The sequence below is a fragment of the Palaeococcus pacificus DY20341 genome (assembly GCF_000725425.1).
Lineage (GTDB): Archaea > Methanobacteriota_B > Thermococci > Thermococcales > Thermococcaceae > Palaeococcus > Palaeococcus pacificus.
The window spans coordinates 169075-223431 of the sequence record NZ_CP006019.1 but is presented as its reverse complement, the minus strand read 5'-3'; the positions used below and the strand labels follow the sequence as shown (position 1 = coordinate 223431).

68 protein-coding genes (2 of these 68 cut by a window edge) are annotated in these 54357 nt (G+C 43.6%); 18 read left to right on the top strand and 50 right to left on the bottom strand.

Annotated elements, in window-relative coordinates; translation table 11 throughout:
- Nucleotides 1-1089, bottom strand: the 5' portion of a protein-coding gene (locus tag PAP_RS01245) for an aminotransferase class V-fold PLP-dependent enzyme (RefSeq protein ID WP_048164219.1). Its footprint begins 102 nt before the window's first position; only the first 1089 of its 1191 coding nucleotides appear in the window; it begins with the start codon at nt 1087-1089; the stop codon falls past the left edge of the window.
- 108 nt (nt 1090-1197) lie between these two features.
- On the opposite strand from PAP_RS01245, the gene PAP_RS01240 reads away from it, so the two are divergent.
- Both PAP_RS01240 and PAP_RS01235 read left to right on the top strand, forming a co-directional pair.
- Nucleotides 1198-1902, top strand: coding sequence for a SagB/ThcOx family dehydrogenase (locus tag PAP_RS01240; RefSeq protein ID WP_048165891.1), 705 nt, complete (start codon nt 1198-1200; stop codon nt 1900-1902).
- Between the two features lie 4 nt (nt 1903-1906).
- On the top strand, nt 1907-2086 hold the full coding sequence (locus PAP_RS01235; RefSeq protein WP_048164218.1) for a membrane protein: 180 nt from the start codon (nt 1907-1909) through the stop codon (nt 2084-2086).
- A gap of 10 nt (nt 2087-2096) precedes the next feature.
- Here the strand turns inward: PAP_RS01235 and PAP_RS01230 are convergent, their stop codons facing one another.
- The 28 genes from PAP_RS01230 to PAP_RS01095 all read right to left on the bottom strand — a co-directional run bounded on the left by PAP_RS01230 (nt 2097) and on the right by PAP_RS01095 (nt 18621).
- Nucleotides 2097-2555, bottom strand: coding sequence for a 4Fe-4S dicluster domain-containing protein (locus PAP_RS01230; RefSeq protein WP_048164217.1), 459 nt, complete (start codon nt 2553-2555; stop codon nt 2097-2099).
- 3 nt (nt 2556-2558) lie between these two features.
- Nucleotides 2559-3524 carry a respiratory chain complex I subunit 1 family protein gene (locus tag PAP_RS01225; protein WP_048164216.1) on the bottom strand — a complete coding sequence of 322 codons (966 nt, stop codon included), beginning with the start codon at nt 3522-3524 and terminating at the stop codon, nt 2559-2561.
- Complete coding sequence (locus tag PAP_RS01220) at nt 3521-4759, bottom strand: hydrogenase large subunit (protein ID WP_048164215.1); 1239 nt, start codon at nt 4757-4759, stop codon at nt 3521-3523. Before PAP_RS01220 ends, PAP_RS01225 begins: the two co-directional genes overlap by 4 nt.
- The gene (locus tag PAP_RS01215) at nt 4752-5309 is read right to left on the bottom strand and encodes an NADH-quinone oxidoreductase subunit C (protein WP_048164214.1); all 558 of its coding nucleotides are present in this window, start codon (nt 5307-5309) and stop codon (nt 4752-4754) included. The genes PAP_RS01220 and PAP_RS01215 overlap by 8 nt, the downstream gene beginning before the upstream one ends.
- Nucleotides 5306-5752: an NADH-quinone oxidoreductase subunit B family protein gene (locus PAP_RS01210; protein WP_048164213.1), complete on the bottom strand. Its 447-nt coding sequence runs from the start codon at nt 5750-5752 to the stop codon at nt 5306-5308. The genes PAP_RS01215 and PAP_RS01210 overlap by 4 nt, the downstream gene beginning before the upstream one ends.
- Nucleotide 5753: 1 nt before the next feature.
- On the bottom strand, nt 5754-6095 hold the full coding sequence (locus PAP_RS01205) for a hypothetical protein (protein WP_048164212.1): 342 nt from the start codon (nt 6093-6095) through the stop codon (nt 5754-5756).
- Nucleotides 6092-7645 (bottom strand): proton-conducting transporter transmembrane domain-containing protein, encoded by a 1554-nt coding sequence (locus tag PAP_RS01200; RefSeq protein ID WP_048164211.1) that lies wholly within the window; start codon nt 7643-7645, stop codon nt 6092-6094. Before PAP_RS01200 ends, PAP_RS01205 begins: the two co-directional genes overlap by 4 nt.
- Entirely contained in the window at nt 7642-8010 is a 369-nt protein-coding gene (locus PAP_RS01195) for a sodium:proton antiporter (RefSeq protein WP_048164209.1), read from the bottom strand. Before PAP_RS01195 ends, PAP_RS01200 begins: the two co-directional genes overlap by 4 nt.
- The gene (locus PAP_RS01190) at nt 8000-8467 is read right to left on the bottom strand and encodes an MnhB domain-containing protein (RefSeq protein WP_048164208.1); all 468 of its coding nucleotides are present in this window, start codon (nt 8465-8467) and stop codon (nt 8000-8002) included. The genes PAP_RS01195 and PAP_RS01190 overlap by 11 nt, the downstream gene beginning before the upstream one ends.
- Nucleotides 8464-8739: a hydrogen gas-evolving membrane-bound hydrogenase subunit E gene (mbhE, locus tag PAP_RS01185; RefSeq protein WP_048164207.1), complete on the bottom strand. Its 276-nt coding sequence runs from the start codon at nt 8737-8739 to the stop codon at nt 8464-8466. Before mbhE (PAP_RS01185) ends, PAP_RS01190 begins: the two co-directional genes overlap by 4 nt.
- The gene (locus PAP_RS01180; RefSeq protein ID WP_048164206.1) at nt 8736-8999 is read right to left on the bottom strand and encodes a hydrogenase subunit MbhD domain-containing protein; all 264 of its coding nucleotides are present in this window, start codon (nt 8997-8999) and stop codon (nt 8736-8738) included. The genes mbhE (PAP_RS01185) and PAP_RS01180 overlap by 4 nt, the downstream gene beginning before the upstream one ends.
- Entirely contained in the window at nt 8996-9346 is a 351-nt protein-coding gene (gene mnhG, locus PAP_RS01175; protein ID WP_048164205.1) for a monovalent cation/H(+) antiporter subunit G, read from the bottom strand. Before mnhG (PAP_RS01175) ends, PAP_RS01180 begins: the two co-directional genes overlap by 4 nt.
- Entirely contained in the window at nt 9343-9618 is a 276-nt protein-coding gene (locus PAP_RS01170) for a cation:proton antiporter (RefSeq protein ID WP_048164203.1), read from the bottom strand. The genes mnhG (PAP_RS01175) and PAP_RS01170 overlap by 4 nt, the downstream gene beginning before the upstream one ends.
- On the bottom strand, nt 9615-10118 hold the full coding sequence (locus PAP_RS01165) for a monovalent cation/H+ antiporter subunit E (RefSeq protein ID WP_048164202.1): 504 nt from the start codon (nt 10116-10118) through the stop codon (nt 9615-9617). Before PAP_RS01165 ends, PAP_RS01170 begins: the two co-directional genes overlap by 4 nt.
- A gap of 296 nt (nt 10119-10414) precedes the next feature.
- A complete protein-coding gene (locus PAP_RS01160; RefSeq protein ID WP_048164201.1) occupies nt 10415-10987 on the bottom strand; it encodes a 4Fe-4S binding protein in 573 nt (190 codons plus the stop codon).
- The gene (locus tag PAP_RS01155) at nt 10984-11973 is read right to left on the bottom strand and encodes a respiratory chain complex I subunit 1 family protein (RefSeq protein ID WP_048164200.1); all 990 of its coding nucleotides are present in this window, start codon (nt 11971-11973) and stop codon (nt 10984-10986) included. Before PAP_RS01155 ends, PAP_RS01160 begins: the two co-directional genes overlap by 4 nt.
- Entirely contained in the window at nt 11970-13265 is a 1296-nt protein-coding gene (locus tag PAP_RS01150; RefSeq protein ID WP_048164199.1) for a hydrogenase large subunit, read from the bottom strand. The genes PAP_RS01155 and PAP_RS01150 overlap by 4 nt, the downstream gene beginning before the upstream one ends.
- Nucleotides 13262-13786, bottom strand: coding sequence for an NADH-quinone oxidoreductase subunit C (locus PAP_RS01145; RefSeq protein ID WP_048164197.1), 525 nt, complete (start codon nt 13784-13786; stop codon nt 13262-13264). Before PAP_RS01145 ends, PAP_RS01150 begins: the two co-directional genes overlap by 4 nt.
- Nucleotides 13783-14256: an NADH-quinone oxidoreductase subunit B family protein gene (locus PAP_RS01140; protein ID WP_048164196.1), complete on the bottom strand. Its 474-nt coding sequence runs from the start codon at nt 14254-14256 to the stop codon at nt 13783-13785. Before PAP_RS01140 ends, PAP_RS01145 begins: the two co-directional genes overlap by 4 nt.
- A 4-nt stretch (nt 14257-14260) precedes the next feature.
- Nucleotides 14261-14608 carry a hypothetical protein gene (locus PAP_RS01135; protein WP_048164195.1) on the bottom strand — a complete coding sequence of 116 codons (348 nt, stop codon included), beginning with the start codon at nt 14606-14608 and terminating at the stop codon, nt 14261-14263.
- A gap of 1 nt (nt 14609) precedes the next feature.
- Nucleotides 14610-16148, bottom strand: coding sequence for a proton-conducting transporter transmembrane domain-containing protein (locus PAP_RS01130; protein WP_048164194.1), 1539 nt, complete (start codon nt 16146-16148; stop codon nt 14610-14612).
- A complete protein-coding gene (locus PAP_RS01125) occupies nt 16145-16507 on the bottom strand; it encodes an NADH-quinone oxidoreductase subunit K (RefSeq protein ID WP_048164193.1) in 363 nt (120 codons plus the stop codon). The genes PAP_RS01130 and PAP_RS01125 overlap by 4 nt, the downstream gene beginning before the upstream one ends.
- Nucleotides 16504-16950, bottom strand: coding sequence for a Na(+)/H(+) antiporter subunit B (locus PAP_RS01120; RefSeq protein ID WP_048164192.1), 447 nt, complete (start codon nt 16948-16950; stop codon nt 16504-16506). The genes PAP_RS01125 and PAP_RS01120 overlap by 4 nt, the downstream gene beginning before the upstream one ends.
- A complete protein-coding gene (gene mbhE, locus PAP_RS01115; protein WP_048164191.1) occupies nt 16943-17239 on the bottom strand; it encodes a hydrogen gas-evolving membrane-bound hydrogenase subunit E in 297 nt (98 codons plus the stop codon). The genes PAP_RS01120 and mbhE (PAP_RS01115) overlap by 8 nt, the downstream gene beginning before the upstream one ends.
- The gene (locus PAP_RS01110; RefSeq protein WP_048164189.1) at nt 17236-17502 is read right to left on the bottom strand and encodes a DUF4040 domain-containing protein; all 267 of its coding nucleotides are present in this window, start codon (nt 17500-17502) and stop codon (nt 17236-17238) included. Before PAP_RS01110 ends, mbhE (PAP_RS01115) begins: the two co-directional genes overlap by 4 nt.
- Nucleotides 17499-17864 carry a monovalent cation/H(+) antiporter subunit G gene (gene mnhG / locus PAP_RS01105; RefSeq protein WP_048164188.1) on the bottom strand — a complete coding sequence of 122 codons (366 nt, stop codon included), beginning with the start codon at nt 17862-17864 and terminating at the stop codon, nt 17499-17501. The genes PAP_RS01110 and mnhG (PAP_RS01105) overlap by 4 nt, the downstream gene beginning before the upstream one ends.
- Nucleotides 17861-18124: a cation:proton antiporter gene (locus tag PAP_RS01100; protein WP_048164186.1), complete on the bottom strand. Its 264-nt coding sequence runs from the start codon at nt 18122-18124 to the stop codon at nt 17861-17863. Before PAP_RS01100 ends, mnhG (PAP_RS01105) begins: the two co-directional genes overlap by 4 nt.
- A complete protein-coding gene (locus PAP_RS01095) occupies nt 18121-18621 on the bottom strand; it encodes a monovalent cation/H+ antiporter subunit E (protein WP_048164185.1) in 501 nt (166 codons plus the stop codon). Before PAP_RS01095 ends, PAP_RS01100 begins: the two co-directional genes overlap by 4 nt.
- 347 nt (nt 18622-18968) lie before the next feature.
- Between PAP_RS01095 and PAP_RS01090 the strand changes: the two genes are divergently transcribed.
- The 4 genes from PAP_RS01090 (at nt 18969) to PAP_RS01075 (ending at nt 24570) form a co-directional block, all read left to right on the top strand.
- Nucleotides 18969-20336, top strand: a complete 1368-nt coding sequence (locus PAP_RS01090; RefSeq protein WP_048164184.1) for a TldD/PmbA family protein — start codon at nt 18969-18971, stop codon at nt 20334-20336.
- On the top strand, nt 20333-21640 hold the full coding sequence (locus PAP_RS01085) for a TldD/PmbA family protein (RefSeq protein ID WP_048164183.1): 1308 nt from the start codon (nt 20333-20335) through the stop codon (nt 21638-21640). The genes PAP_RS01090 and PAP_RS01085 overlap by 4 nt, the downstream gene beginning before the upstream one ends.
- A gap of 83 nt (nt 21641-21723) precedes the next feature.
- Nucleotides 21724-22389, top strand: a complete 666-nt coding sequence (locus PAP_RS01080; RefSeq protein WP_048164182.1) for a DUF257 family protein — start codon at nt 21724-21726, stop codon at nt 22387-22389.
- Nucleotides 22390-22449: 60 nt separating this feature from the next.
- Nucleotides 22450-24570, top strand: coding sequence for an alpha-amylase family glycosyl hydrolase (locus PAP_RS01075; protein ID WP_048164181.1), 2121 nt, complete (start codon nt 22450-22452; stop codon nt 24568-24570).
- Here the strand turns inward: PAP_RS01075 and PAP_RS01070 are convergent.
- The gene (locus tag PAP_RS01070; RefSeq protein WP_048164180.1) at nt 24567-24752 is read right to left on the bottom strand and encodes a hypothetical protein; all 186 of its coding nucleotides are present in this window, start codon (nt 24750-24752) and stop codon (nt 24567-24569) included. The two genes, PAP_RS01075 and PAP_RS01070, sit on opposite strands and share 4 nt — an antisense overlap.
- Nucleotides 24753-24824: 72 nt before the next feature.
- Between PAP_RS01070 and PAP_RS01065 the strand changes: the two genes are divergently transcribed.
- Nucleotides 24825-25277: a GNAT family N-acetyltransferase gene (locus tag PAP_RS01065; protein ID WP_048164179.1), complete on the top strand. Its 453-nt coding sequence runs from the start codon at nt 24825-24827 to the stop codon at nt 25275-25277.
- Nucleotides 25278-25283: 6 nt separating this feature from the next.
- On the opposite strand, the gene PAP_RS01060 is transcribed toward PAP_RS01065, so the two are convergent.
- Nucleotides 25284-25856, bottom strand: coding sequence for a PH domain-containing protein (locus PAP_RS01060; RefSeq protein WP_048164178.1), 573 nt, complete (start codon nt 25854-25856; stop codon nt 25284-25286).
- Nucleotides 25857-25962: 106 nt separating this feature from the next.
- Between PAP_RS01060 and PAP_RS01055 the strand changes: the two genes are divergently transcribed.
- Together PAP_RS01055 and PAP_RS01050 are read left to right on the top strand one after the other, a co-directional pair.
- A complete protein-coding gene (locus PAP_RS01055; RefSeq protein ID WP_048164176.1) occupies nt 25963-26712 on the top strand; it encodes a class I SAM-dependent methyltransferase in 750 nt (249 codons plus the stop codon).
- 33 nt (nt 26713-26745) lie between these two features.
- Complete coding sequence (locus PAP_RS01050) at nt 26746-27528, top strand: BtpA/SgcQ family protein (protein ID WP_048164175.1); 783 nt, start codon at nt 26746-26748, stop codon at nt 27526-27528.
- Here PAP_RS01050 and PAP_RS01045 read toward each other — a convergent pair.
- On the bottom strand, nt 27512-27817 hold the full coding sequence (locus PAP_RS01045; RefSeq protein WP_052649027.1) for a hypothetical protein: 306 nt from the start codon (nt 27815-27817) through the stop codon (nt 27512-27514). The two genes, PAP_RS01050 and PAP_RS01045, sit on opposite strands and share 17 nt — an antisense overlap.
- Before the next feature lie 199 nt (nt 27818-28016).
- Here PAP_RS01045 and glmM point away from each other — a divergent pair, with 199 nt between their 5' ends.
- The 3 genes from glmM (at nt 28017) to PAP_RS01030 (ending at nt 31128) form a co-directional block, all read left to right on the top strand.
- Entirely contained in the window at nt 28017-29366 is a 1350-nt protein-coding gene (gene glmM, locus PAP_RS01040; protein WP_048164174.1) for a phosphoglucosamine mutase, read from the top strand.
- Between the two features lie 308 nt (nt 29367-29674).
- On the top strand, nt 29675-30583 hold the full coding sequence (locus tag PAP_RS01035; protein ID WP_048164173.1) for a hypothetical protein: 909 nt from the start codon (nt 29675-29677) through the stop codon (nt 30581-30583).
- A gap of 32 nt (nt 30584-30615) precedes the next feature.
- Nucleotides 30616-31128, top strand: coding sequence for a hypothetical protein (locus PAP_RS01030; protein ID WP_048164171.1), 513 nt, complete (start codon nt 30616-30618; stop codon nt 31126-31128).
- Here PAP_RS01030 and PAP_RS01025 read toward each other — a convergent pair.
- The 6 genes from PAP_RS01025 to PAP_RS01000 form a co-directional block, all read right to left on the bottom strand.
- Nucleotides 31102-31578 carry a flavodoxin family protein gene (locus tag PAP_RS01025; RefSeq protein WP_048164170.1) on the bottom strand — a complete coding sequence of 159 codons (477 nt, stop codon included), beginning with the start codon at nt 31576-31578 and terminating at the stop codon, nt 31102-31104. The two genes, PAP_RS01030 and PAP_RS01025, sit on opposite strands and share 27 nt — an antisense overlap.
- Before the next feature lie 10 nt (nt 31579-31588).
- A complete protein-coding gene (locus PAP_RS01020; RefSeq protein WP_236626998.1) occupies nt 31589-33586 on the bottom strand; it encodes an IGHMBP2 family helicase in 1998 nt (665 codons plus the stop codon).
- A gap of 23 nt (nt 33587-33609) precedes the next feature.
- On the bottom strand, nt 33610-34443 hold the full coding sequence (locus tag PAP_RS10085) for a DUF835 domain-containing protein (protein WP_052649025.1): 834 nt from the start codon (nt 34441-34443) through the stop codon (nt 33610-33612).
- Nucleotides 34444-34510: 67 nt separating this feature from the next.
- Nucleotides 34511-35080: an AAA family ATPase gene (locus PAP_RS01010; protein WP_048164169.1), complete on the bottom strand. Its 570-nt coding sequence runs from the start codon at nt 35078-35080 to the stop codon at nt 34511-34513.
- 24 nt (nt 35081-35104) lie between these two features.
- Complete coding sequence (locus PAP_RS01005) at nt 35105-35797, bottom strand: ThiF family adenylyltransferase (RefSeq protein ID WP_048164168.1); 693 nt, start codon at nt 35795-35797, stop codon at nt 35105-35107.
- A 1-nt stretch (nt 35798) separates the two neighbouring features.
- Nucleotides 35799-36062 (bottom strand): ubiquitin-like small modifier protein 1, encoded by a 264-nt coding sequence (locus PAP_RS01000; RefSeq protein WP_048164167.1) that lies wholly within the window; start codon nt 36060-36062, stop codon nt 35799-35801.
- Between the two features lie 68 nt (nt 36063-36130).
- Here PAP_RS01000 and PAP_RS00995 point away from each other — a divergent pair, with 68 nt between their 5' ends.
- A complete protein-coding gene (locus PAP_RS00995) occupies nt 36131-36409 on the top strand; it encodes a hypothetical protein (protein ID WP_048164165.1) in 279 nt (92 codons plus the stop codon).
- Here PAP_RS00995 and PAP_RS00990 read toward each other — a convergent pair.
- From PAP_RS00990 to PAP_RS00975, 4 genes are all read right to left on the bottom strand, one after another.
- A complete protein-coding gene (locus PAP_RS00990; protein ID WP_048164164.1) occupies nt 36406-36627 on the bottom strand; it encodes a MoaD/ThiS family protein in 222 nt (73 codons plus the stop codon). The two genes, PAP_RS00995 and PAP_RS00990, sit on opposite strands and share 4 nt — an antisense overlap.
- The gene (locus PAP_RS00985) at nt 36617-36937 is read right to left on the bottom strand and encodes a hypothetical protein (RefSeq protein ID WP_048164163.1); all 321 of its coding nucleotides are present in this window, start codon (nt 36935-36937) and stop codon (nt 36617-36619) included. The genes PAP_RS00990 and PAP_RS00985 overlap by 11 nt, the downstream gene beginning before the upstream one ends.
- Nucleotides 36938-37004: 67 nt before the next feature.
- Entirely contained in the window at nt 37005-38879 is a 1875-nt protein-coding gene (locus PAP_RS00980) for an aldehyde ferredoxin oxidoreductase family protein (RefSeq protein ID WP_048164162.1), read from the bottom strand.
- Between the two features lie 9 nt (nt 38880-38888).
- On the bottom strand, nt 38889-39407 hold the full coding sequence (locus PAP_RS00975; RefSeq protein ID WP_048164161.1) for a 4Fe-4S dicluster domain-containing protein: 519 nt from the start codon (nt 39405-39407) through the stop codon (nt 38889-38891).
- Nucleotides 39408-39509: 102 nt separating this feature from the next.
- On the opposite strand from PAP_RS00975, the gene PAP_RS00970 reads away from it, so the two are divergent.
- Nucleotides 39510-40343: a DMT family transporter gene (locus PAP_RS00970; RefSeq protein ID WP_048164160.1), complete on the top strand. Its 834-nt coding sequence runs from the start codon at nt 39510-39512 to the stop codon at nt 40341-40343.
- Here the strand turns inward: PAP_RS00970 and PAP_RS00965 are convergent.
- From PAP_RS00965 to yjjX, 3 genes are all read right to left on the bottom strand, one after another.
- A complete protein-coding gene (locus PAP_RS00965) occupies nt 40340-40954 on the bottom strand; it encodes a DUF116 domain-containing protein (protein WP_048164159.1) in 615 nt (204 codons plus the stop codon). The genes PAP_RS00970 and PAP_RS00965 overlap by 4 nt on opposite strands.
- 67 nt (nt 40955-41021) lie before the next feature.
- Nucleotides 41022-42107 (bottom strand): DUF835 domain-containing protein, encoded by a 1086-nt coding sequence (locus PAP_RS00960; protein ID WP_084177519.1) that lies wholly within the window; start codon nt 42105-42107, stop codon nt 41022-41024.
- An 82-nt stretch (nt 42108-42189) separates the two neighbouring features.
- Nucleotides 42190-42729: an inosine/xanthosine triphosphatase gene (gene yjjX / locus PAP_RS00955; protein ID WP_048164156.1), complete on the bottom strand. Its 540-nt coding sequence runs from the start codon at nt 42727-42729 to the stop codon at nt 42190-42192.
- 69 nt (nt 42730-42798) lie between these two features.
- On the opposite strand from yjjX, the gene PAP_RS00950 reads away from it, so the two are divergent.
- Nucleotides 42799-43344 (top strand): ComEA family DNA-binding protein, encoded by a 546-nt coding sequence (locus PAP_RS00950; protein WP_048164155.1) that lies wholly within the window; start codon nt 42799-42801, stop codon nt 43342-43344.
- On the opposite strand, the gene PAP_RS00945 is transcribed toward PAP_RS00950, so the two are convergent.
- The gene (locus tag PAP_RS00945) at nt 43306-44493 is read right to left on the bottom strand and encodes a TIGR00529 family membrane protein (protein WP_048164154.1); all 1188 of its coding nucleotides are present in this window, start codon (nt 44491-44493) and stop codon (nt 43306-43308) included. The genes PAP_RS00950 and PAP_RS00945 overlap by 39 nt on opposite strands.
- Before the next feature lie 108 nt (nt 44494-44601).
- Here PAP_RS00945 and PAP_RS00940 point away from each other — a divergent pair, with 108 nt between their 5' ends.
- Nucleotides 44602-44946: a hypothetical protein gene (locus PAP_RS00940; RefSeq protein WP_048164153.1), complete on the top strand. Its 345-nt coding sequence runs from the start codon at nt 44602-44604 to the stop codon at nt 44944-44946.
- Nucleotides 44947-45219: 273 nt separating this feature from the next.
- Nucleotides 45220-48384: an isoleucine--tRNA ligase gene (gene ileS, locus PAP_RS00935; RefSeq protein ID WP_048164152.1), complete on the top strand. Its 3165-nt coding sequence runs from the start codon at nt 45220-45222 to the stop codon at nt 48382-48384.
- Between the two features lie 46 nt (nt 48385-48430).
- Here the strand turns inward: ileS and PAP_RS00930 are convergent, their stop codons facing one another.
- Genes PAP_RS00930 through PAP_RS00920 form a run of 3 tightly spaced genes read right to left on the bottom strand, consistent with a single transcriptional unit; the run spans nt 48431 to nt 52171 of the window.
- Entirely contained in the window at nt 48431-49654 is a 1224-nt protein-coding gene (locus tag PAP_RS00930) for an ABC transporter permease (protein ID WP_048164151.1), read from the bottom strand.
- On the bottom strand, nt 49647-51467 hold the full coding sequence (locus PAP_RS00925; protein WP_048164150.1) for a COG1361 S-layer family protein: 1821 nt from the start codon (nt 51465-51467) through the stop codon (nt 49647-49649). Before PAP_RS00925 ends, PAP_RS00930 begins: the two co-directional genes overlap by 8 nt.
- Complete coding sequence (locus PAP_RS00920; RefSeq protein ID WP_048165887.1) at nt 51464-52171, bottom strand: ABC transporter ATP-binding protein; 708 nt, start codon at nt 52169-52171, stop codon at nt 51464-51466. The genes PAP_RS00925 and PAP_RS00920 overlap by 4 nt, the downstream gene beginning before the upstream one ends.
- An 85-nt stretch (nt 52172-52256) precedes the next feature.
- Between PAP_RS00920 and PAP_RS00915 the strand changes: the two genes are divergently transcribed.
- Nucleotides 52257-53099: a universal stress protein gene (locus PAP_RS00915; protein ID WP_048164149.1), complete on the top strand. Its 843-nt coding sequence runs from the start codon at nt 52257-52259 to the stop codon at nt 53097-53099.
- Nucleotides 53100-53253: 154 nt separating this feature from the next.
- Here PAP_RS00915 and PAP_RS00910 read toward each other — a convergent pair whose 3' ends face one another.
- Nucleotides 53254-54357, bottom strand: the 3' portion of a protein-coding gene (locus tag PAP_RS00910; protein WP_048164147.1) for a metallophosphoesterase family protein. It continues 615 nt past the right edge of the window; only the last 1104 of its 1719 coding nucleotides appear in the window; its start codon lies beyond the right edge, outside the window — the gene reads right to left on this strand; its stop codon occupies nt 53254-53256.

Genomic DNA, 54357 nt, shown 5'->3' with positions numbered 1-54357 from the left:
TCCTAAGCGCTTCATCACTGGAATAGCGCAGTGGTGGCCTGAGCGAACCATTATGTTGTGTTCATCCAAGACGGCAGCAACGTCGTGTGGGTGAAGCGGAGGAACGTTGAAGCTCACAACTCCAGCGTGCTTTTTGAGGTCTCTAGGACCATACCAAGGTACTTCCAACTCGCTTAAGCCTTCTGTGATTCTTTTAACGAGCTTGTGTTCCTGTTTTTCAATCTTGTCCAAGCCAATTTTTTGGATGTACTTGATTCCAGCTGCCAATCCTATTGCTCCACCTATGTTAGGGGTTCCTGCCTCATAGCGCTCTGGAGGCTGAGTAAGTGTATACTCCCCCAAGCTAACATCCTCAATTGTCCCGCCGCCTACTAGAGGGGAGTCAAATGTATCGAAGAACTCTTCCCTAATGTAGAGCACACCTATACCAGTGGGTCCCATTGGGCCTTTGTGACCTGAGAATGCCAAAAAGTCAGCATGGAGCTTGTTAACATTAACTTCCATGTGGCCGACGCTTTGAGCGGCATCTACGACGAATATGGCCCCCTCTTCTTTTGCCATCTTCCCAATCTCTTCTACCTCATGGATAACACCGAGAGCGTTGGAGACGTGCTGAATAGCGACGAGCTTAGCTCCTTTGATTTTCTTCTCTGCATCTGCCAAATCAAGGTTGCCTTCATCGTCGCCTTCGATTATCTCAAGCTTTGCTCCGTACTTCTTCGCAGCCTTCTGCCAAGGCAATAAGTCTGAGTGGTGCTCATATGGAGTTGTCACGATTTTATCGCCCTTCTTCCACTCCAAACCGAGGGCGACTAGGTTTAAGCTCTCGCTCGTGTTCTTTGTGAAAACTATCTCCTCAAACTTTGCACCAATGAAGTCTGCTGTCACTTTCCTCGCATTCTCATACTCATGGGTAGCCCTTTGGGAAAGGCGGTGCACTCCCCTGTGAACGTTGGCTCTGTACTTGAGGTAGTACTCGTCCATAGCTTCGATTACGGGGATTGGTGTTAGGGATGTAGCTGTGTTGTCGAAGTAGATTACCTCTTGAGTAAGCGGTATATCCTTTCTAATGTCCTCTGGGATTTTCATAAGAATCACCGTTCATGAATTTGATAAGTGGGTATATATCGTTTTCTGGACAGATTTAGGAAGTGCAATAACTCCAAACTTAAATACTATGAAAGCTAATCCATGAATATGGGGTATCGAAAAGTTGCGTATTTGGTGGTATTTATGGTAATCGTTTCGTCACTTCTAATTCTGTTTAAGCCATCTATTGAGCGCAAAAAAAGCGTCGAGTATTATGGGGAAGTTATAAAGCTTCCGGAACCGAGTTTTAAAGGAGAGATGAGCGTAGAAGAGGCGATAGCAAAAAGGAGGAGCATACGTTCATATAAAAACGAGCCCCTGACCTTAGAGCAACTCTCCCAGCTTTTGTGGGCCTCTCAGGGAATTACTGAAGAAAGGAGAAAGTTTAGAAGCGCTCCGAGTGCAGGGGCAACTTATCCCTTTGAGACCTATGTCGTGGTTGGAAATGTTGATGGCCTCACGCCGGGAGTTTACCACTACGACCCCTTTGAGCACAGCTTGACCTTAATCAAGGAAGGTGATTTTAGAGAAGATCTGAAGAAAGCAGCGCTAAACCAGGATTGGGTTGGAAAAGCTGCAATCAACATAGTTTTAGTAGCATTTTATGAGAGAACGACAAACTACTACGGCGAGAGAGGAGTTAGGTACGTCCACATGGAGGCGGGGCATATCGGGCAGAACATCTATTTGCAAGCGACGGCTTTGGGATTGGGAACTGTTGCGGTAGGGGCATTTCATGACGATGAAGTGGCCGAGGTTGTCGAAACTGAGGGAGCACCTCTATACATCTTCCCAGTCGGCATTCCGGGGTGAGGAAATGGTTGTAATTGATCACTACACCCTGGGCTATCTGACCTTCGCGTTTATGAGTTTAAGCATGCTCAGCGGGGCTTTTATCTTTTTATCAAAGAAAAGGGAAGCATGGGTTAAAGTCCACATCATCCTCAGCATACTGGCGTATATTCTGATGGTGCTGACGATCTGGTATGTAAGATAAAAAAGGAAAACTAAATCCCCTTTTCCTTTGCTTCTGGAGGCTCCTCTATTAAGTTGTCGCTGTACTTGTCGTAGTCCGCCAAGAGGAAATCTTCGCTCATTGCAAGGGCTTTTACTGCTTTTTCTTCTCCCGGGAACTTCTTGCCGGGGCAGACGTCTACACACAGGGCGCAGAACATACAGCGTGAGGCATAGTGTCGTATTTTTCTCAGCTCAGGTATCCATTCCATAGCATCTGCAGGACAAACTTTTATGCAGAGTCTGCAACCTATACAGCGCTCTGGATCGTAGTGTATCTTTCCCCTAAAATCTTCCGGAACAGGTACAGGAGGATGTATTTTAACTTCTCCCTTTTGTACCTTTTCAATGAGTTCTGTGACGTTCTTGGGAGCATGCTTAACAGGGAACGGGTTGGTGAAAGGCTTTTGAACGAGCTGCTTTAAGAGTAAAAACATCATTTTGGTTGGCATTCTTCACACCCCCACCCATACTAAAGCCAGTCCAAGGAGAGCTATGATGTTCACGTAAACCCAGAATATCTTCGATGCCTGGTCTATCTTGAATCTGCCGAATGAAGTCCTCACTATCGTTATTGCAAGGATATAGACTATAGCCACTTTAAAGAGGAACCATAGACCCTCAACTATGTAAAGAGTTGCTCCAGAGAGGTTGAGGCCAAAGATGTAGCTCAGTGTAAATGGTATGAAGAGCACTACTTCTATGGCAGCCATTGCAAAGCCCCTAACGGCATCTGAGAGGTAGAACAAAGCTAAGTTCCTTCCGCTGTACTCAGCGAGCATACCTTCACAGATTTCTGTCTCAGCCTCAGCTATGTCGAAGGGGAGCTTTGCTAATTCTGCAGGAGTGACCACCAAGAGAGCCACGAGCAGCAGTAAAACGCCAATTCCCGCTAAAGGTCCTACCATACTCCAAACAGGTGTCGAGGCTATTGTCGTGAGGGAGAAGCTCCTGTAGACTAGGGCAAAGCCGACGATTACTGTTGCTAACGGCAACTCATAGCTCATCATGAGCACCATTTCTCTCTGCGCACCAACTGATGAGAACGGACTTCCAGAGGCAAATCCTCCAATTGCCATTGCAAGTGACTGGAGTGTGAACAAGTAAAGTATAACCACCAAATCACCATATCCTTCAAGAGGAGCCTCAAGGACACCAAATGGTATGTAGAGGAGTAGCGTAAGTGAAGCCGCTAGTGATACTATAGGCATGGCATTAAAGAGCCACGCTACTGCATTTTCAGGGACTATCGTTTCTTTAAGCAGGAGCTTTCCAACATCCCAGAATGGCTGCCTTATTGGGGGTCCAATTCTAGAGGTCAGCCTAGCTGAAACTCTCCTATCCATACCCTTGTACACTAAACCTAGGAAAATTCCTAAAAGTGGAAAGCCAATGCTGTAAGCAAGAGTTTCGGGGGTCATTTTCTCACCCCCAGTTCTTTCTTAATTCTCATGGTCTTTTCAATCGCCTTCTTTCTAATAAGATCATAGGGAAGCACTTTTCCACTGCTGTCTTTAACAACGGCCATCCTATCGTTACAGCACATACATGGGTCAATATATGCCACAACTATTGGGATATCTGCCACCTCCGCTCCAAGAAGTGCAGGCCCCCAAGAGTTTATGTTGTTGTAGCTCGGAGCCACAACTTTCCAGACTGCGGGCCCATCTCTCGTGCCATCGTATTTGAAGTAGTGAATAACCTCTCCTCTCGGTGCTTCATGCATTCCAATGCCTTCTCCCTGTGTTTTCTTTATTTTGTTCAAAAGGGCAACATAATTTGGAATTGCCAAAATTTTGCCCTCTGGAAGGTTGTCAATACAATATTCAATTATGTCAAGGCTCTGCTCTATCTCATAAAGTCTGACCAAAGTTATGTCGTAGCCATCGCCGTAGACCTCTCCAACGATATCCTGAGGAACTATGGCCTTAACATCTATATCTGCATAAGCATCGTATGGAGTATCCTGTCTAACATCTATCCTAAGTCCGGCTGCCCTTGCAACTGGACCAACTACGTTAAGCTTTAATGCTAGTTCTTTTGAGAGCTGAGCAACTCCCCTCGTCCTCGCCTTATAAACGGGGTCCGATAGGAATATCTCCTTCATCTGCTCGGTGAACTTCCAATAGTAATCTATAGCCTCTCTTATCGCTTTAATGTGGCTCTCCTTTAGATCCCTTCTAACTCCTCCAATCATATACATAGAGTAGTTTATCCTGTTCCCCGTTATGAGCTCAAGCAAATCGAGTATCTTTTCCCTTCCCTTCCATGTCCAAAAGAGGAGCGAGTCAAAGCCCATTTCGTGAGCTATAACACCGAGCCAGAGTATGTGAGAGTGTATCCTCTCGAGTTCTGCTATAACTGTTCTTATGTACTGTGCTCTCGGAGGTGCTTCGATCCCCAAAGCCTTTTCGCTTCCCAAAACAAATGCGTAGGGGTGAGAAATTGAACAGATACCGCATATTCTCTCCGAGAGATAGAGTGTTTGTATGGCATTTCTCTTCATTCCCATGTATTCTATCCCTCTGTGGGCAAAGCCCCTCTTAACGTCAACTTTAACAATTTTCTCGCCTTCCACTTCGGCCTCTACCCTAATGGGCTCCTTTAGTGCGGGATGAATTGGCCCAACGGGGATGTAATAAGTTGATTTAGCCATGTTGCTCCCTCCTTATTTCTTTAACGCTCTTATGGGTGTGCTTAATCATGTCATCAACCCCATACTCGTCCTTTCTCCATGGATACTTACCCTCGGGCCAATCGTCAGGCAAGAAGAGGTGTCTCTTGTTCTTTAGGCCGTCGAACTCTATTCCAAGCATCTCCCTAATCTCCCTCTCGTTAGTCTCTGCTCCAATCATTAGGTCTGTAATCGAAGGAAGAACGAGCTCGCTCTTAGGGAGATCAATCTTCATCACTATGCTGAGCTGCTTCCATGGGATACCGTGGAAGAGTGCAAATGAGTATATGATCTCTATTATATCTCCTCCAGTATCTTCCCCTGTTATGAAGTGAAGGTGAGGGTAGTCAATGCTGAAAATCTTCTCAACAGCCTTTCTAAATGCTTTCCTGTCGATTTTAATCCATACCTCCTGATACTCCCTCTTTTTCTTTGTTCCAGCGGTGTATGTCCTTATCTCATGCTCGAGCAGTGCGTCCCCAAGGGAGCTCTTGAGCATCTCCAAGACTTCCTCTGCAGTTAAAGCGTTCATTCTTTCTTCCCCTCCAGCTGTTTTTCAAGCTTCTCAATTTTGAGCCACGCCTTAACAACCCCATCAATTATTGCCTCTGGCCTTGGCGGACATCCCGGGACATATACATCAACGGGGATTATTTCATCAATTGGACCGGCTATGTTGTAGGAGTCATAAAATACTCCTCCACTCGTGCCGCAGTTTCCAATTACTACAACTGCCTTTGGATCAGGCATCTGCTCGTATATGCGCCTGAGCTTATCGGCAAAGTCTCTTGGAATTGCACCTGTGACTAAGAGAACATCAGCATGCCTAGGTGAGCCTACTAACTTAATTCCAAACCTTTCAACATCGTACCTTGGTGTTAGAGCTGCAACTATTTCAATGTCACATGCATTGCATGAGCCCCCAGAGGCATGAAAAACCCAAAGGGAGCGCTTAAAGTTGTACAGCTTCCCCATTTTAGACACCTCCTATGAGGATGAAGATGATTATGGCACCTATCCCTAAATACCAGAGTATGTAGTCCCTAAGGTCGCCTGTATGCATCGCTTTTAGAACTTTGTAGTAGTCTTTCAATGCCTCCACGAATCCCCAATAGATATCCCCAGCTTTAACTTGTATTTTCTCTTTAGAAGGCTCAATGTTACCGCTCAAGTAAGGCTTCACCTGCTCTGTGTCCTTTTTGTAGCTCGGATTTCCCTTCGAATATATAATGTAGCCTATCAGGGTAAATAGGATTAGGAAAGCAAGCCAGAGCAGTGGATTCCAAAATCCTGAAGGTGAAGTTAGTGTAAGGCTCATGCTAAACCACCCCACGCTTGATATTGAGCCAATTTAAGCAAAGCATCGACAGCTGGATAGACGAGCTTGTCAAGGATGTATGTTGGGAACAGACCGAATAGTATACACAGCGCTGCTAGGATTATCATTGCAACAACCATTGGTTTTGGAACCTCTTTCGCATTTTCGAACTTCTCCAGCGGTGGCCCTAGGAACGCTGAAGCAAAGACTTTGACGAATGAAGCGAGTGTTAGAATGCTCGTCACCATAGCAAATACTGCCAAAAGCGGGTTGAGCTGATAGGAAGTCTCATAGATCAAGAACTTACTTGCAAAACCGTTGAAGGGTGGAATACCGGATATAGCCGCTGCTCCAACGATAAAGGCTATAGTCGTTATGGGCATCTTTCTCGCTAAGCCGCCCATTTCATTTAGATTTCTCGTTCCAGTCACATAGAAGAGAGCTCCAGCCGTCATTAGCAAGAGGCTCTTGTAAATTATGTGGTTTATTATGTGGAAAATACCACCAGCCATAGCATCTCTTCCAAATTCTGCTAGGGCCTTGGGATCGTGGAGAACTGTTAGTCCAACCCCAACACCTAAGAGCATGTAACCTGTCTGCGAGATGGCGTGATAGCTCATGAGCCTCTTCACATCTTTCTGCACGAGGGCCATTGTAACACCTATGAACATCGTAAGGACTCCTAGTATGCTCATGATCCATCCGACTCTAGCTAAATCCCATGTTATGTTGCCAAAGAGAGTGAAGCTCACTCTAAAGAGAGCATATAAGCTTGCATAGGTTGCCACAAGGAGTGGTGGGTTTATTCCCGCTGGAACTTCTGTGTAGGCATCAGGAACCCAGTAGTGCATCGGGACGGAACCGCATTTCATAGCAAACGAAGCGAAGAGCAGGCCGAGAGCAATCATGTCGAGAGTGTTGAAGCTTATCTGTCTGCTCAAATATGCCAAGTTTAAGTTTCCGTACTGTCCATAAAGGATTCCAATAGAGAACAATACCATCAATGAAGCAATTGCACTCACGATGAGGTACTTTATTCCCGCTTCGCTTGCCTCACCGCGATAGTTTCTAAAGCCGACTAACGCTGAACCCGCTATACCCGCTATTTCCAGGAACACGAAGAGGTTAAATAGATCTCCTGTGAGCACCATTCCAAGTATTCCAACCTCAAGGAGGAGCAGTAATGTGTAATACTTCTCTAAGCCGTTTTCATTGCTTACATGACTGTAGGAGTACAGCGCACCGATAAAGGCCATTAACGTAGCTGAGAGTGCCATAAATGCTCCAATAGCATCTACCTCAAATATAATCCTCACAGGAACTTTGTATCCTGAAGGTAATACTAATGTCGGCTTATCCGCACCAAAGACGTATACCATAAGCCCATTTGAAACGACGTGCTGCACTAGGAGGAGAGAGAGCACAACGGTTACGCCTGTAATTATCATGGCCCAAATTGATGCTAAGCTATAGCGCTTCTTGAAGAGTGGCGTTATGAATGCTCCAAAGAGGGGAACCGCAATCATTAACGCTGGTAAGTGCTCTATCATCCTCTCAACCTCCTAATCTTTGTGACATCGAGGGTTCCATAGTGTCTGTAGATGTTCACAGCAAATGCGAGCATTAGAGCAGAAACTGCCACTCCAATAACGATGCTCGTAAGTGTCAGGGCCTGTGGTGTAGGAAGAACCATGTTGTTGACGGATTCTTCGGGAGCGAGGGTGTAAATTGGAGCATAGCTTCCTTTTACATAGCCCAATGCAACTAAGAACATGTTCACTGCGCCTTCCAAAATTTCAATGCCTATTACAACCTTTATTAGATTCCTTTTGAAGCCGATTGTGTAGAATCCCAACGCCAAAAGCAGCGCTACGATGATAAAGGGAAGGTTAACCGCCACTAAATCACCATTCATCCTTCTCCCTCCTCATGATTAAGAAGAAGATTAGTACTATGCTCGTAAGGCCGGCTAAGACTTTTGTACCTACAAAGATGTTCATGTATGATAGCGTTCCACCAGTATTGAGATAGCCTGGGTTTATTCCAATTGGAGTTGGATCCCCAAAGATGAAGCCGCTGTTGGCTATAACGTTCTTAAAGAATGTATAGCCCATTAATCCCAAAAGGGCAGTTCCCAAGAAACCAAGAGCGCCTATGCTCTCCAGTGGACTTAATGGCACTTTTTCGAATGCTTTCTTAACGTTTTCATACTGATTGGCCACGATTAACAAAGCCAAGCCGCTTGCAAAAACCGCACCTCCCTGGAAGCCTCCACCCGGAGTTAAATGCCCATGAAGGATTATGTAAGCACCAAATACCAATATTAGAGGGGCTAAAATTCTCGTAGTAGTCTTAATAATTGTAGTCGTCATCGTTTCACCACCTTATAGTGTCTTAGAGCCATTAACACTCCCGAAACTGCAGTAAATAGGACGGTGGCTTCGCCAAGAGTATCAAAACCCCTGTAGTCAAAAACTACACTTGTAACGACGTTGTTTGCAGAGGCTTCCTCTTGAGCATGGGCTATAAAGTAGCTGTCCATTTCTGTGTGTGGAGGCTCTCCAAATGGCCTAATAGTCATCATAGCAGCCAAGAGGAAGAGTGTGAACCCCAAGAACGCAAAGAGCCCTAATGCTTTTCTCATTCTATCACCTCCTCATCGGTGGTGTTCTTTATCGCTAAGAGGTACATTGCTGTTGTAAGACAAGCCCCAACTCCTGCTTCCGCTATTGCAACGTCAGGCGCTTGTAGGACGTAGAACTCCAATGAGAGAATTAAGCTGAAGACGGCCATTGAGATTACAGCGGCAATTAGATTTTTGAATCTCACCGCGGCGATTGCACTCACCAAGAGCCCAATACCTATTAAAATCTGCAGTGCCCAAAAGAGCTCGCCGAAGTTCATAGCCTCCCCTCCAGTTCATCTATTACAGCCCCATAAGGCCTAATACCCGACTTTCTTGCTGCTCTACCAAGTGCATGCGCTCCTACGGGATTGGTTAGAACGAGGAATATCACAACCAGAGCTGAGTGAAGTCCTATTGTGATCCATCTTGGATCATGGTTTGGAAGCCAGTTGTAGATTGAGTAAACTATTGTTGCCAAGACTATGAAAATTGTTCCAAATGTAGTACATTTCGTTGCAGCATGTATTCTTGTATAGACATCTGGAAACCTAAGTATTCCTATGCTTGCTAAGAGGTTGAAAGCAACTCCAATGCCAAGAAGAACACCTACAACCCATTCGATCATGCTATCCCCACCTTCTTCTTTACTAGGTAGCGGGCTATGTAGAGTGTAGCTATATAGCTCAAAACCGCATAGACTAAAGCAACATCAATGAAAACTGCTTGTTTCGTTATTACCCCATAAATTACCATTGCACCTGCTGTTGTAGTAGTCATTGAATCAAGAGCCACAGCTCTGTCAGGAATCGTAGGTCCTAAGAGCAATCTAATTAGAGTCAGCATGGCCGAAAAGAGCAGTAGTACTAAAGCCCACATAAATACGCTTATAGCAGTCATTCTCCAATCCTCCTTGCCCATTTTGGAAGATAGCCACATAATTCCTCAGGGGTTGGCTTTTCCTTTCCTTCAGGGACATTAATCCAGTGAACGTAGAAGTTTCCCTCTTCATCGATTTCAAGTGTAAAAGTTCCTGGTGTTAGCGTTATAGAGTTTGCAAGCAGTGTTCTGCTCTCATCCCTCGTGAGTTCTGGAGATATTTTCACAATTCCGGGCCTAATTTTACCTGTTATAACCCTATACGCGACGTCAAAGTTTGCCTTTGCCATTGCATAAAAGAACGGCCCAATTGCATATATTATGAAAAGCACCCACCTCTTTGGATTGAAGAAGTAGTCGAGCTTTTCACTCATGACGTTTCTTGTGGCGTAGCCTATAACTGCTGCTATTACTATCCCTGCTATAAGTTCTTCTGGGCTCCATGCTAAAACGTTCCCGGAACCTGCTGTGAGTAATAAGTAAATAATCAAAGACCACAGGAAAGATGTTGCAAACGCCATTCTCCCACCTCAACTTTAAGTTTTAAACCTATTGGAGACGTGTTTTTCCTAAATCTCAACATATAGCTTGGCATAGACTTTATAAATACGTTTCTAAAACAAAAGGTTGTGAACCAAAAATTTTGACAAATATAAATGTTATTAATCTTTACAAATGAATTAACAAAAAAGTACATTAAAGCCCAAAAATTTTCATTATTGTTTATACTAATGCCTAAACGATGTTAAAATAAGTTACATGGTTTTAGACTAGACAATCGTAAAGTTGTTTTTAGATAAAAATTTAGAAGAGAGGGTTACTCTTCATACTCCTCTATTGCACCAAATCTACATACAGTGGCACACAAGCCGCAGCCAACACACTTTTTGGGGTCAATCTTATGTATCTTTCCTGGTGAGCCGCTGATAGCATCCTGTGGACACTTTCTAGCACATAGAGTACACCCTTTACATTTATCCTCAATTATGCGGTACTTTTTGACTTTCTTGCTCTTCTGCTCCTCAATCATCTTCTCGATCTCTTCGTTTTTAAGCCATCTAAGGTTGTCGTCGTACTTGTCATAGGTAGCCAAGAGGAATTCATCGCTCATCTCTAGGGCATTGACGGGACATACATCCACACACTGCTGACAAAAGACACATCTGCCCAACCAAAGGGTCACCTTCTTTATTTCTGGAACATACTCAAAGACACCTGCTGGACACACGGTTATACAGAGCCTACACCCTATACATTTGTCCTTATCATATAGGAGTTTTCCTCTAAAGCCCTCTGGTGTTGGGACTGGCTCGCTCTTTGGGAATTGGTTTGTGGCTGGTTTTTTGAGCAAGTTTCCAAGGACTACAGAGAGAGTTGGTGGAACTTTCATGCTATCACCTCCAAGATGTCAATTGCTATAAGCAATACTCCTATGATTGCTGCTGGAAGCATTCTAAGCCAAAATACTTGGACTGCCTGCGTGATCCTAAGCCTTCCTGTTACAGCCCTAAAGATGCTCATGCTTACGAAAAGCACTGCAAAGACCTTGAGTGTGTGGAAGATTAAGTCGGCTATTATAGCGCTTGTTCCTGTGAGACCTACTAAACCGCTTATGCCCCATGGGAAGAATATGGCCACGACTAAGCTTGCGCTTATAAACTCCTTCAAAGCGTTGCTGAGCTTGAACAAAGCCAAATGTCTTCCGCTGTATTCTGCCATTGGACCTTCAGCTAGTTCTTGCTCAGCCTCAGGGATGTTAAAGTATCCCGCTTCAATTTCACTTGCAAGCCATGCCAGGAAGACTAAGAGGAGTATTATCGTACCCATGAAAGCCAAAGGAGTTCCAATTTCCCAGATGTTGTGCTCGTAAAATGTTGCCAAGCTGAATGGCTTGCTAACGCCGAGCTTGCTTAAGCGCCAAAGTATTGCAAAGAGGCCAAGCATCATGGGCACTTCTCTTGAGACTAAGATTATCATTTCCCTCTGAGCACCTATTTGAGCGTAAGGTGAACCTGAGTTTATTGCCCCTACTACCCTAATGAAGGCGATTAAGGTGAGTAAATAAATAAACACAATGACATCGCCTTTGGTGTTAAAAAGTGGAGCAAAGCCGAAGGGCGTGTATGCTAGGAGAGCTATTGAAACTGTCAAGGCGAACACTGGTGCAAGCTCAAATATTTTGCCTGCGTGCCTTGGAATTATTGATTCCTTGCTCACAAGCTTTAGGAAGTCGTAAAAGGGCTGCAAGAGGGGAGGACCTACTCTCCTCTGCATTCTCGCCACGAGCTTCCTATCAAGGCCTTCCCAAAGCAGGGAAGCGAATGAAACGTAGATGTAAAGCCCAATTAAGCCTAATGTAGCGTAAATGAGGTTCATAGCAAATCACCCCTTGGGCAGCCGATACCAACTACCTCAGGTTTGGCACTAACTTTTGGGTTAATCTCTCTCGTCTTCTCGATTGAAGCTCTAAGAAGGTCTTTTTCCATTAAAATCTTCCTCTTTCCAGTTCTTGCATCTATAACCGCTACTCTATCCGTACAGCTCAAACATGGGTCAATTGATGCTATTGCAACTGGGACATCTGCTAGTTGTTCGCCAACCAAAGCCCTTGCAACTGCGAAGAGATTTGGAAATGTCGGCTCTCTTGCCTTCCACTTTGAGGGTATGTCCTTTCCAGGATTTGCCCTGACATAGTGAATAACCTCACCTCTCGGTGCTTCATACCTTCCTATTCCCTCTCCATCTGCTTTCTTCAGCTTGACTAGTGCGACGTTATCCTTGACAAAGGCCTTTATCTTCCCCTCAGGCATCTGGTCAAAGGCCCTCTCTATAAGCTCCATGCTCTGCCAGAGCTCGCCAACTCTAACGACCATTCTATCAAAAACGTCTCCCTTGATGACTCCTGTGAATTCTTTGGGTGTTATTGGCTTGACACCTAGGTCAGGATACACACCGAGCTTTTCATTGTATCTAACATCCTTTTTAATACCGCTTCCTCTCGCCGTAGGCCCTTGAGCACTGTACTCAATCGCTATCCTCTTTGGAATAACACCAGCATCCCTCAAACGAGCTTCAACTGTTGGGTCGTAGAGGAATATCTCCTCTATCTTGGGCATGATCTCGTTCTTGTAGTATGCTATCATGTCCAGAATGGCCCTCTTATGCTTCTCTTCAATGTCTCTTCTAACTCCTCCAATTGTGTTCATGGCGTAGTTAACTCTGTTTCCTCCTATGGCCTCTAGGATGTCCATAACCTTCTCTCTTGCAAGCCAGCTTAGATGGAGAACGGTGTCGTAGCCTATAGCGTGTCCAACGACTCCAAGGTTGAGCAGGTGAGAGTGGATTCTCTCAAGCTCACCCACGATTACCCTGATGTATTCCGCTCTCTCTGGCACTTCTATGCCAGCCATTTCCTCAACGGCCCTTGTATAGGTGTGGTTGTGGGAGAATGAACATATTCCACATATCCTCTCTGCCAAATACATGAGCTGTATGTAGTTCCTCCTCATTGCAATCCATTCAAGGCCCCTCAAGTTGTATCCGAGCTTTACGTCAACATTAATTATACGCTCTCCATCGAGGGTTATTATGAACTTCTCGGGCTCCTCTAAGGCAGGGTGAATGGGACCTATGGGTATTTTAACCCAATACTCAATCCTATTGTTCATTTTGAGCCCTCCTTTTTGATTTTGTATGGGTGACCTGCGTTCTTGACCATCTCAGGCTTTATTCCCTTATCATCAAGCCTCAATGGGTAAATTCCCTCTGGGAAGTCATCTGGAAGGAAGAGCCTTCTTGGATCGGGAATTCCTTCAAACTCGATTCCCAAGAATTCTTTGTTTTCACGCTCATAGGGCACTGAGCTTGGGAATACATCACCTAAGCTCGGTATTTTTGGGTCGTCCTTAGGGCATGCAGTTGCAACTATTACGGATAAGCTTGGCTCCTGCTCATAGAATAATTCTAGGTGGTATTCTGCGCTTAGATAATCTCCCCTGTCCTCGCCTATTATGATTGAGAACTGTGCGTGAGGATCAATCTCCTTTATGAACTTCATCAAGTCTTTGAACTTTGCTCTATCCACATTTATCCAAACCCTCTTCCTTGGGTGTGGCATCTTGTTCTCGGAAATGTGAGCGTCAACTTCAAACTTCTCCTTTATTCTCTCAATGAATTCCTCAGGAGTCATTCCTTCTCACCTTCTATCTTTTTTATAAGCTTCTCCAAAGCTAAAACAACACCATGTAGGATCGCTTCTGGCCTTGGTGGGCATCCTGGGATGAAGACATCTACAGGGATGTGCTTGTCTAAAGGTGCGTTGGTGAATGGACTCTCAAAGAAAACACTGCCACCAGTGGGGCACGCCCCAATTGCCATCACAACCTTTGGGTCTGGTGTTTGCTCATAGACTAACTTAACCCTCTCCAAGCTTTGGTCGGTAATTGGCCCTGTTACCAGCAAAATATCTGCGTGCCTTGGGGTTCCAACTAATTTCACACCAAACCTCTCCGCGTCATATCTTGGGGTTAGTGCCGCAATAATCTCGATATCACATCCGTTGCATGATCCGCTGTTAACGTGAAATACCCAAGGTGATCTTCCTATGTACTTGCATAGTTTTGCAATTCTCTTTTCTAATTCTCTCCTCTCTTCACTCATCTACTCACCCCCATATTACCAAAGCGCCTAGGACTACGGCCGTTGTTATCAGCAAATATGCCACATAGTCCGTCAGCAATCCTGTGTGCTCTCTCCTAAATATGAGGAACATTCTGTGTATTCCCCTAATCAAGCCCCACATAGTGTGTCTTCCTGTGTAATAGCCCTGAAAGTGTTCGAATTGTGGAATTACGTTGTCCTCATCCTCACCGCTGATAAATATCTTAGTACCGTCGCCGGTTCTCCTAGTCCCCATACTAGACCTTTCAGCCCACTTAAAGAGCATGTAAGCGATGATCATGCCTATCGCTAAAACATAGAGGAAGTAAAGGGCATCCCAATATCCAAACATCTCAAGCACCTCCTATAACTGCCACAACGTAGTGAAGCTGATCCTTAATCATGTCAACGGTTGGAAGCATTATTTTGTCGCTTATCTGCCATGGGAAGAGTCCCATTATGATTATTGCGAGTATTAATATCAGCATTGGAATTATCATTGCTTTTCCTGGCTCTTTTGCATTCTCCACTACTTCGCTCGGCCTTCCAAAGAACGTGAAGAGAACCCTAATGTAAGCTGCTGTACAGAAGGCTGTGCCCAACACTGCTATGGCCGCTAGGAATGGGTTGTACAGAGCAGAGCTCTCATAGATTAGCCACTTGCTTGCAAAGCCGTTCAAAGGTGGCAAACCTACTATTGCAGCAGCTCCAATAAGGAAGGCAAAGCTTGTGAGGGGCATCTTCTTAGCCAATCCGCTGAGCTCGTTGAGATTCTTAGTCCCAACTTGGTGGAGCACTGCACCAGCGACAAGGAAGAGGAGAGCCTTCATCAAGGCGTGGTTGATAATGTGGTATATTGCACCCGCCAATGCTATGTCTCCAACTTTCGTGCCGTAGGCTGTCAATCCAATGCCTATACCCAAGAGAATGTAGCCTATTTGACCGACACTTGAGAAAGCAAATAGTCTCTTCATATCCGTTTGAATAACTGCCATTGCATTTCCAACTATTAACGTCACGCATCCAAAGAAAATTATTATCCATCCAACTGTCTTTATGCTTATGCTCGTTGCGTAAATGCTGAAAGCAATTCTAGTTAAAGCGTAAACTCCACCCACCTTTATGACCAAACCAGAGAGCATAGCGCTAATTGAGCTCGGTGCTGCTGGGTGAGCATCTGATAGCCACATGTGAACTGGAACAGCACCGCTCTTAAACAAGAGCCCGCCTATGAAGAACCCTAAAGCCACTTTGCTTACTAAAGTTGGGTTTTGAGCTATCTTCACTGCAAGGTAGCTCATTGTTAGGGTTCCATACTGCCCGTATAGGAGTGCAATTCCTAAGAGGATGAATGAGCTCGCTAAGGAACCAACGAACATGTACTTAATACCCGCTTCAATGCCCTCCCATGTATCGTTCCTAAAGGCCACCAAAGCGTAGCTCGCTATGCTCATTATCTCAAGGAACACGTAGAAGTTGAACATATCCCCTGTAATTACTATACCAAGCATTCCGAGTTCCAAGACCAGGATTAAGGTGTAGTACTTCTCCAGTCCAGTGTCGTGCTTCATGTATTCGATGGAGTAGATTATGGCCATGAATCCCACGAAGGTTACTATAAGAGCCATTAGGGCCCCAAGTAAATCAACTTCCCAGAGGATTCTTATTGGGAAGTTCACGCCTTTTCCTAGTGGTGTGGTATCTCCCAAGGTATAGACTATCAGTTGCTTGGTGCTCCACACATCGTAGAACACCTTGGAGGCAACGCCTAAAGTTAATGCACTCACCAACATGGCCCAGGCGCTTCTCGCTTTCTCTCCGAATAAGCTGATGATGGGCATTGAAAATGCTCCTAAGAGAGGGATGATAATTAAGAATGGTAAAGCGCTCATCCTCTCAACCTCCTTAACTTGTTGATGTCTAAGCTTCCGTAGTGCCTGTAAGCGTTAATCGTCAATGCCATAGCCAGAGCGAGGATACAAACTCCAATGACAATTGATGTGAGCACCAAAGCTTGAGGAATTGGACCAACCATAGGCGTTCCTTTTAGCGTCTCATAGCCTGTGTAAATCGGCGCTGTGGGTAGTGTTCCATCTTCCAAGCGGTAGCCAAAGCTTATTAAAAGCAAGTGAATTCCTGCGTCGATAATGTTCAGGGCTAAGATGAGCTTAATCAAGTTACGCTTGTACAGGAAAGCGTAGAGCCCCATGAATACTAAGAGGAATGCAGTGATGAATTGAAGAGGAATCATTCCTTCCACCTCCTGTAGACGGCTATAGCCATCATGGCACTTACTAAACCAGCAAATACCTTTAATCCAACGGCTAGGTTCATTATGGGTAAGTATCCTGCTGATAAGAGAGTGCCTGGTTCTCCTGCAAAGGCTATGCCTTTTCTCCAAAGGGTGTTGTAGAAGAATGCTACGCTCAAACCCAGCATTGCTGCACCTAGAAAGACCAGCCCTCCAAGGCTCTCCAAAGCAGAGTAAACGTGATGATCATAGCGCTTCTTAGCCTCACTCAATCCAAAGGCTATTAAAAAGAGCACGCCCGCTCCCGCTATAGTAGCTCCTCCTTGGAAACCTCCTCCGGGTGTTAGGTGTCCGTGAGAGATTACGTAAGCTCCGAAGATTCCTATGAGGGGAATCGTAGCTCTCGCCATAGTTTTGACTATTAACCCCATGTCCTCACTCATCGTCCTCCCTCCACTTCCTCAACAAAGCAACAGCACCAGCTATTGAGGTGAAGAGAACTGTGGCCTCTCCAATAGTATCGTATCCTCTGTAGTCGAAGACTATATCCGTAACAATGTTGGTTCCACCCACTTCCTCAATACCGTGCTCAATGTAGTATTCGTCCGTATAGCGATAGGTTTGCCAATCTTTTCCGCCAAGGCCAAACTTTAGGCCATAATCTGGGTGAGCCACTATGAGCAGAACGCCGAGTATGAAGAGCAATGCCAAAGCTCCAAAAGTTCTCTTCATGGTGCCTCACGCTCCCATCTCTCAGTTTTAGCAATTCCATAGACTACTATAGCAGTAACAACACCCGCTCCTACCGCGGCTTCAGCTATTGCAACGTCCGGAGCGTGGAGTAGGTAAAACTCCAAGCTTAGGAGAAGGCTCATTGCCGCTGAGGCCAAAGCAGCGCTTAATAAGTCTCTAAAGGTTATTGTGAGATAAGCTGAAAGCAGTATACCAAGTAAGAGCCCGAACTGAAGAATCACATCAACACTTAAAACATTCATTGGGCTTCACCCCTAAGCTTTTCTTCATATGCATCGATAACCGCTTTAGCTGGCTTTACACCGCTCAAATGAGCCGCTTTTGCTAGTGCATGAGCTCCTGTCGGGTTGGTCAAAAGCAAAGCAACTAAAGCAACTATGCTGTGAAGGGCCATTTGGAGATATTTTGGATCATTTGTGACTTTCAACTGGTAAAGCGCGTGAACGATAACTGCTAAAACCGCAAATATGGTCCCAAATGTGGTACACTTCGTCGCACCGTGAAGCCTCGTATAGACATCAGGGAAGCGGTGAAGTGAAAAGCTCCCTAAGAGGTTGAAGATTATGTTAATCGCCAAGAAAGCATAAATTACGTATTCTATCACTCCAATCCCCCCTGCAGGTATCTCGCTATAGCTAGAGTGCCTATGTAGCTGAGCAGAGCGTAAACTATGGCAATGTCAATGTAAATTGTCCTGTCATAGGCCGCTCCAAGGAGTATCATTCCCGCAACGATGAGGGTGTTTAGCGTATCAACACCAACCACCCTATCAGGTACTGTAGGACCAAAGAGCACTCTCAACACTGATAAAAACGCTCCAATCATAACTATTAGTGCTGAATAGAAGAACACTGGTGCAATCATTTTCCTAACCTCCTTGCCCATTTTTCAAATGAGCCTGAAATTGGTTCGGAGCTCTCTGGGTGTTCGTCCGTCACATAAATCCAGTGCACATAGAGTGCCTTCTCATCAGGGCATGCATCAATGGTGAGGGTTCCAGGTGTTAGGGTAATTGAGTTGCTCAAAATAGTGTATTGAGCATCATTCTCCAAATCCACTGGAACTTTAACAATTCCAGGCTTTATCTTCCCTGTTATAACTCTATAAGCAACGTCAAAATTCGCTTTGACCATACCCCAAAATAGAGGACCTATTGAGTAAACTATAAAACCGACCCATCTTGCAGGATTTAAAAACCTGCCCGCTTTCTCTCCAATGATATCTCTAGTGGCGTATCCCACAATTAGGGAGAATACAACGCCCGCAGCTAACTCTTCCGCGCTCCACAGCATTCCTTTAGTGCCTGCCGTCAGTACTAACCAGAGCACGAATGACCACATGAATACAATAATGAAACTCATTGTTCCTCCCTCCACTTTTGGTTTAAAACCCCATCATAACTTTTTTTAGCTCAATCTGATTTATACTCCGTTTATCAGTTTTAAAAGCATTTTGTAAAGTTTACACTTTGCAACAAAGGTCAAAAACAAGATATTAAAAACATCAAATTAATAACCAAAGGTTGTTAGCCATAAGTGATAATACCCTCACTGGTAGACACTCAATAGAATTCAAAATTAAGTATAGATTCCCAAAAATTTAAAACTTCTTTGTTATGAGTGCTCCAAGAGCATTGATAAAACCTTGAATGTACTCAATATGTATGACTACTCATCATTCATTATCAATGATATCCGGAGGAATTATCATGGAAATTGAACTTCTTATGAAAAGAGCAGAAGAGCTGGCGAGAAAGTATGATATCAGCTATTATGAGGTGAGAATAGCTAAGATTAATGCTACATCATTGGCGATGCAGAACTCCCAGCTTGAAGAACTATCATCAAATACAGAAATTGGAATAGGAGTGAGAGCATTTAGCGGAGCGTGGGGATTTTCCTCAGCAAATGATATCAGGCGGGCCGAAAAAGCAATAGAAACCGCTATGAAGATAGCAAAGATAAACCGGGGGAGCTCGAAAGTCCATGAGGATGATCCAACTAGTGAGAAAGCATACATAAAGACAAAAAAGGACTTTGAAAATATTGACTTGGAAGAGAAGTTAAACCTCGTCAGGGAGATAGATAGACTTTTAAAGGGAGATAAAATTGTAAACAGGAAAATCATTTATGGAGAAGGGAAAAAATGGCAGTTCTACTTCAACTCACTTGGGAGTGAAATAGAGACACTGGTTCCAAAAATAAGGCTCTCATTTTCTGCAACGGCTAAAGAAGGAAACGACATGCAGAGCTATTGGAAGGTCTTTGGCGGAACGAGAGGATGGGAAGTTATAGAGAGAATAAATTTTGAAGAATGGACATCATTTGTGAAGGACAAAGCCAAAGCTCTCTTAAGAGCTCAACTCCCACCGTCGGGAGAATTTGATGTGATAATGGATCCTGAATTAGCGGGAGTTTTCATTCATGAAGCCCTCGGGCATGCGAGCGAGGGAGATGCAATAAAGAACGGTGAGAGCATATTAGGGGACAAACTTGGTGAGAAGATAGCGGTTGAAGAACTTACCGTTGTGGACGACCCAACTTTGAAAGGCAAATTTGGGAGTTATATCTATGACGACGAGGGAGTAAAGGCCAAGCGCGTAGAGATAATAAAAAACGGCGTTTTAAATGAATACCTCCTCGACAGAGAAACAGCTGCTTATTTAGAGCTAGAACCTAACGGACATGGAAGAGCGCAGAGCTACAACTATCAGCCGCTCGTGAGGATGAGCAACACATACATAGAGCCGAGAGACTGGAGCTTTGAGGAAATGCTCGGTGAAGTTAAGAGAGGTCTCTACCTCATAGGGGACAAAGGCGGTGAGGTTGATATAGCAAACGGGACTTTTATGTTTGGGGCTAAAGAAGGATACCTCATTGAAAATGGAGAGATTAAAGCACACATAAGAGATGTCGCACTCTCTGGCAAGATTCTAGATGTCTTGAAGAACATAAAGGCAATTGGCAAGGACTTGAAGATTGAGTTCCCTGGCTACTGCGGTAAAGGCCAATGGGTGTCCGTTGATGATGGCGGGCCGCATGTATTAACGAAGGCCTTAGTGGGGGGATTACTTTGATAGACGAGCTCATCAGGATCCTCAATCACAAAAACGTCGAGTGGGAGATTTATTGGGAAGCTGGGAGAGGGAGTTCATTTAAAATTGAGCGCGGGAGGTTAGAGAGAGCCCAAAGAAAGTATCACTCTGGGATAGGTCTTAGGATCGGTTACAAAGGCAGACAGGGCTTTTCTTATATAACTGGCTTAAACCATGATAGAGCCACGCTCGAAAAGTTTGTTAATAGAACTATAAAGCTGGCGAAAGTCAGCGAAGTCCCTTTTTTAGGCTTTGCCAAAGAGAGCAAATTTAAGCGTGTTAAAGGCCTACACGATAGGAAAATCGAAGAGCTAAGCTTCGAAGATGCCATTGAATATGCAAAAGTGCTTCTCGAGAAAGAGAAAGAGCTGAAAGAGGAGATAGGGAAAGCCTACACCCTATCAGGAAGCTTAGCCTTTGGACATGCAGTGGACGGGATTGCCAACTCCAATGGGGTTGAGAAGCAAGAGCCAAGCACAGCCATGAGCTTTGGTCTCTACATCATTAAGAGAGAAATGGGCAAAAATGGGAGCGGGAGCTACTACAAGGGTTTTAGAAACATTCCAGACTTCGAAGAGGAGCTCTCTAAAGGCCTAAAGAGCGCTCTAAGAGATGCCGATTTGAGCTTCAACGCCAAACAGGAAAGTGGTTTTGAGGGAGAAGTAGTTTTAGAGCCCCACACAGCTGTTTCAATCATTGGGATACTAATGAGCAATCTATACGCAGATAACGTTTATCACAAACGCTCCAGGTTCGAGAACCCCGGAGTGGATGTGGCGAACGAAGCGTTTACTCTAATAGATGACTCCACAATTGAAGGAAAGCTCGGGAGTTATTCTTTTGACGGCGAAGGAAATCCAAGCCAAAGGACAGTTCTAATTGAAGAAGGCATTTTGAAGAGCTTCCTCTTCGATGAGTACTACGCAAAGCTCATGAATGCTAAAAGCACAGGAAATGCTGTGAGAGATTTTAGGACCACCCCTCACATAGGCACGAGTAATTTAATCGTTGACGGTAGGAGAGAAGACTTAGAAGACCTCGATAATGCAGTAGTCATTAAAAAGGTATTTGGAGAGCACACAGCTAATCCGATAAGTGGAGACTTTTCTTTAACTGTAGAGCTTGGATACAAAATTGAAGATGGAGAACTCAAACCATTCAAGGACAACATGTTCGTAGGCAACGTCTTTGAGGTTATCAAATCCATAAACGCCCTTGGAAAAAAGGAAGAAGAACTAGGCGGATTCATCTCCCCAAGGATATTGACATTTGGAAAGATAGTTTAGAAAATTTTTTCCACATCCCACCAGCCATATGGACAAAGTTTTTATAAGTTAGTAGTGCTATGCATAATTTAGGTGAGGCCTAAGTGATATGTAATGAGCTGGAACTCATTTTTTCTAACTTAAAACCCGGAGAGACTGTGCTAATTGAGTACGATTCAATTTCTTCCCCAGAGCTTCTGTTGTATATAATAAGCAGATACTGCGAGAAAAGGGGAATTCAAGTTATCATAGACGATATAGGCGATACTTTAGCAGAGTTCATAACACGATTGGAGATCATAGGACTCCCCACAGATAAGCTTCTGAAAACAGATGTAATAAAAATAGGTGGATATAGAAAGCTTGGTAACGTTGTAGATAGGGTTGAAATCGATAAATACACATTGGACTTTAAATATTACGGAAAGATTTACGATAAATGGCGTGCTAACGAGAATATCTCCTTTAATCCCGTGTTAGGAATTCATAAGCTCTTTTTAGTGGCAGAAAACAATGAAGCGATAAGGCTCGTGAGAAATATATCAACCTTTGTTGGAAATAAAACCAGGATCGCCCTTTATTTCATAAATAAACAATCTATGGAAAGGAGAAATCCGGAAATAGTGCCATTATTAGAAGAAGTCGCTACAAGCGTATTAGAATGGAAGAAGACATGTAGAGGGACTATGCTGCGAGTTCTCAAAGCACCCAGTGAAGAAATATGCGAGAAGACCGTCGAACTTTCAATTGAGGAGCTCAGAGAGTACTGAATCACAATCAATTAGCAAAAAGATTATAACTTTCCCTTTTCTATCACTCTTGGTGATATAATGAGGAAGATCGCTTTAGTGTTTATGCTCCTGCTCATGATTCCCAACGCTTTAGCATATCAAATTCCCGAGAAAGGAGTTATCTATCAAATAATGGTCGACCGCTTTTACGATGGAAATAAAAGCAACAATGAGCCATTTTACGACTCTACGCACACCAACTACTACCTCTACTGGGGTGGAGATTTGGAGGGAATAATAGAGAAGCTTGACTACCTCCAAAGCCTCGGCGTTAGCATGATATGGCTCTCACCCATCAACGACAACATAAACAGGATGGCGGGGGCGAGTGCCCCGTACCACGGCTACTGGACGCGCGATTATAAAAGAATAGAGGAGCACTTTGGGGACTGGGAAACCTTTGAGCGCCTTGTAAAAGAGGCAAAAAAGAGAGACATATGTATAATAGTGGATTTTGTTCCCAATCACTCCAATCCAGCAACCGATGGAGAGTATGCATCGCTCTACGACAACGGCACTTTCATTACACACTACTACAAAGACAAGGAGAACGCAACGCTAAATCCCTACACTAGCAGTTTAGAGAACATTTATCGCCATAATGGGAACATAGAGAACTGGTACGGCTGGGAAATGAAATCAAAGAACCTCTTTGGATTGGCGGACTTCAACCACCTCAATCCTTGGGTTGATAGTTACCTAAAGGAGAGTCTCGATTTGTTCATTCAAGCCGGCGCCTGCGGCTTTAGAATAGATGCGGTAAAGCATATGGACCTGGGCTGGCTGACGAGCTTTTATGCTCACGCCTATCAAAAAGAGCCTCTCTTCATTTTCGGCGAATACTATAAGCTGAGCTATGCTACTGACGACGATATGTTCCACTTTTACCAGTACGCAAACGTTTCGCCGCTCTTAAGTATTCCCATAAGAGGGAACATCTTCACCACACTGGGCTTTGGTGGCAGCTTTGAAGACCTCGCCAAAGAGCTCGAGAAGTATTACTCTCAATTTATTTACCCCAACAAGGCTGTAAACTTCCTCGACAGCCATGACCTTCCAAGGTTTCTAAGCGAAAGCCGGAGCAAAGAAGGCTATCACATGGCTTTGGGCTTGATTATGACTTTGCCTGGCATCCCTGTGATTTACTACGGAGATGAGAGCTATTTGGTGAGCAAAGACGGCAAAGGTGACCCCTACAACAGGCCAATGATGATTTTTGACAACACCACCGAGGCGGCGAGGATAATAAGGACTTTAGCAGAGCTCAGGGAGGAGAATAATGCTTTAGCTTACGGGGATTTTAGGACATTGCACATGAGCTACACAACTTGGGCATTCGAGCGGAGCTTTGGCGGGGAGCGCGTTTTAGTGGTGCTCAATAAGAGGGAAGATAAGGCTTTGGAAATTCCGCTCAACTGGAGCGATGGGACTTATAGAGACGTTCTCTACGGTGTCGAGATGAGCGTTAAAAATGGCAGAGCTACTTTGGAGGCTCCAAAGAATAGAATTTTGGTGTTCTCATACCTCGGAAAGCAGGAAAAGCCGCTTATAGGTTCGGTTACTCCATACTTCGCTCAGCCTGGAGACAAAGTCCTCCTCGGAGGCGTTGCTTTTGGAAAGGGAGGAAAAGTCATAGTCAAGAGCGAAGAAGAGAAAAAAGACGCCGAGATTCTGGAGTGGAAAGAGGATATGATAGTCTTCGAGATGCCAAAAATCAAGACGAAAGAGGCATGGGTGAATGTAACCGTCGAGAACAATGGAGAAAGGAGCAACGCTATGAGAATAAGATATTTGAGCGGGGAGCAGACTCCAGCTCTACTCGTCATCAACGAGAGCTACATCAATACAACAGGGCAGCTCTGGATTAAAGGCGACATACCAGAGCTGGCTGAGCCAATACCTCTCTACAAATCCAGCACAGGTTACTACTTCCAAGTCGTCAGCCTTCCAAAGGGTGCCACTTTTGAAGTTCAGCTCTACAGAGGCTTGCCTTGGGGTGAGCTTGAGCCCTTAAACGTTACACTATACGGCAGAGCAAATACAACTGTAATTTTAAGCGAAGAACCCATTGAACATGAAACAATGAGCTCAGGCCAAATCTGCGGAGTAGGCGTGATTTTAGCAATCTCTCTAGTGGTTTTGCTCTTTAGGAGGAGCTAATCTTCATCCCAAATGCTCTTCCACTCAAATACATCTTCTTTTTGTTTTTCAGGCTCTTCTACCTCAATTTCAGCTTTTTGGCTTTCTCTAAGCCCAACTAAAGCTAACCAAAGAAAAGCGAACGGACCAGTAAGGATCAGCAAGATTAGAAAAATTACAATTTTCTTTTGCCTCTCATTCATGCTTTAATATTGGCTTTTCAAGTATATGAAAATTGTTATAAGTGAATACAAAAACTTTCTTTAGGTGGGAAAATGAGCGATCTCATTATTAGAAAAGCCCGAGAGTCAGATTTGCACGAAATTAAAAGCCTTATGGTAGAGCTCATTGAAACCCTCGAAAGCGAAGAGGGCATAAATAAAAATGCCATACTTGAGAACTGCAGGAAAATTCTAAAGGCCCCAAATGCGCATTTATTGGTCGCGGAATTAAACGGGAAAATAGTGGGAGCTCTTCACTTAAACATCCGCAGGACGATTCTCCACTCCGCACCTTCTGGGCTGATTGATGAGCTCGTTGTATCCAAGGAGCACAGAGGGATGGGAATAGGAGGAAATCTTATAGAGGCTGCTGTGGAGCTGTGCAGGGAGTTGGGATGCGTCGAGGTTGAAGTGAGCACGGAGATTAGCAACCTCAGAGCTAGGGAGTTCTACAAAAGCATGGGGTTCGAGGAGAGTGGAATTTTATTAGAAATGGATTTGGATTAAAAAAGCTCAAATCTGCTCCAAGAGCTTCTTTCTCTTTTCTTCGTACTCCTCCTGAGTTATCACACCCATATCATAGAGCTCTTTGAGCTTTTTGAGCTTCTCAAGCGGGTCCTCCGTTTTGGCTGTAAACCTTCTAGACTCCATTCTTATTGACCTGCTAACCACTTCCCTAGGCTTGTGGATAATCCACTCTTCGCTCATGAGGTGCTTCTTTCTTTCAATAGTCACAGGCTCAACAGCAATCTCATTTAAAGCATCCCTTATCGCTCCAATAGCATTCTTAGCCTCTTCTTTATCCATCCTTGAGAGCTTAATTTCCTCTCCATCCTCTTTCTTGATTATAAACTCTGAAGAGACCTTACCCACCTTTACATACACAAGCTCAAGCTTTTCATAGGGAATAGCTGTTAAGTCGTATCTGCCCAAAATCTTCTCATCAATGTAGAGAATCCTTAAATTTGTTACAACCAGCCATTTTGGCTTTGCTTCAAGGCTGAACTTCTTCTTAATTGCATACAGCACATCCTCATCGGGATAAAGGTTTTCAAGAATTCCTTTTGGAAGTTTTTCTTCGCTCATAGTCCCACCTATGATAGCTAGTGTTCACATGATATTTTAGGCTTGTGCTATATCACCACAAAGGCTTATATATTCCAAATAACAAAAAGCGCTGGAGGGTGTAAAAATGACAAAAAAGACTGAATGGGAAGACTTTTTTGATAGAGAAGCAAGTCACTACTTGAAAGAGCCGTTTACTAAATACACAAAAGAGGAAGTAGAGTTTTTATTAAATGAGTTTCAGCTGCCAGAAGGAGCCAAAATATTGGATGTTGGCTGTGGTGTCGGAAGGCACTCAATAGAGCTTGCAAAAAGAGGATACAGAGTAACAGGAATAGATCTTTCCCGAGGAATGCTTGAAGAAGCAAGAAAACGAGCTCAAAAAGAAGGTGTTGAAGTGGAGTTCATAAAAGCAGATGCTACGAAGTTTAAGCGTGAGGAGGAATTTGACGCTGCCATATGCCTCTGCGAAGGTGCTTTTTCGTTAATCGGTTCAAGTGACGACCCAATAGAGCACGACTTGGCGATACTCAAGAACATTTATGAGTCCTTAAAGCCCGGCGGAAAATTTATCTTGACCGCCTTAAGTGCTCTTTCAAGAATTAAAGGAGCATCAAACGAGGACATAGCCAAAGGAACCTTTGACCCAAACACCATGACGTTCTTTGAAGAAATTGAGGCACCTGATGGCACAAAAGTCCCGATTAGAGAACGTGTTTACGTCCCTACAGAGCTTTACTTGATGTTCAAAATGGTAGGGTTTGAAGTAAAAGCCATTTGGGGAGGCACTGCTGGAAGATGGGGAAAGAGGAAAGTAGATTTGGATGACATAGAGATTATGGTCATAGCAGAAAAACCTGCAGGCGGAGAAGTTTAATAGTCCCAGCCCATATTTTCCTTTGGTGATAAGATGAACTTTGAAAGAAAGCTCCTCATAGGTATGGTTCACCTCAAGCCTTTGCCGGGCTCTTACCTTTACGAAAAGAACTTTGATGAGGTCATAGACCATGCAGTAATCGAAGCTAAAAAGTTAGAAAAAGCGGGCTTTGATGCCATAATGGTTGAGAACTTCAATGATGTGCCGTTTCCAAAGACAGTCGAACCCATAACCATTGCTTCTTTAAGTGTTGTTGCAAAAGCTATTAAGGAGGAAATTTCCCTCCCGCTCGGCATTAACGTTTTAAGAAATGATGGGGTAGCGGCTTATTCAATAGCATATGCTGTGAAGGCAGACTTCATAAGAGTGAACGTTCTCAGTGGAGTGGCGTACACCGATCAGGGCATCATTGAAGGAATTGCCTATGAGCTGGCAAAGCTTAGAAAATCCTTACCGAGCAAAATCAAGGTTTTTGCTGATGTGCACGTTAAGCATGCGTATCACTTTGGAGACTTTGAGGAAGCCTTGAACGACACAATCGAGAGAGGTTTAGCTGATGCTGTAATTATAAGCGGAAAGAGGACAGGCGGTGAAGTTGACTCAGAAAAGCTTAAAAAAGCTAAAGAGCTCTCAAGCGTCCCTATTTTGGTTGGTTCAGGCACAACTTACGACAATCTACCGAAGCTCTGGAAGTATGCAGATGGCTTTATAGTGGGAACTTGGATTAAGAAGGAGGGAAAAACAAAAAATGACATCGATGTGGAGAGGGCTAAACGTTTGGTGGAGCTTGCTGAGGAGCTTAGGAAGAGTTTGTAGCGGTACCGGCTTCAGTATTTTGCTCTTCTCTTTCTCTGCCGCCACTTAAGCTCTCAATAACCCTCTCTATCTTTTCTTCCTCAGTTTCTCTCCCCCTATAGCCAAAGTAAAAGCCCACTATGGTGGATAGAACGCCTAAAAAGTAGTTTCTGAGCTCCGAGGGAATTAAAAGATATTGATTGCCCAATACGATTACTATGAACGTTGAAACCAGAGCTGCGGTAATTGCCCGCCGCATCTCACCTTTGTTAAGCTTTTGGTTGTTGCTCCAGCCGAGGAAGAGAACCACCAAGAACACCAAAAGAGGCAGGCAATGAGCGTTAGCTTCACATCAAAGTAGAGACCACTGAAGATCAACACCGCTAAGACTAAAACCGCAAAAATTGCCACCGCTTTTGAATAAGTGAACTTTTCACTCACAACATTCACCCAAAAAATTATATTCACAAGTAGTAGATAAGTGTTTAGTAGCAATGGGGGGCAGAAAAATGGGCAAGTATTTCGGTACGAGCGGAATAAGAGAAGTCGTGAACGAAAAGCTCACTCCAGAGCTGGCTTTAAAGGTCGGAAAAGCTTTGGGGACTTTTCTTGGAGAGGGTAAAGTCGTCGTTGGCATGGATACAAGGACGAGCGGTGAGATGCTTAAGAGTGCTCTCATAAGCGGGCTTTTGAGTACGGGAGTGGAAGTTATAGACATTGGGCTTTCTCCTACTCCGTTAACAGGCTTTGCGATTAAGCTCTATGAAGCAGATGCTGGAGTTACGATTACGGCTTCACACAATCCTCCTCAGTACAATGGAATAAAAGTATGGCAAAAGAATGGAATGGCCTACACGAATGAGATGGAAAACGAGCTTGAGCACATTCTAGAGAGCGAGAGCTTTAAGAAAGCCGCTTGGAACGAAATTGGAAAGCTCAGTTATGCTGACCCAAAGGAAGAATACATTAAAAAAGCCCTAGAAGTTGTTAATCTCGACGATTCTTACACAGTTGTCTTGGATGCGGGCAACGGTGCGGGCTCTATCCTAAGTCCTTACCTTCAAAGGAGACTCGGAAATAAAGTGATAAGCCTAAACGCAGACCCATCGGGCTATTTTGTTCGCGAATTAGAGCCAAACGCTAAGAGCCTTGAAGGGTTAGCAAAAACTGTGAGGGTTATGAAAGCCGATGTCGGAATTGCCCACGATGGTGACGCGGATAGAATTGGAGTCGTTGATGATGAGGGCCGCTTTGTTGAGTATGAGGTAATGCTTTCCTTAATAAGCGGCTACATGCTCCGCAAGTTTGGAAAAGGCAAGATCATAACGACGGTCGATGCAGGCTTCGCTTTGGACGATTACGTTAAGCCTTTAGGTGGAGAGGTTGTTAGAGTTAAGGTTGGTGATGTTGCTGTTGCAGAGGGAATCATGAGAGAGAATGCCATCTTTGGAGGAGAGCCAAGCGGCACTTGGATAATGCCTCAATGGAATCTAACTCCTGATGGAATCTTCGCTGGGGCATTGGTTTTGGAGATGATTGACAAGCTTGGGCCTTTGAGCGAGCTCGCGAAGGAAGTTCCACGCTACGTGACGCTTAGGGCAAAGATACCCTGTCCCAATGGGAAGAAGAAAAAAGCTATGGAGCTCATAGAAAAAGAAGCACTCAAGAGCTTCTCCTACAAGCGTTTGATTGACATTGATGGAGTAAGGATTGAGAACGACGAGTGGTGGATTCTCTTTAGGCCAAGCGGGACAGAGCCAATAATGCGCATTACTCTTGAGGCACACACGAAGGAGAAAGCGGAGGAGCTGATGAAGAAGGCCAAAGAAGTCGTGGAGAGGGCAATAAGGGAGGCTTGAATTTAGATTTTTTGTGCTCTTTTTTATGTATTTGTCACGAGAACATCAAGCTCATGGAAACAGAATTTCTTCCACCATGCCTTATAATATTAAACCTTGCATCAATCTTAACCAACAATCAAATAAAAAGAGCAATAGCGAAAGAGTTATATCTTATCATCCAATAAATTCGATAATCAGTTAAACTTCAAGAAATGCATGGATATGTAGCTTTGTTACCCTCCGTCCAAGCAATTATAAGTTTGCATAGTTATATGCAATCGGGCGGTGCGGTTTTAAAAAGATTAAAAGAGTTAAGAGGAGTTATCATGAGGAATATCGTTGGCGATATATTAAGGATACTAGCACTTACAGTAGTTTTTGTGGTAGGTATTATGGTGCCAACTTTGATAATACCAGTGTCTTCAGAGATTACATCAAGAGTAACAGAAGATATGCAAAATACTATTTTTGGATTGATGTTATTGGTTTCTCTACTTGGAGCAATTGCCCTAAGTATAAACGTGAAATTGTCAGAATGGGGTGGGATTAAATTAATCTTGGCTTTAGGTTTGAGTTTTTGGGGAATAGAATATTTCGTTGCGCAAATAGAAACGCTCTATTTTAGAGAAGCTTTTCCTTTTATGACAAATATGGAGATTTTAAATATTATGTTAAGAGGTGTGATAACAACCATAATAGTAGTTCCGCTTACAGTTATTATTTTAGGAAAACGAAAGGCCACGGAGAATATAATCATAAAAGAGGTCTTGGCAAAGATTGAAATAAAGAGTTGGGTGAAAAAAGCCCCTGTTTTTGCGTTACTTTACATAATAATATACCTATTTTTTGGCTATTATGTTGCTTGGCAGTTTGAAGCCGTCAGGTTGTTCTACTCTGGAACTACAGAACAATTGAATTTCATGAGTCAAATAATAGTGACAATAAAGGAGAGGCCGTTGTTTTTGCTTTATCACTTTATCAGAGGGTTATTGTGGATTGTATTCTCAGTACCAATTATATTGATGAACAGTAGCAGAATGAAGACAATGATAAGTCTAATGTTGCTGTTCATTTATCATGGCTTTCAAATAATAATGGCTCAGGGAATTTTCCCACCAGATGTTTTGATAGGGCACACAATAGAAACAACTATCTCCGCATGTATATATGGAGGATTAATAGGGTATATGTTCTATGTGCCAGATTCTAACATCCTATCGGATATCGGGAATTGAGAATTCAACTAATGTTACTGGGAGGGATTATAATGGTTATCACGGGGATAATGAGTTATTTGGCAAGTTGCTTCATTTTATTAATTCCGATATTTTTATGGAATGTTATATTTGCAAGTAAACTCCCAGAGCCATATCAAAGGAGCAACTTTTGGAGTAACATACCAAAATTTATCGGGATACCGGAAAAGACCCTAAGAGTAATTGTTTTCTTTCTCCCATTGCTTTTTAAATTAGAACTTAATGAGCCACAACAAAAAATTGGTTTTCTCCTATATGTACTTGGAATATGTGTATATTTTATGTCTTGGTTAATGCAGATATATTTTCCTGAATCTTCTTGGAGTCAAAGTGTATTTGGATTCATGGCTCCTGCATATACAACAATTATATGGTTTGTTGGAATAGGGCTCATTGGGAAATCTCTTTTTATAAAAATACCCTATCACTACTCTATTTATATTATTCTCTCAGTTTTTTTCGTTGTGTTTCATTCGATTCATTCTTTTATTGTGTATTCAAGATTTAGGGTGGAAAGGATGTAAATTTCTTTTCAACTCCTTGGCAAACCTCCTCGCTCTCTCTAAATCCTTCTCGTTTGGATGCCCCTTATTTATGCCGCCTATTTTGGCGAGCCAGCCGTTTGTGTCCCAGCCTCTGCATGAGAACTCTCCAACAATTTGAAAGCCTTTCTCTTTGAGCTCTCTCCTGAGGGCTCTGTGGTTGTACCACGGGATGTTCATTCCGGCTGTTGAGAAGATAAAAGCCTTCTTTCCTTCCATTCTTGGAAGATCCTCCACGAGTTTAAGGAGTGCCCAGTGATGTCTCCACCAGTAAATCCCCGAGCCAAAGCCTATCAAATCATACTTTTCGAGCTCCTCGGGATTAACCGCCCAGGGCTTGGCAAGCTCAGCGTTTAGAACCTCACCCATGGCCTTTGCGACTTTTTTGGTGTTCCCGTGATGGATGGAGAGGTAAACAATCAGCACTTTCATTCACATCACCTTAGGAAAAGTCCACATACCCGCCCATATCTTTGACGTGTTCAATTAACCTCCTGTACACTCCATTGTTCGAGAGCGTCTTTGAGTCGCCAACCATAATGAGCTTTCTCTTCGCCCTTGTTATGGCAACGTTCAAGCGCCTCAAATCCTTCAAAAATCCAATTTCGCCCCTATCATTTGAGCGCACAAATGAAATTACAATGACCTCCTTCTCACGCCCTTGATAGCCATCAACGCTCTTAATCTCAAGTCCATCTATTTTCCCAAGCTTTCGCCTGAGAACATCAACCTGGTCATCGTAGGGCGTGATTACTCCAATGTGCTCAGCTTTCAGCCCAATCTCAAGGAGCTTTCTAACGATCTCTTCCACGATGCGCGCTTCGCCCGGGTTTTCCCAAGAGGTTGAGCCTCTGCGCTTCCGCTCACGGCATTTTCCAAAAGTATCTATAAAAGATACTGGCTGCGCAGGGGTTAAAGATTTTTTAAGCCACTCATCAGCATCCTCTAAACCACTCAACTTAAGGTTAAAGTCCTCTAAAGTATGCCTCGCTACGCTTGGGTGAGCCATTAAAAGCCCGCCGTAGAATTCTTTGTTCGGAAATTCCATTATCTTCTCGTTCATCCTGTACTGAACCCTCAAAAGCTCCTTTATATTCTCGCCATAAACATCTAAGAGCCGCTCAAATAAAGTGTACTCCAGAGGCTTTGCCTTCTCGCTCAAAATTGTTGGGGGCAACTGCTTGTGGTCTCCAGCCATAACTATCTTCTTCCCTTTAGTTATGGGGATCAAGCAGGAAGGCTCAACCGCCTGTGTTGCTTCGTCAATGAAGACCACATCAAACTTTCGCCCAAATAAAATTTCACTCCCAGCCGTCGAGTTCGTAGAGCAGACCACTTGCGCACTATCGAGAATCTTCGAAACAGCGTTCATCTCCAACGCTCTCGCTTTCTTTACGAGAGCATTTATTCTCTCCTGGAGTTCAAGCCACCTAGCCATCTCTTGAAGTCTCCTTAAAGGAACTCCTCTCGAGCTCCTCCCACTTCTCGCAAGACTTTTTATTTGTTCGTCACTCAAGCCACGACGCCATTGTGGAGTAGGCTTCGTGTATTTTCTCTGCTCTTCCCTTAGCTTATCAATCTTCTCCCATATCTCCTCTGACTTCTTAAAAGACTCCTCATATTGGACCAAATAGTCCAAAGTGTGCTCTAAAAGGGATTTGCTAACTCTAGCAGGGTTTCCTATACGTACTACTTTGATACCGTAACCGGCGAGCTTCTCCACCAAATTATCGACGGCTACGTTTGAATCAGCCGCCGCTAGAACTTTGTAGCCCTTCCTAACATGCTGGATTATCGACTCCACCAATGTGGTTGTTTTGCCTGTTCCAGGAGGCCCGTGGATTAAAAAGAGCTCCTGAGCCTCAAGGGAGCGCTTAACAGCCATCTTTTGAGAGGGATTTAAATCTTTATTTAAAAATTCTATTTTTGACCGGAGAGGTCTAAAAGAGGGACTTTTTCCCCCTAAAATCACACCCCGAATTTTTGAAAACTCCTCTCGTTTAAATACCTTCAAAGCCTCGAGCATTCTTTGAAAAGTTATGTCGTTGGCATATAAATCGAGCCGCAGCTCTCGGCCATATACCCAACGAGGAGGCTTCTTATCAAAAGCTACTATGAGAAAATTCTTCCCTTTCTCCACCACAGTCCCCTGAGGATCATCCTTTTTTGGCTTTCCTCTACTCACAATTACCAAATCACCGATGCTTATTTCCGTCTCAGGGAAGCTCTTCCTTCCAAACTTAACTAGATAGCTTCCTCCTAAACCTCTGCCCACATCTTTTCCGTTTAAGTGAAGAACCGCTCTACCAAGCTTTTCCCTTTTCTCGCCACTTAGTTTCTCAATTTCCTCCCTATGTTGCTTCATCTCCTCTTCTCTCTCTAACTGGATGAGCTTAGAGAAGTGCCTTGAATACTCTTCATAGTTCCTAAACTTCATCATATGCATCACTTCAAAAATTGAAATCAGAAGACATAAACATTACCAGTGTTGGAGAACAAAGCTTTCTTTTCCTCCAATATCTCAAATTCCCTCAACAAGAGACCGTACTCTTTGTGCTCGTAGGCCTCTGGATCTATCGGCACCAAAATTATTGAATCATAGAGTATAGCGTAGTCTTTAAGAGTCGTTAAGAACTTGTATATTGCATCAAAGCCGTTCTCAAGCACGAGGTACTCTATGCCATCAAGCAGAACAAACCTCTTGCCCTCCCCGTTAATAAATTCAGTTATGTTGTATGTTAAAAATGGAAGCCGAGTAGGATGGATAACGTTTTCCCCCTCAACTTTTGTGAGCCACCAGCACTTTACTTGATCCTCAAATCCAAGCCTCTTTTTAAGCACTTCACATGGGTCTCTGCAAATGATCATGCTTGGAAATCTCTCCAAAAGAGATTTGGAGAAGTTTAGGCACGAATCCCTATCCTTACATAGATAGAGGCCAGACGCTATCCCTAGCCCTTTAACTTCCCCGTAGAATGTGGCACAGGATTCTATGCCCTCTACCAAGTTTTTAACCAGCTTCGTCCAGGAGAGACCAAATATCAAAAGTACAGCCAAAATAATGACATTTAAGAGCACATCTAAAGTTGTGTATGTCTTATTTATTTTATAGAATGCCAAAAGAATCCCTAGAAACACCATCATGAATCCTAGGAGAAAAGCGTCATAGATTCGTTTTAAGCTGTTAAATGATCTAAAAAACTTATTTCGATACTTAAGTCCATTATAAATTACAATCAAAATCCCAAATCCTCCAACCAGATTTAGTGGGATTAACATCTGACTAATTTCAGCCACTTCCCACACCGTCCTTAATATTTGATACTCCAAAGTTATAAAACTATTGTCGCACGGTACAAAATAATTAAAGGGTGCTCTTTAAAAGTTCCACAACTTTACTTTTGAGCTCCTCAAGCGTCCCATCATTTGACACCACAAAATCTGCTAGATGTTTGAGCTTGCTTGTATGGTAAAGTTCCTCCTCAGCTTCATCCATTTTGAGAAAGTCTTCATAGCTCTGAATTACCTTATCCTTGCTGGCATTTCTCTGCTTCAAACGCTCATACCTAACCTCAGAAGGGGCGTCCACATAGAGAACAATACCACTATGGCGCTTGACGGCCTCAATCTCTCCCCTTGAGCGCACTCCATCAATAACAACATTTTCACAGTGTCTTTTTTTATCGAGAGCAAGCCTGATGAGAATATCCTCCCCATACCTTTCCTTGAGGTATTTTCCATAATCAATCAGCTTATCCCTCGTAGGCTCAGCTTTTTCCGGAAGCTCAGGAACCCAAGAATACTCTTCAACATTGTGTGTTAGCAAATCGATGAGTGGATCGCTGCATGAGACTCTACAAAAGCCGAACTCCTCCAAAAACTTTGCTATCGTTGTTTTGCCTGCTGCTATTTTACCAACTACACCTATTATCATACTTCCACCGTCCAGATTTGGATCTCATTCAAGCTCAACAACTTCAAAGGCATTATGGGCCAAGTCAGCTATTAAAAGCTTGTTCATTAAGGGTTCTCCACAGCCAGTTAAAAGCTTAATCACTTCAACCGCCTGAATGCTTCCCACAGCACCAGCAGTAGCCCCTAAAATTGGAAACGATTCCTTCTTCTCTGGTGCTTTCGGAAATATCTCTCGTAAGCATTTGGTTTTTCCCGGAATTATGGTCGTTACTTGGCCATAGAGCCCCTCAACAGCCCCATGAACGAGAGGTATGCCCTTTTTGTGGGCGTATTCATCTAAAAGATAGCGCGTCTCGAAATTGTCCAAGCAGTCCACTATGACATCCACATTGCCTAAAACATCCTCAATATTATCTTCGCTCAAGCGCCCAACAAAAGTCTCGATCTCTATGTCTGGATTCAGCTTTTCAAGCTTCCATTTAGCGGAAAGCGGCTTGGGCTTCCCAAAGTCCTCTTCCCAGTGGAGAATTTGGCGGTTGAGATTGCTCAATTCAGGCTTTTGCTCATCTATCAGCAAAAGGTTAACACCAGCGGCCGCTAAATAGTAAGCTACAGGACTTCCAAGGCCACCAACACCAACAATTGCCACCCTTGCGTTTTTAAGCTTCTCCTGCCCTTCGATGCCAAAGATTTTAATCTGTCGATCATAGCGCTCGAGCTCTCTATCGCTCAGCATTTCAACCACCGCTCGTGGGAGGAAATAGAGCTACTATGTCCCCCTCCTGAAGAACCTCATCAAACTTAGCATAACGCCCGTTTCTTGAAACATTGACGTCTGCTTCTTCGTTCTGCTCAAACACTTCCTCACTAAATGCAGAGTGCTTCTCCTTTATGAGCTCAACAAGGTCTTTTATAGTCGCCCCTTCTTTAAGCTCAAGTTCCTCTTCAGAAGTTCCCGCAAGAGTTCTAAAGCGCGCAAAATACCTAACCTTCACCTTCATTTTCATCCCCCACTCACTTTTGCTCCGTCAAGTATAAAAGGCATTTGGCGAACTTAGGACGATGAGCCATGGACGAGTTAAAAAGCTATACAAATTTGCTCCTCTCAAAGATAGCCTACGCTGAAGAGCTTTACGGCATCAAGATAAACTATGTCCCTCTAATCGTTAGAAAGGAAGAAACTATAATTTTTGACAAGCGCGATGGAAAGATAAAGAATCTCAGTGAAAAGAGAGAGCTGAGCAGAGAAGAACTTGAAAAATTCAAGGAAGAGATAATCCAAAATATCAAGAACGGCACTGTTGAGCTATACTTAACGCTGACGTTTGGGGAGGACGTTGGCCTTTAACCACCGTAAACAACAGGGAGAAGCTTTAAAACGTCGCCATCTTTGAGTTTATAACTCTCATCAACTTTTCTCTCATTTACAAGGATGTGATGCTCTTCCACACTAATTTTAAGCTCCCTTAGGAGTTCTTTGACATCAGAACCCTCTCTAACCTCAAGCTCAAACTCAGGGGAGTGATTCAGTGCTAAGTCTCCATAAAGCTTAATTTTAACCCTCATCCTTCAACCCCTTCAAAAAGTGCTCAAACTTATCGTAAACTTCTTTTGGTGCTTCCTTCAGAGGCGAGACTTTTAATATGGGCTTCTCTAATCCGACTACCATCTTCTCAAAGAACTCCACCGCGTTTCTCATAGCCTCCTCTTCCGTCATCCCAGGCATAATATCGTTGTCAAAGTAGTACCAAACATCGTTTTCCTTGTCGTAGAGAGCTAAGCTCGGAAGCCACTCGCCACATTCACCGCCAATAGTAAGCTCAATTAGTATCTCATCATTTTCAAGAATTCCTTGCCTTAATTTTTCACGCCACATTTTGCTCACCAAAAGAAGCTCAGCAAAGAGATTTTAAAGATTTCCAAAACCAAAAGTTAAAAGAAAGTTAAACGCCTAAACGCTTCTTTATTTTCTCAACCGCTCTTTTCGCATCTCCTAAACCAAGCTCTTCCAGAACCTCCTCCTTTGGAATGCCGTTCTCATCGTAACCAACTTCTTCATAGTATTGTTCAGCTTTCTGCTTAATCTCCTCTCTCCGTGGGGCTTTGCCTTTTGCAATGCCGCTTGGAAGTGGTTCGTAGAACCTCGGCGGATTGTCATCATCCTTTCTTGGATCCCAATACGCATCTGGCCCTCCAAGGAGAAGGAGTATCCTCTGGAGGTGGATTATTCTAAGGCCGACCTCGTTAAGCCACTTTTCGGCCGTTAAGCTAAAGCCTGTAACTGCATTTCCAAACTCCAAGATGCGCTCGAATCCTGGCTTTGTTGTGAACATACATATTACAGCGGAGTCATAGAAAGTGTTAACGAGCTCGCCCTCATAGCTCCTCGCTGGAAGTCCTGCCGTTGCCGTGTGGTCTCCTCCTTGCACTGAAACGGCATAGCTTATATCCTTGGTATAGTCGAGGTCGCTCCTAACCCCGTGAGCTCCAACGCCAATGCCTTTGACGTGAACAGCATATTTAAGGACATCAACACCCTTCATTTCGCTTATCTTTAAAGCTGCTCTGTATGTTCCTTCCGCTAGAACCTCTCCAATGCCCTTCCTTTCCACAATGAGGTCAAGGAGCCTCGCAAAGGCTTTCTCATCTCCCCATTTCAGCTCAAAGCCAAGGTCTTCCTTTGTGAGAATGCCCCTTTGGTAGAGCTCAGCTGCAAATCCCAAGATGTTTCCAGCATTTATCCCATCTAAGCCCAGTTCATCCACTAGATATGAGAGATAGACGATCTTTTCAGGCTCGAAAATTCCTAAATTCGTTCCCATGTATGCCATGAGCTCGTAGTCGGGAGCATCTGTGATTGAGCCCTTATAGGGACCATACCTAAGGTAAGAAATCTTCATGCAGTTAACAGGACACCCATAGTCCGCCCAATACTTCTTTACCCATGCTCTGTTCTCAAAGTTAACAACACTTATCTCGTCATTATTGTGATACTCCTCTTGCCAGTTCTTTATAGGCTCACTTGAGCGGTCTTTACCAACGCTATAGCCACCAGCACCAGTGCCCCACTCCCTAAAAGTCGTCAACGTGAAAAGATCATTCCAAAACTCCCTAATCATGGCCTTAACTTTCTCCTTGTCGTAAACCTCGGGCAAAGCTTTGCTTCCCTTAACGAGAATCGCCTTCAAGTTCTTGCTTCCCATAACCGCGCCGTAGCCCCCATAGCCCGCAGCATGCATTAGTTTAGCCATTATCGAAGCAAACCTGACTTTATTCTCGCCTCCTTTTCCAATATACATCATTGCAGGCTCTTTTGGGACTCCCCTAAGTTTCTCCTTTCTTCTAAGCTCATCGTGAACTTCCTTTAGGAGGGTTTTATGGAGCTCAACTCCCCCCATTCCCCAGTATTTACTTGCATCCCTTATCTCAATGCTGTCGTCGTTTACCAACAGATATACAGGAGATTTTGCTTTTCCACGAATTATTATCCCATCGTAGCCTGAAGTCTTTAACTCAAGGCCTACTTCGCTGCTTAAAACACTCCCTACCACACCATTGCTCTCAGGAGACTTTGAGAGGACAGCTGTCTTTATGCCCGGATAATAACCCGTCAGTGGGCCTGTGAGAATTAATAGGATATTCTCTTCGCCGAGTGGGTCAATATCCTCCCAATTTTTGCCAAGCTCCTTCCAGAGCAGGTAGACCCCTAGTCCCCGGCCACCATAGAACTTCTTAAGAGCTTCCTCCTCAATCTCAACAACATTTACTTTCTCTTTACTCAAATCAACATCTATGAGCTTCCCCGTGTATCCGAACATTTTAATCACCTAAAACTCTCCACCAAAAACTTTCTTCGTTAAGTCTTCAGACTTCTCAAGAGGGTCTTTTGCAAAAGTTCTGTAAATTGAGCGATAGTTGCCCTTAACGAGCTTTAGAGCATCATGCCCTGCCTCATGACAAACTTCAACGCACTTTGGACTTCCTCCGCAGAGGTCGCATATTACAACACTGCCTTTTCCTAGGGGAATCCTTGGAATACTGCCAGGGCAGGCGTTTACACAAGCACCGCACTCTATGCATTTCTCCTCATTTACCAAAACAGCTCCAGTGCTTTCGTCGACACTTAAAGCGTTAGTTGGGCAAGATTCAACACACGGATAGTCTGGACACTGGACGCAGGTGTGAGGAACGTTTATACCCGGTAAGAGCTCAAAAATCCTTATGCGTGATGCCTCAGGCCATATTACCCCCTCGTGCTCTAAGGAGCATGCTATTTCGCACAGCCTGCAACCGCTGCACTTATCAGGGCTTATTAGTATCCACACTCTTTCAACTCCCTCTCCCATGACAAGCACCGGAGGTATCTTGGCGAATGGTTTATATAACATTTATGAAAAATGAAACGCTTAGATTGAGATTTTAAGACAGCTACAAATAGAGGGAATATCATGAAAAAAGCTGAGCTTATACTCCTCGGCATAACAGCGATTTGGGGCTTTACATTTCCGGCTATGAAAGTTAGCTTAAACTACATCTCGCCGATACTCTTTTTAGCATATAGATTCGGTATCGCCTCCCTCCTGATGCTCATACTCTTTAGGAGCAAGGTTCTCAAAAAGGAGACATTCTACGAAGGCCTGGTTTTAGGAGTTACGCTGTTTTTCGGCCACGGCTTCCAGATAGTGGGTCTCAAATACACTAGCGCCTCCAACTCAGCTTTCATAACCTCTCTTTATGTTGTATTTACACCTTTCATAGCCTACTTCCTACTCCATGACAAGCTCAAGCTGAGGGATTTCCTCTCTCTTGGAACAGCTGTGCTTGGGTTATACCTAATCTCGGGAGCCAGCTTAAATTTCAACAGGGGAGATTTGCTAACTGTTTTATGTGCCATATCATTTGCTTTCCAAATCGTTCTAGTGCAAAAGTTCGGGGAGAAGGATTATCTAAGCCTAGCCTTTTGGCAGATATTCTGGAACTTTCTATTCTCCCTCTCCTATGCAAGCATTCTCGAAGGCATAGCTTTCCCAAAAACCTGGGAGCCCTGGTTAGGGATACTCTACACAGGAATTTTCGCAACTGTAATAGCGTTTACACTCCAAGTGAAGTATCAAAGAGAAACTAAAGCCCATAAGGCGGCGCTGATTTATTCCTCCGAACCAATATTTGGACACATCTCTGCGTTCATAACAATAAAAGAAATCTTAAGTGCAAAGGGCTATTTGGGTGCCCTACTCATTCTGAGTGCCATTTGGAACGAGATAAGAAATGACAGAGACTAAGGAGTCGGAGTAGGACTCATGTTTGCACTTACTCCAACATTTGAAGCTTCTTCTCCCAACCCCAGTCTCATAGCCTCCTTGACCTGCTCCAAGTCAACTATAGTGTTTATGCATCCTGCTCTCAAGAGCGGAACTGCTTGAAGTGGAATCTTTAAAATAGAAAGCTTCTCGTTAGCCTCCGCAAGTTCTGGCCAGCAAGCTATACCCAAAGCGGCTTTTATTTCCCCCCTAGGCACCTTCTCCTTGAGCACTTTCTTAACCAAGCTCCCTCCGGGTGTGATGTAGAACTGCTTGTAGCCTAACTTTTCGCCATACTCAATTATATCTCCAATGGCACACTTCCCACACTTAGTGCACTCCCAGCCATATTTTCCAAACTCCGCTGGACATTCCTTCACATTCCTGAGACATTGGGGTATGAAAACAGCCCTTTTTTCAACGGGAACTCTCGAGAAGTCCTCCTTATATGCCTTATTTTTAATGGCAACGTAAATTTGATCTGTAAGATCCTCATCCTCGCTCACTAATGACAGTGCCATCCTTACAGCGTTCCTAGTACTCAAATCTGCTCCAATTGAGGCCAGTTTTGCTATGATGTTATCTAGGCTCATAACGCATCAGAACTCATAACTTCCAATCAAATATAAATTTTAGCATTCGATTTAATATCAAAGGAATTTATCCCAAGAGCCTCTTTAGCATCATCCACTCTCTTTCATCCCATGCGCTTGGATCGGTGACCAATATAATTGTGCCTCCATACAACATAGAGAAATCTTTTAATCCGCTTAGGAACTTCGCAAGTGCATTGAAATCGTTGTAGGTTAGCAAATACTCAAGGCAATCCAAGAGCACCACGCTACCTATTCCTCTCTTTGAGGCCTCTCTTAGATAGCCATGAACCAGTTCAACGATTTTTGCCAAGCTTGTAGGAGACACCGTTTTCAAATCCCCCTTAGCAGTTGTTACAAAGTAGACGTCCCACTCCTTAGGAACATTCTTAATATCTCTAATGAAAGCAAGAACAGGAGCCTCTTTTAGCTTTTCTTTCAGTTCATTGTACTCCTTTGGAGTAATTACCATAACTCCCCGTTTCAACTCAACTTCGACTTTGCCTCTTGTCCTTTTTAGGCTACGGAATTCTTCGGTAAAGATTAAACTGAGAACTGCAAAAGCACTTAAAATTGTGAAAAGAGCACCAAGGGAAAATCCTATTGGAGCAAACCACTCGACAGGCCTTAAAATAGGATAGTCCATCTCGTGAAGGCCGTAAAGAATCAGGGAAACTGCAAAGAACTTCGCTCTTCTTGCATAAAAGGGCACTAGACGGATAACGTTAACACCCGAGAAGAATATGAAAAGTCCGGAGATAGCATAAGGAAGACCCACAGCGAACATCCATCCATCAAAACCTACGAATATATTCAAAACAAGAAGATATGCTGTTAAGATGAGAGGAGTGCCCGACACAACCAAAAGCTCCTCAAAGATAGCGATAATTCCTTCCTCTTCAAGAGCTTTTAGAACACCATAAAAGAGCAGGGTGGCAAAAAAGGCCTCAAAAAAAGCATTTAGCTCGTCTAGTTGGAGAATATCAAAAAATATGGATACTGCAGCACTAACCCAAGCTATAGACAAATATAAAGCAGACCTCCTTTGGTGTCTACGGTAAACATGAAAGAGGAGTATAGAAGCTATGAGTTTTATTGAAAGGCTCAAGCCTCTACCCACATTTAATATCAACGGATTCAAACCACTTGCCATACTATAATAGTTTATACCTAAAATTTATAACAACTTCGGTTCATCCGGGCTGAGCTTCATCACAAGTCAGCTTTTCCGGAGTTCAATCATCACCGTACAGCCCCTTATTTATTCTAGGTATCATAGCCATAAGTACAGCCAATTTGTTGAGCTCCTTTCTTAATAACCTTCCTCTAGTTAAAAAACCTATGGCGCCGGTAGTCTTCTTAATGTTCTTATCGCCGCTGAGCTCTGCCATGGGGATTGCTACTTCAACGTTATCCCTCAAAACCTTCTCCACAACGTATGGAGGATATTCAAAACCTGGACCGTGTCCAATGGTTATCTTACCTCTCTTATCTATAATAGCGCAGAACTGCACATCCATATAGCCCGTAATCGTATGGGGAACCTCATAGAGGCCTGCTTCAATACCCACTCCCAAATCGGCATCAGCTTTCTTCAAAGCTTCTTTAGCCCTGTTTATAGCACCTTTTACAGTCTTTTCTATCCCAATTGGCTGATCTCCAACTCCACTGTCCACTTCTAAGGGAATGACTTCCACATCATCGTAAAACTCCCTCATTACTTCCTCCACAGCTTTAACCTTCGTTGGATTAGTTGAGCCCACAGCTATCCTCATTTCACCACCATTTAAAGCTCAGACACAGGGTTTAAAACTTTCACCACGAAATAAGTAAGGGGGTCATCTATGAATCCGAGAGCGGAAGCCGAGAGACTTGGTTATAAGATAGTTTATGTGCCCCACGAGGTTATTAAAGACTACAACGCCTGTTACCGCGTGATTTATGATGGAAAACTCATTTATCCCCCTGCTGCAGATAAGCTTGGAATACCACTAAACGAAATCTGGATATCTGAGCGCTTTAGAGAGTACGAGAGGTATATCCTCTTTCATGAGCTTCAGGAGATAAAGCACCGTGCAGAAGGACTGAGTGTTGAAGAAGCTCACAAAAAGGCCCTAAAAGATGAAATAGAGCTTTTTAGTGGAGACCCAATATGGGAACGGCTTAAGAGGGAGATAAATATAGTGAGCGAAGATGACTTAAGGAGCCTCCATGGAATCGGAAGAATATTGGCATGGCGTATAATGATAAGCAGGCCGTATGAGAGTATGGAGGAGCTTTTAAAAGTCCCGGGGATTGGAAAAAAGAGGTTTGAAGTCTTAAAAAGGAAGCTCTTTTGCATGGGAGATACACTAAAGAAGGAAGATGTAGCTAAGACCAATGAGAAATAGAGCCAACGCGGGAATTAGTAGTCTCTTATAAGCCATTTCAAGCTCCGCTTTGTAGTACTCAGAGGAAAAGACTAAGCAGAGATGCACCGGGCTGAAGAGCATTCCCATATAACCGCTTAAGTAAGCCAAGGCGATTTTATCAAAGCCTGTAAAGAACGGCACTAAGAGAGGGAACGTCATTCCGACGTAGGCGAAGCTTATACCAGTCATTAATCCCACCAAAAATGGCGTTATAGTTATTACAAGCACCACTGGAAGATTCAGCTCTAAGATAAGCTTTGGAAGGGCCTCAACAGCACCAGTAAGCTCGATGAGATATTTGAAATACATTACCGCAAAGAGCAGAAAAACTATCTTGGGCTGGAGAGCGTGCTTAGCTATTTCCCACTTATTAAGCCGCTTGAAATAGGGTATTAATGCAGAAAGAAGCCCCGTAAAAGCGCCATAAACCATATCGTATCCCAAAACTATGGAGACGAAGATTATCACAAAGATTGGGTACGTTGCCTTTAGGAAGAGCTTTGCTCCTTCTTTTCTATCCCTTGCAATAGCTTTTTCAGCATTTATTGGACGGAGTATTAGAGCGTAGCCAACTGCTATCATAATGAGCGTTAGGGGAAACATCTTTAGGCTGAACTCTCTCACGGCAACACCTGTGATAGCCGATGCTATAATTATAGCCTGATACATTGGCCAAGAGTGCTCCCAAACGTGCCTAAACCAGTAGTTTACGAGCGTTTTTTCCTCGGGCTTTAGGCTAAGCTTGTTGGCGACCTCCTCTATCATTGGGGCCGAGACTAATGCACCAGCAGGCATTGGCATTAGCCCTATCAAAGCCGGGAGCATAGCCAAGGAGTACTTAGGGCTTGGAAAGAGCTCTTTAACTGCCTTTTCCATGTCCTTGAGGTAGCCAATTTGAGCAAAGATTGATGTGAGGGCCATTATGAAGGATATTATCAGTATTAGCCTAATTGTCTCCCAAGCAGTTGCAGAGGCGTATAAGGCATTTACCATATCCCTAGGATCCAATCCAAAGAGAAAGCCCAAAATAATTGAGCCCATAAAAATAGAAACACCTACATTGACCTTAAGCCGTATTAAAACTATAACAGCTGCAAATGAAATTAGGAGGTAGAGGAGGGCATTCATACCTTTCACCAAAGTATTAATGTTTAGACGATGGTCTTAACGGGGCTTTATAAGTTTAACCCTAAGGCTTATAAGCGCTGAAGATAAAAATAACTTTTGGTGAGGAAAATGGTGCTGGAGTACCCTCACGAGAGGGGGATGAATTTTACGGAGGAGGAGAAAGAGAGGCGCTACAAGTATCTTGGAAAGGAAGTTATAGATGTGGACGACCCGGGTTTGGATAGCATTCCAGAGTTTTATGGAATTGCAAACGCTATTTGGCGTGATTGGAAAGATGGAAAAATAACCACAAAGACCGCTATCGGAAGGCTTTTGCTCCTAAAGAGGCTCTCCTATAAGAAGAACAACTTCAAAATTGCAGATCTTCCTGAAGATGAGCTCGAAGAAGTTAGAAAGTTCATAGATTATGTTATGCAAGCCATAAGAAACGGGAGCAAGAAGAAGGGCGAGTAATTGAGAGGTTGAGGGTTTCTGCTTTCTCTTTCCTTGTTTGGCTAAATGTGATAGAACAAACTAAAGCTCTTGTTATCCCCAAGTTTCTAATCACTGCATCAACTATTCTTTGTCTTCGTGAAGTTTGCCAAAAAGCTTATAAACAAAGTTCTACAATTTTGACCGATGCCCATGAGGGGGGATCGTTTTATCCTACGCTTTGCATTTTGCCCATGATTCCTCGGGCCCTTCTAATGACTTAGTCTATTCTATAAACTCTAGGAGGTTTTTGGCATGATAAAAGAGCCAGAGATGAGGGAGTATAATCCTCAAGTGCTAGAGGACAAAATAGAGAAGTTTTGGAAAGAGAACGACACCTATAACAAGGTTAAAAAGTCTAGAGAGAACGCTCCAAGCTACTACTTTTTAGACGGACCACCTTATGTTAGCGGTGCCATACATCTTGGAACAGCTTGGAACAAGATAATAAAGGATATGGTGATAAGGTTTAGGACCATGCAGGGCTACAACGTGAGGAGACAGCCCGGCTTCGACATGCACGGTCTTCCAATAGAGGTTAAAGTCGAGCAGGCTTTGGGCTTGAAGATAAAGAAGGACATAGAGGAGAAGATAGGCGTTGATGAGTTCATAAAGAAGTGTAAAGAGTTTGCTCTCAAGAACCTCAAGGTCATGACAGAGCAGTTCAAACTGCTCGGCGTATGGATGGACTGGGATAATCCTTACATGACGATAAAGAACGAATATATAGAAGCAGCTTGGTGGACGCTTAAGAGAGCGTGGGAAAAGGAGCTTTTGGAAAAGGACCAAAGGGTTCTCCACTGGTGTCCAAGGTGTGAAACAGCTCTGGCCGAGCACGAAGTTAGGGGAGAATACAAGATAAGAGAAGATCCGAGCGTATACGTCAAGTTCAGGCTCGAGGATAAAGAAAATGAATACCTCCTCGTTTGGACTACGACGCCTTGGACTTTGCCGGCTAATTTGGCGGTAGCGGTCCATGCGGAGTATGACTACGCTAAGGTTAAGGTCGAGCTTGAAGGTAAAGAAGAATATTGGATAATAGCCAAAGCCTTAGTTGAACGTGTTTTAAATGAGACCGGTGTTAAAGGCGAAGTAGTCGAGGAGTTCAAGGGAGAAGAACTCGAAGGCCTTAGATACGTTCACCCATTCTTAGATGAATACCCAAGACAGAAGGAGTTTAGAGAGAAATATGAATGGACCCACCGCGTCATACTGGGCGAGCACGTTACTTTAGGCGACGGTACAGGGCTTGTTCATACAGCTCCAGGTCATGGTGAGGAGGACTTTGAAATAGGAAGGGAATACGGATTGCCAGCTTACTCACCATTAGACGACGAAGGAAGATACGTAGAAGGCAAGTGGAAGGGAGTCTTCGTAAAAGACGCAGACCCAGAGATAATAGAGTACCTCAAAGAGAAGGGCATTCTCGTTAAAGCCGGCACTATAGAGCACAAATATCCACACTGCTGGCGCTGTAAGACTCCACTAATATTTAGAGCCACAGATCAGTGGTTCCTTAAGGTCAGCAAGGTCAAAGAGCAGATATTAAAGGAAAACGACGAAAAGGTCACTTGGTATCCGGATTGGGTTAAAGTGCGCTACGATAACGGTGTAATGAACTCAGGAGATTGGTGTATATCAAGACAGAGGTACTGGGGAATACCCCTGCCGTTCTGGGTGTGCGAGGAGTGCGGACACACACACGTCGTTGGCTCGTTTGAGGAGCTTAAAGAGATGAGCAAAGAGCCAATAGAGAAGAGCTTTGAAGAAGTTGACCTGCACAAGCCTTGGGTCGACACAGTTGTTTTGAAGTGTCCAAAATGTGGAGGAGACATGAAACGTGTCAAGGACGTTCTCGATGTGTGGTTCGACTCTGGAATTGCCTCATGGGCCTCCTTAGGCTACCCAAGGAACAAAGAGCTGTTTGAAAAGCTCTGGCCAGCAGAGTTTATAGTTGAGGGTCAAGACCAAGTTACAAAGTGGTTCTACTCCCAACAAGCAGCAAGTGTAATAGCTTTCGACACTGTGCCGTACAAGAAAGTCGCAATGCACGGCTACGTCCTTGATGAGAAAGGAGATAAGATGAGCAAGAGCTTGGGCAACATCATAAAGCCAGAAGAAGTCGTCCAAAAGGAAGGAAGAGATCCATTTAGGTTCTACATGCTGTGGGCAAACGTTCCTTGGGAGGACTTGAGGTTCAGCTGGACCGGCTTGGGCCAGGTTAAGAGAATGCTCAACATACTTTGGAACGTCTACATACTGAGCTCAACTTATATGAGCCTCGACGGCTTTGACCCAACTAAGCTCAACGTAGAAGAGCTTCCATTCAGGGAGGAAGACAAGTGGATACTCTCAAAGGTAAACAGCTTAATAGACACGGTTAGCGAGGGCATAGAGAACTTCTACCTCATAAAGGCTACCAGAGGAATATATGAGTTCGTGGTAGAGGACCTCAGCAGGTGGTATGTAAGGCTCATAAGGAAGAGACTCTGGGTGGAGAAGGACGACCCAGATAAACTGGCCGCGTATTGGACTCTCTGGAAGGTCTTCGATGTACTGCTTAGATTAATGGCGCCGTTTACACCATACATAGCTGAGGAGATATATCAAAACCTCATAAGGCCGTTCAGCGGAAAAGAGAGCGTTCACCTCGAAGACTGGCCAGCTAAGGACGAGAAATGGGTCGACGAGGATCTTGAGAAGGAGATGAGCATAATAAGGAAGATAGTCGAAGCAGGAGCTTCAGCAAGGCAAAAAGCAAGGATAAAGCTTAGATATCCAGTTAGGCAAATAATAATAGAGACCGAAGACGAGATGAGTAAGAAAGCAGTTGAGAGGCTCAACAGGCTTTTGAGAGATCAATTAAACGCAAAAGAGGTCAAAGTTGCTAAAGTGGAGAGGGCAATAATAGTCAAGCCGAACTACGCTAAGCTCGGCCCGCACTTCAAAGGAGATGCAAAGCTCGTCGCAAAGTGGATAATGAGCCAAGATGCAGGAGAGCTCTATGAGAAGCTCATGAAGGAGAAGCTCAAAGTCGAAATCGAAGGAAAAGAGTTCACCATAGAGAGGGAGCACATAACAATAGAAGAGGAACTCCCAGACTTCCTCGTTGCAGAGGAGTTCGACCACGGCAAGGTCTTCGTTGACAAGACACTAACAAGAGAACTAATGGCCGAAGGTTTGGCTAGGGAATTCGTAAGGAGAATACAAGAGATGAGGAAGCAGATGGACTTGGATGTCAACGACCGCATAAAGGTTTACATAGACACCACAGATGAGAACAAGGAGCTCTTGGAGGAGATGCTCGATTACATTAAGAGAGAAACTAGAGCAGTAGAGCTCGAGTTTACGAGCGATGTTAAAGGCTACATTGTCGATTGGGACGATGTTAAGGCAAAGATAGGCGTTGAGAAGGTTTGATTTCTCTTCCCAATTTTTGTTTTCCGACTTTTAAACTCTTTTAGCCCTACTCTATATACCTCAAAGCTTCCACTGGGCTTAAATCTGCCGCTTTCTTAGCGGGATAGACGCTTGAGAGAAGCCCAATTCCAAAGGTCACTGCCATGGCAAACAAAATCACGTTTAAGTCTATTATAGGAGAAGGGAGAAGCTGGCCCCTCTGCTCAAACACCCAAACCACTAAATTTGCTGCGCCAATTCCAAAGGCAAACCCCAAAATTCCTCCCACCGTGGTCAGGATGAGGCCTTCAATGAGTATCATCTTCAGGATAAAGCTCTTCCTAGCACCTATTGCCCTGTAAGTACCAATTTCCCTCGTTCTTTCCATGACAGAGGTTAAAAGGGTGTTCATAACTCCCAAAGCCCCAACAAAGAGAGCTATACTTCCAATGCCAATCAAAAGGTTGTGCATTATTTTTTGAATGTAAAGAACCATTTCAACGCTCTGCTTTGCCGAGATTACGGTTACTCCTCCTATCTCCTTCTCAATTTCCTTCCTAACCTCATCAACAAAGTATATGTCATCAACGTAGACTTCAACCATGCTCACCTTCCCTTCGTCACCAAAGATTTCTTGGGCTGTATCGAGGGGAATAGCAACCATCATGTCCACAAATCCCGCTAAAAAGGACTGTCCGCTCTCTTTAAAGTTGCCGACCACCTTGAACTCCCACACATTCCCCTCATCATCATAGAGATATATCTTTTCGCCGGGCCTTATGTCCCAGTTTACAACTTTTCCATTCGCACCAATGAACTTTCCATGAGCAATTAAATATCCTAAAACCGCTTTGTAGTGGTCTTCCTTCTTAAGAAAAACTCCCCTCTCCATTTGGAAGCCTACTAACTCATAATACTTCGCAGCCCTCTTTGGGTCAACCCCCATTATTGAGGTCTCTGCTATGTAATCCTCATAGTGGAAGCTCGATATCTTATAGAGGATAGGATTTACAGCTTTAACATGATTTATTTTCTCAATCTTATGGACTATACTCTCGTCCATTGAGCTCGTTGCCACTTTTATTATCGAAAGACCCGCGCCGGGAATTACCATTAAAACGTTGCTCGTCCTCTCGAGCTCTCCCTGAACAGCCTCTTTCGAACCTTCGGTTATAGATACTAGAGCCGTTATCGAGCCAACAGCAATAATAATGCCTAACATGGTGAAGAAAGTCCTCACTTTGCGCCTCGTTAAGTTCCTGACAGCGATTTTAAGGAGTTCATCAATCACTTCCTCTCCTCCATAAGAGGATTATTACAAATAACATCAGCGCCCCTCCAAGCACATACTCCCAAAGAGGCCTTGTTTTCTGCTCTATCAAGTTTTCGGGAATTCTTAAGGTTAAGTCCTCCTCAAAGCTCTTCTCTTGTCCCTTTTCGTCTTTATAGTAGACCTTTGCATGAATCCTGTATTCTCCCCTAGGAAGAGTTGAGTTCAAAATTTGATAAGTCACACTGTCGTAGTCCCTTCCGCTTATGCTGCCCACATAGCGCTGTCCAACTGGGAAGAGCTCTAAATCGTTAGAGCTAACCTCTAAAACAACACTCCTCGCAATATCTTTTCCTTCATTGACGACATAAACCTCAAAGTTGTACTTCCCACCGCTCTCCCATACGTTGCCTATGTACGTCGTTAAGAGGGGATAAGCTCCCACTTCAACCCCAAAAGTCATTTCTTCCTTATATGCTATGCCGTTTTCGTCTTCATAACTTATCACAACATAGAGGGGATAAATTCCTCTTGAAACGTCCTCAATCTTAAAATAAACCACTCCTTCTGATGTGTTGCTTATCTCATTGAAGTAGAGAGTGCTCTGCTTTTCTACGGGATAGATTTTTGGTGCCTCGGATGGCATTGGTTGGCCATAGGAACCAAAAGTTGATGGCTGCTCTTCACCGGGCTTCTCCACCAAGACATCAATCTTAACATGCTTTGCAGGCGCATTTCCAATATTTTTAAGCTTCATTTGAACTGTAAAGTTCGAGTCGGGATAAACTACACTTGGAATTACTTTAAACTCATCCAAAACTATCTTTGGCCTAATTCTATCAACTACCGGGATTCCTACTTGAATCTCTGTGCTCTTCTCGGCCCCTTCCTCATCCTTATACTCCAAGCGTATATAGAGGGGATATACATCCTCCCTAAGGTTCTTCGAGGAGATTAGGCTAAAGCTAAGACTAGCTGTTTTTCCGGGGACTAGGACTTCAACATATTTTATTGGACTTCCCTTGTACGCTGCAAAGGGGAGAGAAGATGTGACTTCCGGTAGAACAACCGTGGGTAAAAGCGTTTGCTGTCTTTGAGCCTCAACATTTACATTTTCTGTTGAGTACAGGTAGACACTTATAAATCGGGCCTCCTTATCTCCCACATTTTTTAAGGTTAAGTTTAAGGTAAACGGAGAGCCAATCTCAACTTCATCAAAGCTGACCTCTTCGATACTTATCTCAGCTCCTTTAACTATAGAAAATCTCACATATTTAGGAGCCTTTAGGCGTATAGTTGCACTCTTGTTCGCTATTTCGTCTATGCTTATCTGCAGCTCATGCCAATAGTAATTCCCAACGTTAAGATAGCGATAGTCAATTTCATCTCCCTTTAAATATCTCGCTAGAAGAGTTTCATTCTCTATTTCAACAATGCTGAATGAAATAGGGCCGTATCTAAAAATGTTCCTCTCATAAGCCTTCCCATAATATATATCCACGGGTTTAGAATATATCCTAATGACAGCCCTCGGGTTGTCTTCCAAAGTTGTGTATATCAGTTCCACCTTCACATCTTTGTATTCAAAGCTCTCCCCATCTCTCAAAGAGAATTCTTTTTCCTCAAAGACTGAATTATCCCTAATTTTAAAGAGAACTCTCTCATTTACGGCATTTGGATTTAAAACATCAATAAAGGTCAAAGTGTAGTTTCCAAAGGTTAAATTATCCCCTATCCCCAGATAGCCCTGAAAAGATGTCATATACTCTTCATTCCCCAGGGAAAATGAGGGAATCACTAAGAGCACAATTAAAATAAAGGCAAGCTTTCTCATGTTCCCACCTCAAACGTCTCCACTTCTTTAAGGAGACCATCTCTTATTTGAAAAATTCTATCTGCGTTGTCTGCCACTTCCGGATCATGCGTTACTACAACAAATGTTGTTCCTTTCTCCTTATTTATCTTTCTCAACAGCTGAATAATTTCTTCAGAAGTCTTTGTGTCCAAGTTCCCCGTTGGTTCATCAGCCAAAACTATGCTGGGGTTATTAGCTAAGGCTCTCGCTATTGCCACACGTTGCTGCTGACCACCGCTCATCTCTGTTGGCTTGTGATGAGCAAATTTCTCAAGCCCAACGGCCTTTAAGAGATCTTTAGCCCGTTTAATCCTCTTCTTCCTTGAAACCCCCGCTAATACCATAGGAAGCTCAACGTTTTCCAAAGCAGTTAAGATTGGCATTAAATTATAATATTGAAAGATGAAGCCGATTTTTCTAAGCCGTATCTCAGAAAGCTGGTTATCCCTCAAATTGCTTACATCTAAGCCATCTATGAATATCTTTCCTCCAGTAGGCCTATCTAACAGGCCAAGCATATTTAGGAGCGTTGTCTTACCGCTTCCGCTGGGGCCTATTATTGCTACAAACTCCCCCTCATATATTTTCAGGTCTATCCCTCTAAGAGCAGGCACGACTATCTTCCTTCCAATATAGTAGTTTTTGACTAAGTTTTGAGTTTCTAGAACAACTTTCCGCTCCATCATAATTAATGTTCTTTCTCATTTCTTAAATGTTTTCTGAAAAAGTTAAATAGGAAAAAAGCTTATCTTGTATTGAGGTGGGAAAGTGTTTGAGAAGATTTTATTCCCAACGGATTTTTCTGAGGTTTCTCTCCATGCTTTGAGGAGCTGTATCCCCTTGCTCTTCAAAATAGGAGCAAAGAAGCTTTATTTAATCCACGTGGTTGATATAACCGCTACTGATATTGAAGCCCTAGAGCTTATGAAGATTGACGAAGAGCATCTCAAAAAACTGGCTAATGAATTGAAGGAAAAAGGAATAGATGTCGAAAATGTTGTAAAGCTTGGCATACCATCCCTTGAAATAGCAGAAATAGCAAAAGAAAAAGATGTTGATTTAGTTGTGACTCCATCAAAGGGAGAAAATATATTGAGGCAGATGCTCCTCGGAAGCACGGCTTCTAACCTCGTTAGAACCACAAAAAAACCAGTCCTTCTGATAAAATACGAGTGGGATGAGGAGAAAAAAGAGATTACGTGCACCTGTGACTGTTCAAAAATATTCAAAAGACCTCTCATAGCCCTTGACTTCTCAAAGTGCTCTATAAAGATAATGGAAGCCATCAAAAAGTTCGAGGAGCTGGTAGAGGAGGGCATTTTGCTTCACACGGTTGATTATGGAAAAATGGAGGAACTAGAGGAAAATGCTCAGAGAGCAAAGGAAAGACTCGAAAAATATGCAAGAATCGTGAAGTTCCCTGTTGAAAAAGAAGTGAGCTTTGGTGTAGCTTCACAGAGCATAATTGGATTAAGTCTAACCAAAGAAGCTTCAATAATAGTCATAGGCAAAAAAGGAAGGAGTATCCTAAAGGACTTGCTCTTAGGAAGTACAGCAGAAAGGGTTGTTAGAGATTCAAAGACGCCCGTTTTGTTGGTGCCATGCGAATGACCTCAGACTGGAGCGACTTCTTCATCAATTTCAGTAGCTACCCTGCAAAGTCATCACCGGTCAAACTCATTTAAGCTGACCCACTTTTAAACTTTCCTTATTTTCCACATAGCAAAAACCCTCAGACAAACTTAAAAAGGATAAAAGAGAGTAGTTACTCCACTTTCACAGGCTCAATGATTATCCCACTGGTTACGTTTACTCTAACATAGTGGTAGAAGCCGCCTTCGTCAGGTTTTGCATATATGGGTGCGCCTCCACCTCCTGCCACAACGAACTCCACACCGTCCTTTTCACCATACCAGTACATGTGTATGTGACCAAAGAACCCAAAGGCATTATACTTTCTCATGAGCTCCATGAGCTTTTCTCCATCCGTGCTTTTCATTGCGTGGCTCTCGCCGGGCCTCGGGTCAACGGGGGGTGCGTGCATAATGATTATAGGCATTTTACCTGTTTCGTTTGCCTTCTGGAGCTCGCCCTCAAGCCAGCTCCACTGGGAGCTCGAGAGTGAGTAGCCTCTCTCAACGTTGTTCATAAATATGAAGTAGTAGTTTCCAAGGGCAAAGGAATAGTCTGTTGGACCGAAGAGCTTTTTATAAACATTTTTACCTTGTCCTTGGTACTCATGGTTCCCCACGGCAATGAAAACGGGCCTGTTGAAATCCCAAATTTTCATGAGTTCTCCCCACTCCTCAACTTTTCCTGAGAAGACTAAATCTCCCGTGTCTATGAAGAACACACCTTCGTCATTGTTCATCATGTCTTTTATCTTGAAGAAAACTTGGGGCTGCTTAGTTCCACTTCCCGGCCTGTGGTCACCAAAGACTAGGAACGTGTAGTTCTCTAAATCTTTTGCTCTAATTTCAAAATGCTCTTCATTGGTAGTGAATTTGACCCATGTGTCTCCAGCTTCTGCCCCCTCAGGGAGCTCCATTATCTTGGGGTTGATGTTTTCTATGACGTATGTGAGCGTTTCACCTTTTGGAGTCTCTATATTCACTTTAACATCAAAGCTCAGTGCCCTTATGTAAACAGTGGAGCCGTTTACGCTCCTTATGAATCCGCCACTCACAGTAACGTTCTCACCCTTTACAATGCGCCAGTTGAATATGAAAGGCTCATCAAAGGCAAAGTCCTTCACAATCCAGTATTCATCCTCATCTGGGATTCCATCCCAATCGTTGTCCCCTATTTCTTTGACGATAACTCCCTCAAAATCAGTTTTCTTTGTAACAAAGCTTGGATTTACCTTTTT

Coding starts and splice junctions, on each gene's coding strand:
- PAP_RS01160 (WP_048164201.1), bottom strand. CDS start 10,987: ATGAAAGTTCCACCAACTCTCTCTGTAGTCCTTGGAAACTTGCTCAAA.
- PAP_RS01180 (WP_048164206.1), bottom strand. CDS start 8,999: ATGAACTTCGGCGAGCTCTTTTGGGCACTGCAGATTTTAATAGGTATT.
- PAP_RS01230 (WP_048164217.1), bottom strand. CDS start 2,555: ATGCCAACCAAAATGATGTTTTTACTCTTAAAGCAGCTCGTTCAAAAG.
- PAP_RS00970 (WP_048164160.1), top strand. CDS start 39,510: ATGAAAAAAGCTGAGCTTATACTCCTCGGCATAACAGCGATTTGGGGC.
- PAP_RS01110 (WP_048164189.1), bottom strand. CDS start 17,502: ATGAATGTTTTAAGTGTTGATGTGATTCTTCAGTTCGGGCTCTTACTT.
- PAP_RS00960 (WP_084177519.1), bottom strand. CDS start 42,107: ATGGCAAGTGGTTTGAATCCGTTGATATTAAATGTGGGTAGAGGCTTG.
- PAP_RS01070 (WP_048164180.1), bottom strand. CDS start 24,752: ATGAATGAGAGGCAAAAGAAAATTGTAATTTTTCTAATCTTGCTGATC.
- PAP_RS01235 (WP_048164218.1), top strand. CDS start 1,907: ATGGTTGTAATTGATCACTACACCCTGGGCTATCTGACCTTCGCGTTT.
- PAP_RS01170 (WP_048164203.1), bottom strand. CDS start 9,618: ATGACTGCTATAAGCGTATTTATGTGGGCTTTAGTACTACTGCTCTTT.
- glmM (WP_048164174.1), top strand. CDS start 28,017: ATGGGCAAGTATTTCGGTACGAGCGGAATAAGAGAAGTCGTGAACGAA.
- PAP_RS01145 (WP_048164197.1), bottom strand. CDS start 13,786: ATGACTCCTGAGGAATTCATTGAGAGAATAAAGGAGAAGTTTGAAGTT.
- PAP_RS01215 (WP_048164214.1), bottom strand. CDS start 5,309: ATGAACGCTTTAACTGCAGAGGAAGTCTTGGAGATGCTCAAGAGCTCC.
- PAP_RS00990 (WP_048164164.1), bottom strand. CDS start 36,627: ATGAGGGTTAAAATTAAGCTTTATGGAGACTTAGCACTGAATCACTCC.
- PAP_RS00940 (WP_048164153.1), top strand. CDS start 44,602: ATGGTGCTGGAGTACCCTCACGAGAGGGGGATGAATTTTACGGAGGAG.
- PAP_RS01010 (WP_048164169.1), bottom strand. CDS start 35,080: ATGATAATAGGTGTAGTTGGTAAAATAGCAGCAGGCAAAACAACGATA.
- PAP_RS01140 (WP_048164196.1), bottom strand. CDS start 14,256: ATGAGTGAAGAGAGGAGAGAATTAGAAAAGAGAATTGCAAAACTATGC.
- PAP_RS00975 (WP_048164161.1), bottom strand. CDS start 39,407: ATGGGAGAGGGAGTTGAAAGAGTGTGGATACTAATAAGCCCTGATAAG.
- yjjX (WP_048164156.1), bottom strand. CDS start 42,729: ATGAGGATAGCTGTGGGCTCAACTAATCCAACGAAGGTTAAAGCTGTG.
- PAP_RS01120 (WP_048164192.1), bottom strand. CDS start 16,950: ATGAGTGAGGACATGGGGTTAATAGTCAAAACTATGGCGAGAGCTACG.
- PAP_RS01195 (WP_048164209.1), bottom strand. CDS start 8,010: ATGAATGGTGATTTAGTGGCGGTTAACCTTCCCTTTATCATCGTAGCG.
- PAP_RS01125 (WP_048164193.1), bottom strand. CDS start 16,507: ATGATTCCTCTTCAATTCATCACTGCATTCCTCTTAGTATTCATGGGG.
- PAP_RS01035 (WP_048164173.1), top strand. CDS start 29,675: ATGAGGAATATCGTTGGCGATATATTAAGGATACTAGCACTTACAGTA.
- PAP_RS01075 (WP_048164181.1), top strand. CDS start 22,450: ATGAGGAAGATCGCTTTAGTGTTTATGCTCCTGCTCATGATTCCCAAC.
- PAP_RS00985 (WP_048164163.1), bottom strand. CDS start 36,937: ATGTGGCGTGAAAAATTAAGGCAAGGAATTCTTGAAAATGATGAGATA.
- PAP_RS01225 (WP_048164216.1), bottom strand. CDS start 3,524: ATGACCCCCGAAACTCTTGCTTACAGCATTGGCTTTCCACTTTTAGGA.
- mbhE (WP_048164191.1), bottom strand. CDS start 17,239: ATGAAGAGAACTTTTGGAGCTTTGGCATTGCTCTTCATACTCGGCGTT.
- PAP_RS01030 (WP_048164171.1), top strand. CDS start 30,616: ATGGTTATCACGGGGATAATGAGTTATTTGGCAAGTTGCTTCATTTTA.
- PAP_RS01050 (WP_048164175.1), top strand. CDS start 26,746: ATGAACTTTGAAAGAAAGCTCCTCATAGGTATGGTTCACCTCAAGCCT.
- PAP_RS00925 (WP_048164150.1), bottom strand. CDS start 51,467: ATGAGAAAGCTTGCCTTTATTTTAATTGTGCTCTTAGTGATTCCCTCA.
- PAP_RS01020 (WP_236626998.1), bottom strand. CDS start 33,586: ATGATGAAGTTTAGGAACTATGAAGAGTATTCAAGGCACTTCTCTAAG.
- PAP_RS01165 (WP_048164202.1), bottom strand. CDS start 10,118: ATGGCGTTTGCAACATCTTTCCTGTGGTCTTTGATTATTTACTTATTA.
- ileS (WP_048164152.1), top strand. CDS start 45,220: ATGATAAAAGAGCCAGAGATGAGGGAGTATAATCCTCAAGTGCTAGAG.
- PAP_RS00980 (WP_048164162.1), bottom strand. CDS start 38,879: ATGTTCGGATACACGGGGAAGCTCATAGATGTTGATTTGAGTAAAGAG.
- PAP_RS01210 (WP_048164213.1), bottom strand. CDS start 5,752: ATGGGGAAGCTGTACAACTTTAAGCGCTCCCTTTGGGTTTTTCATGCC.
- PAP_RS01135 (WP_048164195.1), bottom strand. CDS start 14,608: ATGTTTGGATATTGGGATGCCCTTTACTTCCTCTATGTTTTAGCGATA.
- PAP_RS00920 (WP_048165887.1), bottom strand. CDS start 52,171: ATGGAGCGGAAAGTTGTTCTAGAAACTCAAAACTTAGTCAAAAACTAC.
- PAP_RS01155 (WP_048164200.1), bottom strand. CDS start 11,973: ATGAACCTCATTTACGCTACATTAGGCTTAATTGGGCTTTACATCTAC.
- PAP_RS01240 (WP_048165891.1), top strand. CDS start 1,198: ATGGGGTATCGAAAAGTTGCGTATTTGGTGGTATTTATGGTAATCGTT.
- PAP_RS01005 (WP_048164168.1), bottom strand. CDS start 35,797: ATGCTGAGCGATAGAGAGCTCGAGCGCTATGATCGACAGATTAAAATC.
- PAP_RS01060 (WP_048164178.1), bottom strand. CDS start 25,856: ATGAGCGAAGAAAAACTTCCAAAAGGAATTCTTGAAAACCTTTATCCC.
- PAP_RS01025 (WP_048164170.1), bottom strand. CDS start 31,578: ATGAAAGTGCTGATTGTTTACCTCTCCATCCATCACGGGAACACCAAA.
- PAP_RS00945 (WP_048164154.1), bottom strand. CDS start 44,493: ATGAATGCCCTCCTCTACCTCCTAATTTCATTTGCAGCTGTTATAGTT.
- PAP_RS00965 (WP_048164159.1), bottom strand. CDS start 40,954: ATGAGCCTAGATAACATCATAGCAAAACTGGCCTCAATTGGAGCAGAT.
- PAP_RS00950 (WP_048164155.1), top strand. CDS start 42,799: ATGAATCCGAGAGCGGAAGCCGAGAGACTTGGTTATAAGATAGTTTAT.
- PAP_RS01190 (WP_048164208.1), bottom strand. CDS start 8,467: ATGACGACTACAATTATTAAGACTACTACGAGAATTTTAGCCCCTCTA.
- PAP_RS01150 (WP_048164199.1), bottom strand. CDS start 13,265: ATGAACAATAGGATTGAGTATTGGGTTAAAATACCCATAGGTCCCATT.
- PAP_RS01130 (WP_048164194.1), bottom strand. CDS start 16,148: ATGAGCGCTTTACCATTCTTAATTATCATCCCTCTCTTAGGAGCATTT.
- mbhE (WP_048164207.1), bottom strand. CDS start 8,739: ATGAGAAAAGCATTAGGGCTCTTTGCGTTCTTGGGGTTCACACTCTTC.
- mnhG (WP_048164205.1), bottom strand. CDS start 9,346: ATGATCGAATGGGTTGTAGGTGTTCTTCTTGGCATTGGAGTTGCTTTC.
- PAP_RS01205 (WP_048164212.1), bottom strand. CDS start 6,095: ATGAGCCTTACACTAACTTCACCTTCAGGATTTTGGAATCCACTGCTC.
- PAP_RS01090 (WP_048164184.1), top strand. CDS start 18,969: ATGGAAATTGAACTTCTTATGAAAAGAGCAGAAGAGCTGGCGAGAAAG.
- PAP_RS01095 (WP_048164185.1), bottom strand. CDS start 18,621: ATGAGTTTCATTATTGTATTCATGTGGTCATTCGTGCTCTGGTTAGTA.
- PAP_RS00995 (WP_048164165.1), top strand. CDS start 36,131: ATGGACGAGTTAAAAAGCTATACAAATTTGCTCCTCTCAAAGATAGCC.
- PAP_RS01000 (WP_048164167.1), bottom strand. CDS start 36,062: ATGAAGGTGAAGGTTAGGTATTTTGCGCGCTTTAGAACTCTTGCGGGA.
- PAP_RS01100 (WP_048164186.1), bottom strand. CDS start 18,124: ATGATTGCACCAGTGTTCTTCTATTCAGCACTAATAGTTATGATTGGA.
- PAP_RS01065 (WP_048164179.1), top strand. CDS start 24,825: ATGAGCGATCTCATTATTAGAAAAGCCCGAGAGTCAGATTTGCACGAA.
- PAP_RS01055 (WP_048164176.1), top strand. CDS start 25,963: ATGACAAAAAAGACTGAATGGGAAGACTTTTTTGATAGAGAAGCAAGT.
- PAP_RS01200 (WP_048164211.1), bottom strand. CDS start 7,645: ATGATAGAGCACTTACCAGCGTTAATGATTGCGGTTCCCCTCTTTGGA.
- PAP_RS01220 (WP_048164215.1), bottom strand. CDS start 4,759: ATGGCTAAATCAACTTATTACATCCCCGTTGGGCCAATTCATCCCGCA.